Genomic DNA, 57671 nt, shown 5'->3' on the forward strand with positions numbered 1-57671 from the left:
GTACCGCATCAGCTCCTCCTGATCGGTGGCATGGGCGTTCAGGCATGCCGTAATGATTCCTTGACTCATCGTGTAGATTCGGTCACAGATGCCCAAGAGCTCAGGCAACTCGGAGGATATGATCAGAATGGCCGAACCGGCATCGGCCAGCCGATCGATGATCTCGTATATCTCGTATTTGGCACCCACATCGATGCCACGGGTCGGCTCGTCCAGTATGAGCACTTTGGGCTCAGTGGATACCCACTTGGAAAGCACCACCTTCTGCTGGTTGCCTCCGGACAGGCTGCTCGCCGGCATCTCTATGCTTGGGGTCTTCGTCCTGAAATCCCGCCGATACTGCTCAGCAATCTGTTTTTCACGGTCGAGATCCAAGACACCGTGATGAGACAGGTGTCCGAGGTTAGCCATTGAGGTGTTCTCTCGTATGGAAGCGATCAGGTTGAGGCCGTACTCTTTCCTATCTTCGGTGGCGTAAGCCAGACCCGCGTCAATGGCCGAGCGCACGTCGGGCAGGGTAATTTTCCTGCCTTCCATATATATGTCGCCGCTAGCCCCGACGCCGTACTGGTGACCGAAGATGCTCATAGCGGTTTCGGTTCTTCCGGCACCGATCAGCCCAGCCATACCCACTATTTCGCCAGCGCGCAGGTTGAAGCTGACATCCTTGGCCACCAAACGGTTGGAATCCTGTGGATGGTGGACGCTCCAATGCTCTACACGGAACATCTCCTTACCGATGTGCGATTCGTGCTCCGGATAACGATTGGTCATCGGCCTGCCGACCATATCGCGGATCAAGGCATCCATGTCCAGGGGGTGCTCCTTATCGACCCGACAATCACTGATGGTCTTTCCGTCCCTGATCACCTGGACGGCATCCGCTGACGCCGCTATTTCGTTGAGTTTGTGCGAGATGATGATGGCCGTTATGCCACGTTCCCTACGAAGCCGGTCGATCAAATCCAGCAGGTGGAAGGAATCCTCATCGTTGAGCGCTGCTGTGGGTTCGTCCAAAATAAGCAATTGAACGTTCTTACTGAGCGCTTTGGCGATTTCCACCAGTTGTTGTTTGCCCACACCGAGGTTGGAGACCAGGGTGTCTGGATCCTCGTCCAAACCGACCAGGGTCATGACATCCTTAGCCTTTCGGCGTTGCTGATCATCCTGGATGAAGATCCCCTTGGTGATGGGATTGCCCAGAAAGATATTCTGAGCAATCGTCATGTAGGGCTCGAGTGCCAGCTCCTGGTGGATGATAACGATTCCCTCGCGCTCCGAATCTCGTATGCTAGAGAACCTGCAGGGTTTTCCCTGGTAGATGATGCTGCCCGAGTATGATCCATACGGGTAGACTCCCGACAGAACGTTCATGAGAGTGGATTTACCAGCCCCATTCTCGCCGCAGATGGAGAAGATCTGACCCTGTTGAACCTTGATATTGACATGGTCCAATGCCGTGACTGGACCGAAGGACTTTACAATGTCCCGCATTTCCAAAATCGTGTTTTGAGATGATGTCATTGGTGCCTTCTGAATTTAAGGGCATCCGCACTCAATGAACCTCGGCGAATGCCCGATGACGTTTCGTCACAGTCCAGCGTTTGCCGCGGAGATATACCCGCTGTCAACCAGTTCCTTCTTGACGTTGTCCTTGTCAACGGAGACCGGCTTCAGCAGGATCGAAGGCACATCCTTGTTGTTGTTGTTGAATGTGTCGTTGGTCTTGGGCTTCTGTCCCTTGACCAGTTTCTCAATCAGGGAAGCAGTGGAATCAGCCAGTTTACGAGTATCCTTGTAGACCGTCATTGTCTGCTTGCCCGCGACGATGTTGGCCACATTGGCCTTTTCGGCATCCTGACCGGTGATTATCGGATAGTAATTCCAGCCCGCCGCGTCTACAGCGTTTACAGTCCCCATAGCAATTGCATCATTGGGGGCAAGAACGGCGTCAAGATGTCTTCCGCTGTTGTAATAGGAATTGATACGGTTTTCCATCTCGCTCTGCGCGTTTTGACGATCCCAATTCTGTATGCCGATGCTCTGCCAATCCTCGAGATTCTTGGGAACTCGACCAGACGGGGACACCAGTGACCCGTTTTTAAAATATGGTTCGAGGACCGACCAAGATCCTTGGAAGTAGTATTTGGCGTTGTTGTCTGTTGGCGAGCCGGTCATCAGCTCAATGTTGAACGGCCCTTTTTTGCCACTATCCAGACCGAGCTTTTTAACTATGTATTGCCCTTGGAGTTTGCCCACCTCGGTGATGTTGAACGTCGAGTAGTAGTCACAAGCATCGGTGTTCATGATCAGTCGATCGTAGGCGATCACCGTAGCGCCGTTTGATTTGGCTGCCTCCGCGGCTGGCCCTACAGCCGTGCCGTCAATGGAAGCAATCACAACGAAATTAGCTCCCTGATTAGCCATATTCTGAATCTGGGAAGCCTGCAGATCCGTCTTATTGTCAGCAAATTGCAGGAGGACTTTGTAGCCCTTGCCTTCAAGCTGTTTTTTGAGGTTATCGCCGTCGAGACGCCAGCGTTCCAGCTGTTGTTCCGGCATCGAAATTCCGACGGTCACATCTGAGGGGTTTTTAGCATTTACCGCCCCCCCCCCCCGCCAGTCGCGCCTCTTGAGCCTCCGCAGGCACCCACTGACGCGAGCATGACAATCCCGGCCAGTGCACAAACCGCTCGTTTCCAATTGTTCATGATGGTTCCTTTCTTCGTTGAAGGGTTGCCTCCGACTTGTCCCCCTCGGCAAGCTGGATCTCTTCCGGCACACATACTAGCACAAAGTTTATTGATTTGACTATTTCAACTAATTACGTAGGTTTTTGCCGCAGATTATCCTGGATTTAGCAATTCGTGAAGGCACATTAGTATGATGAATTAATGATATTGATCGAGACAAGCACGTTCTCGCTGAAAGGCGATCAAGCAAGGAGGCTGACATGAATGAGATCCTGGTGGCGGGAGTGGACACTTCGACGCAGTCCTGCAAGGTGAGGGTCACCGATGCCCGGACCGGTCGGCTGGTCCGCTTCGGCAAGGCTCCTCATCCGGCAGGCACCAGCGTGGATCCCATGGCTTGGTGGAAGGCTTTTCAGGAAGCTTCCGCCCAGGCGGGTGGATTGGACGATGTTTCGGCAATCAGCGTGGGCGGCCAGCAGCATGGCATGGTATTGCTGGACCACCAAGGGCGGGTGATCAGGGATGCCCTGCTCTGGAACGATACACGTTCGGCTCCTGATGCCGACGATCTCATCATCCGGCTAGCCAGGTCTGAAACCAGCAAGACTAAAACCACCAAGGCAGAAAACGACGAATCAAACAAGAACCCGGATTCAGACCAGGATCTGGCCATGCGGGGCAAGCAAGCCTGGGTACGGGCTGTGGGTTCCTCTCCCGTAGCCTCGCTGACCATCACCAAGGTGGCCTGGGTCAGCCGGGTGGAGCCGGATAATGCCAAGGCCATCGCGGCCATATGCCTCCCCCACGACTGGCTGAGCTGGGTTATCGCCGGCCATGGTCCCGCGGCCGACCAGGAGACTGAACCCGGGCTGGAGGATCTCTTCACTGATCGCTCTGATGCCTCCGGCACCGGCTACTACGACCCCGCCGCCGACAGCTACCGGCGTGACCTGCTGGCCATGGCCCTGCCCGACGGGATGGCCGAACAGGTCATCCTGCCTAAGGTTCTTGGCCCCCACCAGGTCGGAGCCAAGGCCGACCCCCGCATCGCCGGCAGGGATGTGCCCGGCGGCTGCATCATCGCACCGGGTGGTGGCGACAACGCCATGACGGCCCTGGGCCTGGCCATGCAGGTGGGCGACGTCTCCATCTCCCTGGGAACCTCAGGGGTCGCTGCCGCGGTCAGCCCGGTCCCCGCCTATGACATGAGCGCCTCGGTCACCGGATTCGCCGATGCCACCGGCCACTGGCTCCCTCTGGCCTGCACCATCAACGCTTCACGCATCCTGGACGCAGGCCTGGCCGCCCTGGGGACGGATTACGACGGTCTGGCCAAGCTGGCGGAGCAGTCATCGCCGGGGGCCGAGGGCATCACCCTGATCCCTTACTTCGACGGCGAGCGCACCCCCAACCGCCCTGACGCCCATGCCAGACTGGAGGGACTGACCCTGGCCAACACCACGCGCACCAACCTGGCCAGAGCATTCGTGGAGGGCCTGCTCTGCTCCCAGCGTGACTGTCTGGAACTGCTGAAACGACTGGGCACCACGGTCTCCAGGATCCTTCTGGTCGGCGGCGGCGCCAAGTCCCCAGCGGTCAGAGCCCATGCCCCGGGAATCCTGGGCATGGATGTGCAGCTGCCCCGGCCGGACGAGTACGTGGCCATCGGGGCAGCCCGCCAGGCAGCCTGGGCTCTGACTGGAGAAGAGGAACCCCCCGCCTGGCCGGTGGACATCGAGACCACGCTGACGGGAGCCCCCTGCGAGCAGGTCTACCAGCAGTACCTGCGCTGGCGGGGATGAAGGGCCCCGCCAGCCTGGGTCACTTGGAACGGACCCGCAGATGCAGTCCGAAGACCAGATCGGTTTCATCCAGACGATAGGCGGGATCCAGCTCAGGTCCGCAGCTGTTGGAGCCTATGCCGCTTGTGGCATAGTCCAGGCAGAGCACGGTTGAGCCGCATTCCTCCAGCTCATGGTCGTGCCTCTTGGCGGTCAGCTCCTCCTGCGTGTAGGGGGAGCAGTTGAAGCTGATGGGCCCATCCCCCGCCGCCTGCAGCAGGGAGCGGTCATCCTCCACCAGGACGTAGTCGCAGCCATAATGGGAACCGTTCTCCTGAGGACGCAGGTAGTGCTCGACCATGCCTGATGCGGTGTCATGGAAAACGCCATAGTGGCTGGCACGGTGCATGTCCCGGTAGCTCTCGTAGGGCCCATAGCCGCAGTAGGTGACCCGCTGGAGGCTCTTGGGCAGGAAGAGCCGCAGACCAAACCTGGGCAGATAGGGAAACTCGGGATCCCGATGCAGCTCCATCTTCAGGTCCAGCCCACCCTGGTCACTGAGGGTCCAGGTGGCGAGGATGCTACCCATGGGCTGAATAAAGGGTGCCACCAAGGACAGTTCAGCCTTGATTGTGGTCAGCCCCCTGTCCTGATCGGTCTGCAGCTGGCAGGAAAGGGCCCTGGTACCAGCCCGGTCATATTCGGCCTTGCGCCATTCATTCTTGATGATGGCATCGTTGTCGGTGGGCGCCCGCCAGAGGTTGACCTCCATAGGGGCGTCCAGCAGGGAACGGTTGTCGATGCTCATGGATTCCACCATGCCGGTGCGGCGGTTGAAGACGTAGCGCCAATCGGCCCCCTCCACGTCGAAGCGGGCATCCGTCTGCCTGACCACCGGACGATGGGCGCCCCGGGACCCACTGCCGGGGTCGGCACTGATGACCCTGGCCACGCCGTTGGGGCGTTCAGGCATCCCCATGTCTGCGGCTTCAAGCTGATCGAAGCCCAGTGGATACCCTTGTGGGAGCACTGGATCGGCCTTGGCCAGGGCGTACTCCACAAGCAGGGTCAGGCGACCGTGCTCGGGCGGATCCATGACGGGCAGGCCAACGGTGCCCTTAGCATGGGGGGCGATGTGCAGGCCGGTCCCGCGATCCAGTTCAGGCGCCCCGGAGGCCACAGGCTCCCCATCACACAGAAGGGTCCACTTCAGGCTCAGGTATTCATCCAGGTAAGTGAAGTCCAGGTAGTTATGCAGGGTGAGCAGCCGGGTCTGGGGATCGTAGCCGACCAGACGGGCAGGACGGAAGACGTTCTTGAACTCCCTGAGGCCGGTGTGGGGCCGCCGGTCGGGGTAGACCAGGCCGTCCATGCAGAAGTTGGCATCATGGGGGTACTCGCCGTGGTCTCCCCCGTAGGCATAGATTCGACGGCCCTTGCGGTCCATGCCCTGGTCGATGGCGTGGTCGGCCCACTCCCAGATGCAACCGCCCAGGAGCCCCGGATGGGCCTGGATAACACGGAAGTAGTCCTCCAGATCCCCGGGCCCCAACCCCATGGCATGGCAGTATTCGCAGAGGAAGTAAGGCTTTCGGCCCCCGTCTCCGTCATCCCCGTGGCTGCTGATGCCGTGAGGACCCTCCGGCGTGAAGTAGTCCTCGATTTGCTTGATGGAGGGATACATTCGCGAGGTGATGTCCAGATTGCTGTAATCCAGATCCTTCCGGGGCGAGCCGTGGATGGCCGACTCGTAGTGGGTCAGACGGGAGGGGTCCCGAGACTTGGTCCAGGCCAGAGCCGCCTCGATGCCACAGCCGTATCCGCTCTCGTTGCCCATGGACCAGATCAGGATGGAGGGATGGTTCTTATCCCGCTCCAGACTGTGCTGGACCCGGTCGACAATGGCCTTGGTAAAGAGCGGCTCGTCGGCGATGCGACCGTTCCAGTAATCGGGTTCCTTCCAGTCCGGACCGTGGTAGAGGGCCTCGATGCCATGGGCCTCCAGGTCGGCCTCGGCGATCAGGTAGAAGCCCAGCTGGTCGTAGAGGGCGTAATACTGAGGGCTGTTGGGGTAATGGGAGGTGCGGATGGCGTTGACGTTGTGCTCCTTCATCAGGGTCAGGTCACGCATGATCTGCTTCTGGTCGATGGCGAAGCCGGTGCGTGGGTCCCCGTCATGGCGGTTGACCCCGTGGATCTTGATAGGCCTGCCGTTGACCTTGACCACCTGGCCGTCCACGCTGACGGTACGCAGGCCGATGTACTCGGTGATGACCTCATCCGAGTCGCCGGAGCCGGTAGAGGTGGCCCTGGTCGACAAGGTCAGCCGGTAAAGTTCAGGATCCTCGGCATTCCAGAGACGGGGATGGCCAACCTCCATGGCAAATTGCGCAGGCTCCTTGCAACCCGTCAGCTCGGCCCGTGCCACCTCCACACCATCGGGGTCGGTCAGCAGAGCCTGGACGTCCAAAGCGTCATCGTCCTGGCCCGATACCCCGGTCGGATCCAGGTCCAGGGTCACACTGGCATGGCTCATGTCCTTATCAAGGTCGGTGTGGACGAACCAGTCGCGCAGACGTGCCTTGGGCCGACGCAGGATGTAGACATCGCGGAAGATGCCACTCATGCGGAACTTGTCCTGGTCCTCCAGATAGCTGCCATCACACCACTTGAGCACCAGAACGGCCAGCTGGTTACGGCCTCGCTGCAGATGGTCGGTCACGTCGAATTCGCTGGTGGCGTGCGAGACCTGGCTATAGCCGATCAGATCCCCATTGACCCAGAGATAGAAGCAGGAGTCCACCCCCTCGAAATTGAGCAGGGCCCGAGGCGCTGAGGGATCGGGCTCGTAGTCGAAGGCGCGCAGGTAGATGCCGCAGGGATTGTCGGCAGGCACCCTGGGCGGATCAAAGGGGAAAGGATAGCGCACGTTGGTGTATTGGGGGTTGTCATAGCCCTGGGTCTGCCAGACTCCCGGCACATGGATGGGCTTGTACACCCCTCGGCCCGCATCATTGGAAGGGCTGTAGTCGGCTTCAAAGAAGACCGGATCCTCGGCCTCGACCGCGGATTGGACCTCGGCATCCAGCTGGTCGATGCTGGCATAATAGCGAAAATCCCAGTCCCCATCCAGGTCCAGGTAGCGATCGGAACGCCTGCGCAGGTCACCACGCGTGTCCATGGGGGCGCCGGCTGGCACGCAGTATGCACGGTTGGGCTCGGTCCCCACATGCAGCGTGGCTGGATCCTCGTAATAACGTGGTATGAACATGACTATTCCATCCTCCTCGGTGGCCATGGCAGCAGACGTTTCACAGGCGTAATTGTTTACGCTCACATGCGACCATGATAGCGGGGCCATGGCACAGAATTCCCGGAGGTTGTCACAGTCCTCATTGCACCGGACGCGCCGTGCTCTCACGGATGACCAGCTTGGGTGTCAGGATGCGGCGGTTACCCCCCACATGCTCCCCTCGGAAGATCTTCAGAAGCAGGTTGGCCACCTTGGTGCCGTAGAGTCCGGCATCACGATGGACCGACGTGATGGAGGGATAGGTACTCTGGCAGATGAAGCTGTCCTCGAAGCTGACCATGGCTGGCAGACCCATGTAGGCCGACGCAGGAGCAGTGGTCTTCTCATCGGACCCTTGCCCTGCCATGGATGTCGTCCTGCTTTCCAGCATCGCTCGCAGGCTTGCCGCAGCCATGATCTCGTTCTCGTAGATAAAAGCTGTATATGGATTCTTCCCCGATGACAGACGAAGCGTGAAGGCGGCGGCCTTGTCAGGCGTGAAGTCCGTGAACTCCACTTTCGGCTCCCCCAGGTTCTTACTGCGGACGAACTCCTTGAAGGAAGAGACACGGGCACGGCTGTAGTCAAGGTTTTTATCCCCCGACAAGTAGGCGATCCGGGCATGCCCGCGCGAACTAAGATGATCCATGATCGTCGTCATGGTTCGGGAATCGTCGATGGACAGCGAGGGCAGGTAGTTGTCTGAGTCAGGTCCTCCAGCCAAGACTGCGGGCAGACCCAGATTGTGCAGGAGCCGAGGCCTGGGATCATCGGAGAGAAGATCCACCAGCACCACCCCATCGACCCGCTTACGTCTGGCCCAGTCCCGATAGGTGTCCAGCTCCTCGTCCAGGGTGGCGCAGGGGCGAAAGAGCAGGCCATAGCCCGACCTGCTCAGGGAGGCGTGGATGCCGGCCATGAAATGCAGCATGAATCCTTCGGTCTGGAAGGCGTCCATGGACCTGGCCGGGGCGAAACCCACCGTCATAGTCTTGGAACTGCCCAAGGCCTGGGCGGCATATGCAGGTTTCCAACCCATTCTGGCCGCCGCTTCGCGAACCCTGCGCTTGGTCTGGATGGAGACTCCGGGCTTGTCATTGATAGCGAAGGAGACTGCGGTCTGGGATATCCCCAGTTCGTTGGCTATGTCCTTGAGGCTGACCCTGGCATCGTCCATCTCCTTGTGAACAGATGAGTCCGTTCTGGCTTCCGTTTCTCCGCCAGCGGACTCGTCGCCCATGCGCCACCTCATATCAACCATCCTCGTCGACGCCCGTCATCCGGCTCGACCGACTCATCAAACAAAACTGCCTGCCACACGCTTTAGGCGTATATGAACATCGGCCTTTAACCTTAACTTAGACCCTCATCCGCACAAAACAGTGGCTTACAACACATACGGTTACAGACGACCATGTTTGAGATCAAGGACCTTGTTATCGTTCACATATAGTCTCCGGCGGAGGCTAAAGCCGAATATGTTGGGCCAGAGATGCAGCGGTCAGGACTTCTCTCGCAGGAGGGATGGGTCAGATACGGCGCTGTAGGAGCTTCCGCCGACAGGCTTGACGGCGATGCAGTCGCTGATGCCCCTGTCCTGCAGCCAGCTGCTATCCGCCGCGTGCAGGGAGGTGACCAGTGTCGGCCTTGCACCTTGATGGCTGAGTTCCATCCACTTGTTGAAGATGGACCCGCCGGGCGCACAGGCAGATCTGAGCAAGGGATCATCATGCTCATCCACATCCACGATAAGAGCCGTGGACCTGGGTTGAGAACCCTCCTTGCCGGAGTAGTCCTTCACCGCCTGGGCGAAAGCCTGGCCTATGGGCTTCAAGTGCTTCTCTTGGTCGAACAGACCCAACTGATGCTCAAAGGGTGGAAAATCACCGAATTGTTGGTTGACGTCATGCGAACACCACCAGGTGATGCCGAACATATCGCTGCAATCGAGGGCATGTTCCACCGAAGTCCTGCAAAAGTCAGCGGCCTGCCCCGCGTCCATCACATTGAGCGGGGCACCGACCTCCTGCAGCCAAACCCGCCGATGTGGCTGATTGGCAAAGGCCTTCGACAGTTCCACCAGGTACTCGGCATGCCGCGTGCTTTCCTCGGCCAGGGGGCCGGACTCCTGGGCGGCGCCGTTGAAGACCCAGGAATGAATGCAGGTCATGTCTCCGATGTTGGACGCATATCTTGGCAGAAAGGCGTGGCCGTCCTGATACCAGGTCGCATCGTTTTCGGAATGCAGGAGCACACGGCCTTCCTGGGCCGCCCTCTCCTTCAAGGGGGTCAGCAGCTCCAGCAGCCAGTCTTCAGCCTCCTTGGAGGTGGCGGGCATTCGACGCGGATGGACACGATCGGTGAACTGGTTGCATTCGTTGCCAATGGTCAGACCACGGAAATGAGGCAGATCCGCCAAGGCTTCATAAACCGAAGCGACCAGTCGGGCCTGCGCCTGAATAGCGTCCGGGTCCGTAAACATATTGGTTTCGTGCCATGAGACCAGCCATGAGGGCACGAAATCAAAACTGGACATGTGTCCTTGAATCACATCCGAATAGACATCCAACCCTCGCTCATCCGCCAGGGCGGCCATATGCCTCAGGTCGTCCAGGGCGGCGCCGTTGATCCAGGTCCTGTTGGGCTGGAGCAACGTCCACAGCGGGAAGATGCGGATATGATCCAGCCCAATGGAAGCAATGTCGTCAAGGTCTTTGGCGACAGCATCCCAATCCGGATGCAGCCAGAAATAGAACCAGTTGTGGGAGGGGGTGTAATTGACTCCAAATTTCATGATGATGCTATTCCTTGATGCCACCCTGTTCCAGACCACGGAAGAAGTAGCGTTGGAAGCAGGCGAAGAAGACCAGAATCGGTATCAGGGAGACCAGGGCCCCTGCTGCTATCAATCTGGGATCCGAAATGAACATGCCCTTGAGTCGGTTCATGCCCAGTGTGAGCGTGTAGTTTGACTCGTCGGAGATGACGATCAGGGGCCAGAGGAAATCATTCCAGGCGCCCACGAAGGCGAAGATGCCGACGACGGTCATGGTGCCTTTGACCTGAGGCACGCAAATCCGGTAGAACCGCTGCCAAAGATTGGCGCCGTCCACCTCGGCCGCCTCCTCAAGCTCGTCCGGGATGCTCTTGAAGGCGTTGGTCATGAGCAGAATGTTCACGGCGCCCACCATGCCTGGCAGGGCAACAGCCAACAGGGTGTTCTGCAGGCCGACGCTTCTGACGATCAGGAACTGGGAGATGACCACACCCTCGACGGGGATGACCATGGTGCCCATGAAAATCGTGAAAAGCAGGTTGCGCCCGCGCCACTTGAGCCGGCCCAGCGCATATCCGGCCATGGTCGAGAAGATCACGTTACCACCGATCGAAAGGATGGCGACAATCACCGTGTTCAGCATGTACCGGAAGACCGGGACCTGCCTGAAGACGGATAGGTAATTATCCCAGGTGGGTGTCTTCGGAATGATATAGGGCGGAACCGCATAGACGTTGTCGCCCTTGCCCTTGAAGGAGAGCGAAAGCTCCCAGACGAAGGGCCCCACCAGCAGGATGAAGACCAGTATGAGCACAAGATACTGGACGACCTTGCCAACAGTGACTTTGGAGTGACCGCTTTTCATGAGTCCTCCCCCCGCTTCTGGATGATCTGCTGCAGAATCAGCATGGCTCCGACCACAACCAGAACAATCAGCGACAGCGCGCTGGCATAGCCTGTTCTGGCCTGGATGCCCGTGCCCTCCTTCTGGATGAGCATGGACATGGTGATGTCCTCACCGCCGGGACCAGCCGTGCCGTTGGTGAGCACGTAGATCTCGTTGAACACGCGGAAGGCCGCGATGGTGGACAGCATCATGATCAGCACGATGGTGGATCTCACTCCTGGAATGGTGACATAGAGGAATTGCCTTACCGGACCTGCCCCATCCAGGGATGCTGCCTCATACAGGGAGGCGTCAATGTTGGCCAGGGCAGTCAGGTAGATGACCATGTAGTATCCCAGACCCAGCCAGATGGTGACAAACATGGATGTGAACAGTATCAGCCAGCGATCACTGAGGAATGGGATCGGGCTGTGGATGATGTGCAAGGACTCCAGAACCGAGTTGACCAGCCCCTTGGGATCCAGCAGGTTGGTCCAGATCATTCCCACCACCACGGCCGACATGACCACGGGAGTGTAGAAGGAGGTTCTGAAGAACCCCATGATCCTGGAGTTCCCCTTGACCAGGTTGGCCAAAATCAATGGAAGAATCACCATAAAGGGGACCACGCAGACCACGTACAGGGTGGAGTTGAGCAGCGCGGTCCAGAAATAGTCGTCATGCACGATCGCTACGAAGTTCTGGATGCCGATGAACTTGCCCGGTCGCAGCAGCGTGGAATCGGTAAAGGCCAGCCGGCAGGTATTCAGCGCAGCAACGATGACGAAGATGAAGACGATAGCAAAGGCCGGGAAGACGAACAGGTAGGGGGCCAGGGTCGTGGTCCAATGGGTCCCCTTGCCGCCTTGTCCCCCGGCTTGAGACCCGCCGGGCCGGCCGAGGGCAGAAGCCTTCGGCCGGACGGCGGAAGAGTCAACGCGGCTCATAGTTACTGCAGCTTCTCGTTGGCGTACTTGACGGCCTTGTCCAAGGACTCCTTAGCGGTCTGCTTGCCTTGCAGAGCCAGAGCGGCCTGCTGTTGCAGGTAGTCCTTGCCATTGGCATCGGTGAACTCGGCAGGACGGCTTGAGTACCCGGTCTTTACGGAGTTCAGAGTGACCTTCAGCGCCTTGCCTTGAACATCACTGGTGTCGATGTTGGCGTAGTAGGGATCATCAAGACCGCCCTTGCTGGAGGGGAAGGTGTTGGACTTCTTGGCGAATGCCAGCTGGTTCTTGGCATTGGTCACATATTGGACGAAGTCCAGGGCGAGCGTCTTGTTCTTGGTCTGGGCGTTGACAGCCAGCATCTCATAGGCCAGGCTGGCAGACTTGCCCTCATCGCTGATCTTGGTGCCCACAGCCAGATGCTTGTAGAGGTCAGGAGAGTTCTGCTTGAAGTCCGCCGCCGAGTAGGCGCTGCCGCCCATGGCCACGATGGAGCCCTTCTGGAAGAACTCGCCCTGCTGAGACCACTGTGCGCTCAGGGCCTCCGGCGGAATTCCCTTCTTGTTGAACAGGTCGACGAAGCGCTGCAGGTGCTTGACGGCCTTGGGGGAATTGAAGATGTACTTGGTGTGGTCCTTGTTCATAATGGGGATGCCAGCCGACGCATAGTCATCGACAGCACCACCCAGCATGGTGGACATGTAGGCACCGCAACCGCTCTTGACCATGGTGTCCGCCTGAGAGAAGTAGTCGTCCCAGGTCACCGGCAGCTTATTGGGATCCAGCCCGCACTTCTGCATGAGCTCGGTGTTGTAATAGGTGGGTCCATCGTTGACGTACCAGGGGAAGCCGTAGGCACCCTCTTCGATGTCCTTGCCCTTGAAGGTCACCGCATCCCAGGCGTTCTTGTAATAGTTGTTTTGGGCCTTGGGAGCTTCCTTGCTGATGTTCATCAGGGCCCCGGCCTTGGCCAGACCGTACATCAGGGAAGGACCGGCATCGATGATGTCAGGCAGGGAGTTGGCTGCGGCGTCGGCGGACAGCTTCTGTTCATAGTTGTCCGAGGGCTGGTCGATCCACTTGATGGTGGTGCCGGGATGCGACTTCTCGTAGGCCGAAATCAGGTTTTTGAAGTACGGCGTGTACTTGTCGTTCTTCAGATTCCAGGTCTGGAAGGAGATCTCGCCTGACGGCTTGCCGTCCTTCGACCCGCCTGAACTGCTGTTGCTTCCGCCGCACGCCGCCAGCGAACCCGCCATGGCAGTCGCGCAGATCAGTACTGCTACCTTCTTCAATGCTCTCATCGGAGCTTCCTTTCTGTTTTTACTACTCACTTCTTTGTGGAGCTTCCGGCCGATCCAAATTGACGAACGAACCGGCCGGACAGACACCCATGGTCAGGCGATTCAGCGCCTGGAGAGTCTCAAGGTGGTGAATTGGAAGGGAACCAGATCCAACAAGGCCCCATCGGCTTGCGCCCCCTGCTCGGAGCACAGGCCTGGTCGCACACCCTCGGGCACAGGACCGTCCTCCAAGGAGTTGGTCTCCTTCACGGTCGCCCCCTGCAGGACGGACCCTGTGTGCAGCCTGGCCTTGGAGGGCGAAGAATCCGGGTTATAGACCCTGACAATCACATCGCCGCTGTCGTCATCAGCCGTCTTGATCCAGTCGATGACGGTGGTGCCCTGAATATCCTCGACACCAGCCAGCGGCTCAACGGCAGGCAGCCCATGATGGAAGACCGGAGCGTTGAGGGCATAGGCTGCTTGCAGAATGTCAGCCTGGGTGTCCCCAGGGACGATGGACCAAGCGAAGCTGTGCTTGCCCCTGTCGGTATGCGGATCGGGAAAGACCGGGGCGGATAGCAGGGTCAGTCTGACCAAGGTTCCTGCCTCTTTGCCAGCCTTCTCGTCGTAGTGGATCGGTGTGGTGTCGCCGCCGTATGTAGAAGCGTTGACCACGCCAACAGCAAGGTCGTCGTCGCTGATTCTGACGAATCGGTGCGTGCAGCTCTCGAACTGGGCCTCTTCAGCGGCGTTGTTCTTCTGGATGGGCCTATCGATGAAGCCATACTGGCACTCGAATTGCGCGTACCTGGCCTGAACGGCGACGGGGATGTCCACCTTGAGCAGCTGCTCGTCCTGATGCCAGTCCACATCAGCAGTGAAGTCCAACTGCCTGCCGCCGGGAGTCAGCCCGATCGTGGTGACGATTGTGGTTTCGCCATGCCGACGTGATACACGAACACCGGAATCCAAGGCCTCAATGGTGACTGGGTCATCGACCGGAGAAGCGGTCAGCAGGGCATCGCGCTCCAGATCCCAGGCATCCCACATGTAGGGCTCGTCCTTGAAGAGCTCGTAACCGCCCACCGAGGAGCCTTGCGGGACCAGATCCCTGCCGGAGGTCCTGTCGAGAATGGAATGAACCTCGCCGTCCGAGCCGACGACGGCCCGGATAAGTCCGTTGTCCATGACGAATCCGTCGCCCTCTTGGCTGACTTGGACAGGCTTGATACCCTCGGGGCCTTCCTGGGCCTGTACTGGTCCGACGGGCTCCCAAGCCGTCTGTCCCCTGCCGTCCATGGGCACCAGCCTGGCATCAGACACCATGGGTGCCTGCGGCCGGGCGGAGGCTATGACGCGGGCAGCCTCATCGCCGATCTGCTCCAGACGGGCGATATCCCTGCGGTAGTCCTCCCTGGCCAGCCTATGGACCCAGGAGATGGCGGAACCTGGAAGAATGTCGTGGAACTGGTTGAGCAGCAGCGTGCGCCAGATTTGGTCCAGCTCCTGACGGGGATAGGTGTATGAGTCATCGACCAAACCGGCGTAGGCGCAGAGGTATTCGACCGTGCGCAGCATGGCTTCCTCCTGCCGGCAGCCCCGCTTCATATCCTGCTGGGAGGTCAGGGTCTTGCGGTGCAGCTCCAGATAGAGCTCGCCCTTCCAGACGGGCATTTCGGAACCAGCCTCCGCGCGGATCTCTTCCTCGGACTGACGGAAGAAGTCTGCAGGAGCCTGATACCGTACCTTGGCCGATCCCTCCACGTCATGCAGGCGCTCATAGCGTCCCAGCATCTCCCTGGTGGTGCCGCCACCGCCATCGCCATAGCCGAACAGCACCAAGGCCCTGGTCGAGATGTCCTTGTCCTGGTAGTTTTCTTCGGAGTGGTTGAGCTCGCGGGCCGTCATGCTTGAGGCATAGGTATCCATGGGAGGGAAATGCGTGAAGATGGCCGTGCCGTCAATGCCCTGCCAGTCGAAGGTATGATGCGGGAATTTGGTCGTATCATTCCAGGAGATTTTCTGCGAAAGGAAGGATGTCATTCCTGCACGGCGGGCAATCTGCGGGAACTGGCCCGTGTAGCCGAAGCTGTCCGGTTCCCAGACCACGGTTGTATCCACCCCCAGATGCTCCCGGTAGTACCGCTTTCCATAGGTGAACTGACGGGTCAGCGACTCCCCTGAGGGCAGCATGCCGTCAGACTCAACCCACATCCCCCCGACGGGGATGAACCTGCCTTCTTGGATGCGCTGCTTGACGCGTGCGAAGAGATCGGGATGATCCTCCTCCAGCCATGCATACTGCTGGGGCGAGCTCATGGCATAGATGAATTGAGGATCGCGCTCCATCAGGGCGAGCATGTTCGAAACAGTCCGCGCTACCTTGCGTCTGGTCTCCCGCTTGGGCCAGAGCCAGGCGGAGTCAATATGGGAATGACCCACTGCCGCATGGTCCAGGGCACTGGGGGTCGCCGGCACCGCCAGCACACCTGCCAGAGCCTGTCGAGCCGGCCCGAGTGTGGTCAGGTCACGCTCATCGTAAATATTGAGCGAGCGCTGCAGGGCCTTGCCCAGACGCCAGTACCGTGGCTGACTCTGGTCGCATTCGCGGATCAGCTGGGCAGTGACCTCAAGATCCATGTAGTAGTTCCATGCCTCATGGTCAAAATGGCAGACGTCCATTTGCTTGAGGACATTGGGCTCATCGGCGCGACCGGTTGTTCCCTCCCCCAGCTGCGTCTCCACGAATGCGGGGGTGCCAAGCAGGAGCGGATTGCAGGCCGCTTCCAGATAGATGGTAAAGGTTCCATCAGGGTTGATGACCGAAGCCTCGTCACGGGTCGGATTCCCATCCAGGTCGGTCCCGTCGAGCGGAATCCAACGATTGCGGGGATTGACGGCCTTGATGATCGATCCGTCGCTCCTATAGGCCTGGGCTTCAAAATGGCCACCGGGCGCATCAGGATGCCAGCCCAGATCGACCACCAGCTCAATCGGTGCCTTGGCGGCCCAGTCGGCATCGATGTGGCCGGTCACCTCCATCCAGGTGGTCCCCCAGGTCGTGCCCCAGGTGTCCCCTAGGGAGAGAGGCTGGAAGTCCACGCTCTTGCTCTGTAATTTTCCGAAGAACTCCGATGACGGTATCGGTTCGCCGGAAATGACGAAAGAGCGGACTTGGACCTGGCCCACAGGCCGCTCAATCTTCGGTAGCACGCGTTGACGCATGACACGGTCGCACTTGTCAAGCACGCGTTCTATCTTCAGCTGCATCCTCACAACCTCCTCGTAGGTCCGCTTCGCATCTCTACTAAAGCGGTTTAGTTCGATTATACTCCTCTCCGGTCCGGGCGATAGGGCTCAGATAAAATTGGCGTGTCATACCTGGCAAACATGTCTGCCTTGGTCAGCACATAAAAAAGCTCCGCGAGCTTTCACTCGCGGAGCTAAGCAACGATAGCCGGTTACAGCTCAGGCCTGTGCCAGAGCCTCGACGATGTAGTTGTTGATGGTGGCCTTGACGACCTCGAGATGGTCAGACTTGTCGGCGGCAATCAGTTCGGCCTGCGGCTTGTCGAGGCTGTACTCCTCCAAGGAGGCCAGCGTGGCCGTGCCGTCCTTTACCGTCGAACCGATGCCAGATTCGAAGGAGGAGTAACGCTCCTGCTGCAGCTGCTCGATGTAGCCGTCCTCGTGCATCTTGGCCGCGACCAGCAGACCGGCGGCGTAGGTGTCCATGCCCACGATGTGGGTCCTGAACAGATCCTCAGGCAGGAAGGAGGAGCGGCGTGGCTTGGCATCGAAGTTCAGGCCTCCGCGGGGCCCGATGCTTCCATTGGCCAGCACCTCCCACATGACGGCGGTGGCATCGTAGAGATCCGAGGGGAACTCGTCCATGTCCCAGCCGATCAACTTGTCGCCCTGGTTGGCATCCAGGGATCCCAGGAAGCCGGCCTCGCGGGCCACGCGGACCTCATGCTGATAGGTATGCATGGCCAGGTTGGCGTGGTTGCCCTCGATGTTGAGCTTGAAGTTATCCTGCAGGTCGTAGGTACGCAGGAAGTTGATGGTGGTGGCTGCATCGTAGTCGTACTGGTGGAGTGTGGGCTCCTTGGGCTTGGGCTCGATCAGGAACTGCGCGTCGAAGCCGATCTCCTTGGCGTAGTCCACGCACATGTGGAAGAGGGCGGCCATATGGTCCTGCTCCTCCTTCATCCGGGTGTTCCAGAGGGATTCGTAGCCCTCGCGGCCGCCCCAGAAGACGTAGTTCTCGGCACCCAGACGCTTGCCGATCTCCAGGCTGTGCTTGAGCTGGCCTGCCGAATACGCATAGATATCAGCGAAGGGCGAGGTGCCGGCGCCAGCCTCGAAACGGGGGTTGGTGAAGAGCGACGAAGTGTTCCAGAGCAGCTTGACGCCCGTGTCCTTCATGGCGGCTTCGATGCGATCGATCACTCTGTCAAGATTGGCATCGGTCTCGCGCAGGGTGTCGCCCTCGGGAGCCAGGTCACGGTCATGGAAGCAGAAGAACTCGACCCCCAGCTTGGTGAAGAGCTCGAAGGCGTAATCCACCTTGGCCAGCGCCTGATCCATGGGATCGGTGTAGCGGTAGTAGGGCCTCTGCGCGGTGGGATCGCCGAAGGGATCCACCAGTCCCTGGTTGAAAGTGTGCCACCAGGCCACAGCGAAGCGCAGCCAGTCCTTCATGGGCTTGCCGGCCACCACCTTGTTCTTGTCGTAGTAACGGAAGCCCAGGCCCTCCTTGACACCCTGGCGACCTACGTATTCGATCTTGTCAACGTCCCACAGACCCATAATGCTCCTTTGCCTAATGCATTGCCTTTACAGCCTTCACAGGGGAGGAAACCAGTTCCTGCCTCCTGAACAATAAGAGTAGAGGGACGGATCGATTTTGTCAATTCGTTGAATTATATAGATGGCGATCACGTCACCCGCGGATTGGAAGGCGCAAAGCAGCCTTGCGATGACCGTCGGAAACCTTGAGTTCAAGCTGCTTGGGTACGTCCGAGCCGTCTGAACCTGCTGACCGATCCGCCTGCACCACTGCCAAGGCTTGACCGTAATAGGTGCGCGTATGCCCGGTCAAAAACCCTTCGGGATTGTATGGGGCGGCACACCCAAAGGCCAGCAGTCGGCCACCCTCTACCTGAGCAGTCAAATCCCCTGATGTCATGGGTTTGTCAATGCCCTGCTGGTCGGTATACCTTGCCCTCACAAAGCACAACCCTCCCGGGCGAACGGTGCTCCGATCGGCCTCCAGCTTGACCATGGTTTGGGGAGCGGCTGACCGCAACCGACTCCGTCCAATCAACCTGCCCGAGCTGTCGTAGGCCAACGCCTCCAGCAGGCCGTGTTCATAAGGGCAGGAGAAACGGAATCGAGTGCTACCCCGCCAACGCGAGCGGCCAAGGCAACGACCATTCAGCATCAACACAACCTCATGAGCGCGGGCATAGACCTCAACCTGGGCGGTCCTGCCCTCGCAGCCGTCCCAAGACCATGAGTCAAGAGCATCTGTCATCTTCCAGGCGCTGGGAGAATGCCTCTCCCCCGAGTGGTTGACAGGCCGCACAGCTAAATAAGGTCCGGTCTCGCCCCCTAACGCCACCCGTGTGTACAAAGCCTCGCCCAGCGGCCTGCCCGTCAGATCCAGACGGCCGGAACCAGCGGTCAGCCAGCCCAGCCCGCTGAACCGTGGAGCTTCCTGTCGATACTCCCAAGCGCCCACGCCGACTTCGCCCAGATAATCCATACCTGCCCAGACGAAGTCTCCGATCAGGCGCGGGCAACGGGAGGCCAGACGCATGAACTCGTCAGCGTCGCTGCAGAAGGTCTCCGTCCCCAGGATGAGCCGATGGGGGTATCTGCGGAGGTCTTGAAGGTATCGTTTGATTCCATAGTTGTATCCGGCCACGTCCATAAGTGCGAAGGCATCACGGGTCAGGCGGTCGCAGGATGGCAGGGTGGCACCTCTCTTCATGAAGTCCGCCCCCATGATTCCGGCCATCTCATTGAAGAATCGGCTCCCTACAGATCCGTGGCGCTTAATCGAAAGTGACACGCTCCTCTTTGACCCATCGTGCGCCACCTGCTTGGCCGCTTTCTTGCTCGAATACACCCCGAGCCCGATCGAACTCAGGAAGTTGAAGAAGATGTTGACCCCGCAGGTAACCGGTCGGCTCGAATCCTGACCGTGGAGGAAGTTAACCATGCGCCTGGTCAGCTCTACCCCCTTGGACTGGGCGGTTTCGCTGACCTCGTTGCCGATGGAGTACACGATGACCGATGGATGGTTGAAATCCTTGGCAACCATATCAGCCAGGTCCCTGCGCCACCATTTCGGGAGGTATTCCGCATAGTCGTGGATGGTCTTGTGGATGTACCATTGGTCGGCATATTCGTCCAGGACCAGCATACCCAGACGGTCGCAAGCTGCCAGAAGACTTTTCGAACATGGGTTGTGGGCGCTGCGAATGGCGTTGTAGCCATTACGTTTCAGCAACCTCACCTTCCGCTCCTCGGCCTCGGGCCAGGCGCAGGCGCCAAGGACCCCGTTGTCATGGTGGACGCAGGCACCCTTGAGAATCCTGCGAACACCGTTGATGAGCAGCCCCTGATCCCCCCAGGCCACCGTTCGTATGCCGAATGTCGCTTGAGCCTGGTCATGGCAACCCGATGAGGAGACGAAGAGCGCCCGGCATTCATACAGCGTCGGGTTTTCCGGGCTCCATGGCTGGGCGCCAGGTAGGTCGATATCGACCTGGGCTCTGCCATCGGACTCCACAGGGACTGCGACCTCAGCCAAGGGCCGAGTTTCTTCATTAGTATGGCGCATAATGCAAACCTGTACAGTCCCGCCTGACGATGCCCGCAATGAGACCCGGATGGCACAGGGGTTGACCCCAAGCGTAGAGACCCTGATGCCGTCCGGGTACAGATACTGCGGGCCAGCACTCCAGAGCGTGACGGGCCGGTAGATGCCTGCTCCGGAATACCAACGCGAATTGGGCTGCTGGGCGTTGCGGGCGACAACACGAACCACGCCCGGTTTCCCCGGTCGGATTTTCCCACTCAGGTCGACAAAGAACCCCGTGTATCCATAAGGGTGAAAGCTCAGGCGTTGGTCATCCAGCCAGACCTCGCTGTGTTGGTACACGCCCTCGAATTCCAGAATCATCGAATCATGCCGCTTAAGACCGTCAGCACGTACCGGCTTGCAGTATTCGTAATCGCGTCCGACGAACCATCCACTGTTAGCCTCGCTCGGAGCATCGGCCCTTCTGGGTTCTGCCAGCATGGCATCGTGAGGCAGCTCAACGGGCTTCCAGGGTTCTTCTGACTCCTGCAAATGTCGATAGCGCCAACCCTGGTTCCAATCCGTTGCCTGCATACAACTCCTCCGCCATCGTTTATGATCTCCGGTGCATAGCCGACCCAATCAACATCGATGGATAGAAGACCAGACTACTCCCGCCTGGATAGTTCGACCTTGGCTACCAGCCGAAACCCTGCCCCTTGAGCAGACAAGTTCGACGGATGCAGATGGCAATCCCCTTCTCGGCACCTTGAACAGTTTTAGAACAGTCGGAGGGGTTTGCCAGCAGATATTAAACAGTGTTAATATATAAACGCTGTTCATAAAGTGCGCGAGGATCGCGTGACGGAACCACTCAAGGAGGAGGTCGATATGCGCAGCAGCACCTACGCCAGCACGCCAAAGGCCCTCTCCGAGCTCAACCAGTCACGCATCGTCCAGTATCTGCACCAGCAAGGCATCAGTTCGCGAGCCCAGATGGCCCGGGACCTTGATCTGACACCGGCAGCCGTAGGCAAACTGGTGAACCGCCTGATGGATCTGGGCCTGATCAGCGAGACCGGCAGCATGGACTCAGAGGGCGGCCGTCGATCCATCGGCCTGGCCCTGAACGCCGACCGCTACCAGGTCATCGGAGTCAAGTTCGCCCGCAGCCTGGTCAGCATCGGACTGTTCGACATCAGCGGTCGCCTGCTGGACTCGGAGGAGCTGCCACCCGTCAACCCCGATGACATCCCTAACGCCGTAGCCGATGTCCGAACCCGAGTGGCAAGACGACTTGAGGCGAACCCCGCCATCGTGGCGGTGGGCATGGCCGTGCCGGGCCCTTATCTGCGCGAGAGCGGACGCATCGCCCTGGTCACCAGCATGCCCGGCTGGCGCAGCGTGGACTTTATCCACGAATTCGGTCAGGCCTTCCGCGTACCCACCTTCATCGAGCAGGACGCTCGGGCCGGGGCACTGGCCCAGAGCCTGTTCGACCCACGCGTGAGTGCATCCAGCATGGCCTACTTTCTCGTGGGCGAAGGCGTAGGACTGGGTGTCATCGACAGGGGCGCCCTAGTGGACGGCAGCCAGGGAGCGGCCACCGAGATCGGCCACGTCAGCATCGATCTGAACGGTCTGCCCTGCGAGTGCGGCAACCGTGGCTGCCTGGAATGCTACTGCTCGGCGGTAGCCATCCACCACCGCATGTGTCAACCGGATATGCGGGATCACTTCCCTGGAGTCGAGGCCATGACCCACGCCAAGGCCTGCGCGAGCCTGTTCGACCAGGCCCGATCCGGTCAACAGGCCGCCCAGGCTCTGGTGGATCAGATAGCCGACTACGTAGGCTATGGCTGCGTGACCATCGTCAATGCCTACAACCCCGCCCAAATTGTCATCGGAGACATGGTGGCCGCCGCTGGTACCCGCCTGCTAAAACGGGTTCGAGACATAGTCTCCCAGCGCGCCCTGCCCGGCCTGCGCGAGCACACACAGATCCTGCTTTCCCACCTTCCAATCGATGCCACACTGACCGGCGCTGCGGCAGTGGCGGCCAACCAGTTTTTGGAGCACCCGGCCAGCATGGGCCGTACAGCTGTGAAATCAACAAGCACAAGGCGGGCGCCTCACCCGTCATCAGGAAAGGAACACCATGACCAGTAAACCCATGGTCCTCAGCATCGGCGAGATCCTCTGGGATGTCCTGCCTACAGGCAAGCGGGCCGGTGGCGCACCGGTCAACTTCAGCTACCATGCAGCCAAGAACGGAGCGGAAGGCTATGCCATCAGCGCGGTCGGACGCGACGACCTTGGCCGGGAGCTTGAGGAGGCTGTTCACCAGGCCGGCGTCGATGCCGTGCTGCAACACAACGACCACCCCACCAGCACCGTCGAGGTCCAGCTGACCGAGGGCATCCCCCAGTACGTCTTCAAACCGGATGTGGCCTGGGATCATCTGGAGTACACGGATAACCTGGCCGGACTGGCCAGCAAGGCCGATGCCGTCTGCTATGGCACGCTGAGCATGCGCAACAGCCAGTCCCGCGAGACCTGCCTGCAAGTCCTGCGCCACACCAAGAGCCATGCCATGCGCTTCTTCGACATCAACCTGCGAGGCACCTTCTACAGCAAGGATCTGATCCAGGAACTGCTGGACATGGCCACGGTCTTCAAGCTCAACGACGAGGAGCTGGTCACCCTGCGCGACATGTTCCACGTTCCCGGAGCCACCGACGACGAGCTCTGCCGCTGGTTCATGGACCAGTGGCACCTGGACACCATCGTGCTGACCGCCGGCAGCGACTACAGCACAATCTACCTGGCGGACGGCCAGTCCTCACACCTGCCCACGCCTGAGATCACCGTGGCCGACACAGTCGGGGCCGGCGATGCCTTCTCCGGCACCTTCGCCATCAACCGTCTGCTGGGGGCCTCCCTGACCCAGGCCCACCGGGCTGCCGTCAACACCGCCGCCTTCGTCTGCACCCAGCAGGGCGCCTGGCCCGAATATCCCGAGCATATCCCCGACTATCTGGGCCAGCAGGGTCAGTGATCCCTCGCCTTTAAACATGATTTGGTCCCGCCCGGTCGAGCTGTCGGCTGGACAGGACCACAGTTTTTATCTATGGAAGTTAGCATTTACCAGATGCCGACAAGCCCCGTCTACTGGCCTTTGTGGATAGATCAGGATTCAAGTCAATGCCTAGGGAGAAGCGGGAATATCCGCAGCGTCCATCTGTTGTATACTGACGAGGCCGGTCCGTAATGGCATCGGCAGAGCTTGATAATTCAAGATTGGGGCTGATCGGTTTCGACGGTGACCTGTTCGTCGCAGGGAAGCGTGCCGAGAACGCGGGGGTCCGCTCGTTAATGTCCTCCCGCAAACAACAAGTGCTAAATCTAACCGCACTGAGTTCGCTCTCGCTGCCTGAGCTTCGCGCCAGGATTAACCAGTGAGCAGCTGCTCCGTTCACTCCCCTTCGCCTTCGGGGGGATGCTGAGCGTCATTAAGAAGACTTGCCTGGACTGCCGCGCCACAGGGCGGTTCGGGGACTTTTACTGCGGCTATGCCCGCCACCGGTTGTCTGCGACACAGGTGGGGGCAGACAGATAGCCACAATGGCCAGCAGACTACGCACGTAGAAGACTGAGGGTACGGTCACCGGACCGGGGTTCAATTCCCCGCAGCTCCACAAATCTTAAAGCGCCGACCCTAATCAGGAGTGGCACTTTTTGCTAAAAATCTTGTACTGCCCTACCATTGACAGAGTGATAGTCAATTGTATTATTAATATCTGGCACGGCTAGATCTAGAGATAGACCTACTAAAAAATTCATACATTACTTTTGCTTGTGAGCCGACTAGCGGATATCACTCATGCCGACATTTTTAGTCATCGACTTCGTGAACTAAGCATAAGAGCGACAAAATAGCTCAATAAACTTGGAACCCTTGTGCAGCAACGGCTCGACGCTTCGATGCTTGACAGTCCAGCACGGACCTTAAGCTCACTAATATTGAATATCAAAACACATATTTCCCTCACTGATCCAAATTAACGAATGCGGCAAGAGTCCCTTGTCCAGGCAGGGGGGGGGGGATCTTTAAAACTATTCAACTGAATGTTGCTAAGAACTGTCACACGCCAAGTGATACTTCGACATAATTGAGTTATAATATAAAACAAATTGTGGACTCAAATATAAATCCACCACGCAACCAAACAGATTGACTACACTTCTCCGCATTGGAGCTAAAAAGAGTAAAAGCACCAAATGCGACCTTCATCCACGGATTGAGAGATATTCATGTCTTACAACTCTCTACACCTTATCCGAGCCTTTTCTTATCCTTTTATCGGCCCCAGCCTTTGCGCCTATCACAGATGATCCTGCTGGCATCCACTACCAGGTAAATCACAGCTTCACCGGGCGCACTACGTATGATCCCGCTAATTCGAGTTATATATTGATTACATATGAAATATAAAACACTAAATATAGTGTTTTTTTCTTCAATAACCCCATATTTAGTAGATTGATGGTGTAAGATAAAGGGTGAATCAGGAAGATGGTGCGCGTGCCGTCAACCTGCAGATTCAATCCGGAAAGGAGGCGAAATGACCAAGCACATGCATAGGCGGATCCAGCCCCAAGATGCTGGGACTGGAAGATATGTAACCATACCCTATGCCGAAAGGCACCCGAAAACTACCGTTTGGATTACACCCAAACGCACCAGGCACTAATCCGTCGATCTACTGATTATAGGCTCGTACTCCTTGCCCGAGTACGAGCCTATTTCATTAGATAACTTCATCATACATCATTTTCTTAGTCTGAAAACTAAGCCTATACGTCTTCTCCATGTCAGAGCAATATACGCGTCTGGACACACTACCCAATCATCAATGTTGCACATATCAAATATCCACTTCTCATTTGGATTAGTTATAACTCAAGCAGAGCCGCAGCGGTTTGGCGGTCGACCACCAGATGTGTTACAAATCCGGACCTGAGAGCGACATGCAGAGCTTGGACTTTACTGGGGCTAGCTACAAGAAACAACCGCGTTTCCACACTCATCAGCTCGGTGCGGTTCAATCCGGTCGATCTGCTGTTCAGGTCAATGTCACTGGTACTGCCATCGGCCCGGTAAAAAGTTGATGCAAGATTACCGATCACCTTTTGCTCATGCAGGACCTTGATGTCTTTGCTGCTCAACAGTCCTGGCGTAAACAACGGGCTTGGGTCAGATCCGTTCGGCGTGCCGACAGAAGTGACCATCATATTCATGTGTTTTCGTAGTTCAAGAATCTTACGTATGCTCGATTCCTGATACATGAGATTCCTGGTATTCTCAGAGTCGAAAATAGCAGGAAGCGGAAGAAGTCGCACTGATGCATCAAAGTTCTTATGAAACCGCGACAGAATCTGGGTGGCATAGTTCTCTCCAAAGGTCTGCGAGTTACCGAACCCGTGCAGCTGAAGTATTCGCATGCCGGGCAAATGACGCTGTTGCAATTGCAAGGACATAGCCTCTATGGTGCGGCCCCAGGCAACCCCGATTGTGGTGTTGGAATGAACAAGGGTATTGAGCCAGATAGCTGCGCATTTTCCTACAGCCATTCTTTTCAATGTGTTGTCTGCATTGTCGCTGGTATCGGCAACGACTACTCGGACATGGTATTTCTGGATGAGTCGGTTCTCCAACTCAAGTGCTGAATTCTTTGTTCTATGAACAACGAATTCAATGACATGCTCCTTTCTGGCCCTTGCAATGAGTCTGGAAACCGTTGAGCGTGAAATACCCAACTCCCGTGCCACTCGTTCTATCTTTAGCCCTTGGATCCAATACAATTCCGCCACATCGGCAAGTCGGTCATGAGACATTTCGTTATCAACTTTGTTCGTCATTTGTATCATCTTCGCTACAGCATTTTGACTTCTTTTCTCAAAAATACAGGATCAGGTTTCAAATCACAAGAACAATTGATATAAATTTTCATGTTTCAACCGAACTCATATTGCAAGGAAGCATATATGGCATCTACACAGAAAGCGGCACAACCGCACCGTAGCGGTTATCGCTGGGTTGTCCTTTCGACAATCTTCGTAGGCTACGTTATTTGCATGGCAGATCGTTCCAATATCGGCGCCGTTCTGCCAATGATGAGAAGCGAATTCCAGATTTCAAACTTTGAGGCAGGAGCAGTATCCAGCCTTTTCTTCCTGGGATATGCTGTTTCGCAAATTCCCGCCGGCTTGGTCATGGGTAAGTTTGGCACCAGGAAGATCGTTTCCGTGGCGATCCTAGGTTTTTCGATCGTCACATTCCTCATGGGCCATGTGGGTGGAGCGTTGGCGCTGCTGGTCCTGCGTCTGTTCCTTGGACTGATTGAAGGACCCACACCCGTAGGCATGACGTCGACAATCAACTCATGGTTCCCTTTGAAAGAAAAGGGCATCGCGACAGGTGTCTACATCGGCTCTACCATGGTGGCCCCGATTCTTGTCCCAATAGTTTCCGTGTTCCTGGCACAGGCATTTGGCTGGAGATCCGTATTTATTTGGTTCTCCGTCCCCGGATTCATCATGGCCTTGGTATTTTATCTGGTCGTCCGTTCTCACCCCAGGGAGAGCAGGCACGTCAACAAGGCTGAGCTTGAGTATATCGAAGGGGACAAGAACGGAGGCAAGGCCACAGCGGTCGATTTCGGCAATATGGGCTGGATCGATAAGGTCATCAGACTGCGCCAGGGCCGTCGTCTTCGTCGTAACGGCGAAGTGCTCAAGTCCTGGAACATCTGGGGCGTTACGCTTGCCTACTTCTGCATGAACAACGTGCTCTATGGGATGATTACCTGGATTCCTGACTATTTGAAGAGCGCGCGAGGCTATGGAACCATTTCCATGGGCTGGATGTCGTCCACTCCGTACATCGGAGGTCTGATCGGTGCTATTCTTGGCGGCTTTGTCTCAGATCGTATTTTCCGCGGACGCAGGAAGCCTGCGATGCTGATTACGGCACTGATGACAGCAGTAATGATGGCAATTCTGCTGATTACGCCCAACAGCACCGCACTATTAGCAATCGTACTGATTCTTGCCGGTTTCTTCCTCAACATCGGTTGGTCCGGCTTTACATCCTTTGCAATGAATATAACAACCGATTCAACCTATCCATTTGCCATTTCCATCATCAACAGCGGCGGCAATCTCGGTGGGTTCTTCGCTCCGCTGATCGTCGGTGCGCTGCTCGATGCCACGCACAATTACACGTTGGCCTTCAGCTATTTCGTACTGATATTGGTCCTCGCTTTCTTCATTCTTCTCACATTAACCGAGTTCAAACCTGCCGTTGAACCAAGAAAGGACGAGGCCGTCAAAGTGGAAGCAGCTGCCGAATGAGTTTTTTCATCCCATCAGTACAGCTTTGAAGCAGTAAAGGAGTAATGATGACCGAACTTGGCATTGTGGCCGACGACGTCACTGGTGGAACTACCGTAGGAGCACTGCTGGCACGAGAAGGAATAGAGCCGACATTGTGCTACGACGCACGAACCATGGCGGATATCGTAAGCCCGGATGAAGACGTGATTATCACCAGCACTGATTCTCGTGCCATGAAGCCAGAGGAAGCATACAAAGCGGTTCGTGAAGCCACACAGAGTTTACTTTCACTCGGCGCCACACAGTTTTCCAAACGCATCGACACCACCATGCGCGGCAACATAGGTGCTGAAGTAGAAGGAATGCTGTCGGCCCTAGATGACGACTATGTCGCTCTGGTGGTGCCGGCGATGCCTCAATCGAAAAAAGTCATGATCGGCGGATATCTGCTGATTGACTCGATTCCCCTGGCAATGACCGACGTCGCACATGATGTGCGCACACCTGTGGTGCTTTCCGACGTGCGCAATCTGGTGCAGTCTCAGATGAAACAAAAGGTGGCTTATGTCCCGGTCGACGATGTAGTGCTCGGCGCCCATACCATAGCAGCTCAACTTCTGCTGCAACAGGCGAGAGGCTGCAGGGTCTTTGTGATTGATGCCGCTACATTGCAGGAGATTCAGTGGATCGCAGAGGCCGTCGTCGATTTGGGATGGAAAGTGGTTGCCGTGGATCCGGGCCCGTTCACACTGGCATTGGCTATGAAGCACAGCTCCATTCATCCAAGTCCTCGCCCTGATCGATCAGTACGTACCGAGGCTAGCAAATTCGACAAGGGCATCGTGCTTACCTGTGCCGGCAGCGCCACGAAGACCACTCGTATGCAGATGATGCGTTTGGCTGCGGAACCCGGCACAGCGGTTCTTTCAGTCGATCCCATGAAACTGATTTCGAATAAGCCTTCAGTATGCAGCGAGGAAATGCAGCGGGTCAAAGAGCAAGCCAGACAAATACTGTCGTCAAGCTCCCATCAGCCGAGGGTGGTACTTCTGGCTGTTGACAACGCCTTAGAAGACAAGCTCCCTGCCAAACCTGACGAATTGACCAAGATCAGCGGCCTTCCTGCCGAAGAAGCCTCGAATCTGATAACGGAAAAATTCAGTGAAGTCGCCCGCACGGTGGCCAATATAGTTACTCCCGAACGTTGCGCCGGCTTTTATCTGACGGGCGGCGACACCACGGTGCGTTTCTGCAAGGCCATCGAGGCACAGGGGCTGCACATGGTCGACTACCTCATTCCTCAAGTAGATCAATCAGTTATTGTCGGCGGACCCTTCTCGGGCACGCCAGTCATATGCAAAGGAGGATTGACCGGCGTAGAAGAGACCTCCCTTCAGGTCGTCAACCGCCTTTTCGATGAACAGCATGTCCAAATAAACCAATCAGAGAAAGCAACTATTTGATATGAGCGAAGAATTGCAAAAGCCAGTCATGGCCATAACCCTTGGCGATCCAGCTGGAATCGGACCTGAAACTGTAGTCCAGACGATGAGGTCCGCGATGATTTACGACATATGCAAACCATTCGTCATCGGACATCGCGACAGCTTTGAGCAGGCTATGAAAGTATGCAATGTAGATGCTCTGAAGATCCATATGATTAATGATCCCAGCGAAGCATATTACCGCTATGGCACAGTCGATCTGTTACAGACCGATGTAGCAAATGACGCAAAGATCGAATATGGCTACCCTCAGCGTGATGCGGCTCTTCGCGCTTACTCATACATCACCAAGTCCATCGACCTAGGAATGGCCGGCAAGATCGATGCAGTCTCCACTGCAGCAATCAATAAGGCCGCGCTGAAAATGGCGGACGTTCCTTATATTGGGCATACCGAGATCTATCAGGAGCTCACGCATTCGCCTTATGCCTTGACCATGTTCAACGTCCATAAGCTGCGTGTCTTTTTCGTCAGCCGTCATGTTTCCTTACGCAAGGCTTGCGATCTGGCCAACCATGATCGCATCCTCGAGTTTCTCAAGAATATCGACACAGAATTCAAGAAACTCGGATTCAAGCACCCGACTATCGGCGTCGCTGCCTTGAATCCCCATGTGGGCGAAGGCGGTATGTTCGGCACCGAAGAAATCACCGATATCCGCCCAGCTGTCGAAGATGCACAAAAGCTTGGAATCTGCGCAGAAGGTCCTCTTTCGGCTGATGCCATTTTCGCGCTGAACCTAGACGGACACAATGACTGCATTCTCTCGATGTACCACGATCAAGGCCATATCGCCTGCAAAACTTTGGACTTCGAGCATGCAGTGACGATAACGCTGGGGCTGCCCTTTATGCGTAGTTCTGTAGATCATGGCACTGCCTTCGATATTGCCGGGAAAGGGACCGCTCAGGGGCGCAGCATGATTGAGGCGACTCGTGTCGCTGCAGTGTACGCCAAGATGGGCATGGATTACAAGCGCTCGCAGGAACAGAATTCAGGGAAAGAGGAGTAGATATGAAGCTGGCTTTCGGTTGTGATCCCAATGCCACTGAGCTCAAGCAGGCCTTGATAAAAGAGGCTGAGCGGCTCGGTCATGAAGTGGTCGACTTCCCCTCTGGGGATCCTATTTATGCCAACACCGCCATAGCGGTGGCAAAGTCGGTTGCCGCCGGTGAAGAGGACCGCGGCATTCTGCTGTGCGGAACCGGCATAGGTGTGTCCATCGCTGCTAACAAGGTCCCCGGCGCTTATTGCGCATGCGTGACCGATATCTATCAGGCTCAACGAGCTGTGCTCAGCAATAATGCGAATCTCATTTCAATGGGAGCACAAGTAGTAGGAGTGGAGTCGGCCAAGATGTTTATGGACGAGTACCTGAGTCATACGTTTGACCCCAAATCGCGCAGCGCTCCTAAGGTCGACCGAATTAACGAATACGAACGCGGGACGCTAGGAACCTGCTAAGACGGCTGGCCTAAGTGAATAGATGCGTTCAGGCGCGCGGTAGACAGCTCAAAAATGTCTCTGCGCGCCTGTGCGATGAGACGTTGCAGGAATAGTGACGTTGCTTCTGCCAAGGAGCTATGACTGCAAACAAATTGACAGTAGATACTAAATAATTCGATCATGCGGAAGTAGAAGTCATGGCAATCGTTGCCTTAAGTACCAAGATGTATTTCCCCCGAAAGAGGACGCTAGACTATTGTCGGCGTCTGAGTCAACTACTGAAGCCCATCCATGACGCTGATTCTGTCGTTATGGCCGTGCTTCCTGATTTTCTCACGATTGCTTCAGCGGCATCGTTGCTGAAACCGGCAGGGGTGCGACTCGGAGCCCAAGATGTCTGTCCCGACGACAGAGGAGCGTACACAGGAGAAGTATCTGGCTCAGATTTGGCTGCTCTGGGTGCTTCGATCGTAGAAATCGGGCACATTGAACGTCGCAGATATTATCACGAGGACGATGCCCTTATCTCAGGTAAGGTGGCCGCTGCTTGGCGCAACGGTCTCACTCCATTGTTGTGTGTGGGCGAACCAGAACGCATGGATGCGGGGAAAGCATCGCAAGTATGTATCGAAGAGATCAATAACGCTGTGGATGGTCATAAACCAGGCCCGCTATGGGTGGCATATGAACCGATATGGGCGATAGGAGCACAGCATCCCGCATCAACAGAGTATGTGCGCGAAGTATGTACTGCTATTTGCGAACATTTCCGACAGTACGACGATAAAATATCCATCATTTATGGAGGTTCGGCAGGACCCGGGCTTCTGACTGAATTATGGCCAGCTGTCGACGGGTTGTTCTTGGGCCGGTTTGCGCACGAACCCGAAGCTTTCATTTCAGTGGTGCAAGAGGCCCGTATGCTGGAGGCTTCCTGATTCTGTTATCGGAGCATGAATGATCAAAAGGGTCCGCCCACTATATCCAAGCCCATAGAGCTTTCTATTTTGCGCAACGAAGGGGAACAGAACAGCTTGATAGGCAAAGAAGCCCGAAACTTTCCTATTGCATTTGCAACATTTACAGTCAATAACTAAACCTTTAGAGCGATCTTTATAGACCTACTCCAGTTGCTTGGTGTCAATCATTCGCCTATAGCCCCTTGCAAAATGGCTATGGGCGAGCGCCTCAGAGCAGGCCGCGCCGTCAGCATGGTCGCTAACGACCCGACGACGATGATCAGCAACCCACATATAAGGAAGAACTGACAAGGAAAAGCTATTGACAGACTGTGAACAAGGGGCCAATAGACCATAGCAGTGCTCAGTCCAACTAGTCCGGTGCCGCCTGCTGCGATGATAATGCCTGTAGTCATCACGATGGTGCCGTCCAATATGGATATAGCGGTCAGCTGCTGCGGGTTTGCACCGGCAATTGACAGGAGCGCTAGATCGAGGTCACGATCCCGAGCGGCGATAGCGAATCCCGCGATCACACCAACCAGGGCGACAAGCAAAGCTGCCCAGAAACCATAGAGCAGCTCCAAGGTTCCACCTGATGCGGCATTCGCTATTCCCGGTACTTTGTTCATGGCGATGGTACTGGTGCCTCCGGCAGCCAACAGACCGCCGACCAGAAACATACAGGCAGTCAGAGCTATAACTGTTGAGCCGAATGTCGTATCTCGACTCCTGGCCACAGCCTGTGAACGCGCTATCCGCCAGACAGCAGATGACGAGGGGACCAGAGCAGTCCAAAGTTGAGTGACCCTGCTTATAACTGGCCCCCCAGAACGTGCCAAGGCAATCAGCAGCAAGAGAATAGCAAACAGCGGTCCACTTCCAACGGTACTTATGACCGCCTGGACCTGCTTAGGCTCTAAGGACCCAGAGCCGCTGCGCGAAAGATAGGCAAAGACAGGCAATGGCAATAGCAGCAAGACTAGCCCAAGGAAAAGGGACACGAGACCACGTCCATGTCGGGGCCGGTCAATCGATTCGCTCTCCTCAGCACGGCGCGCCACCCGGACTGGTGTCGTCTTCCCCAAATCCCGCAATGTCCGGCTGGTCGCCAAGACGGCCGTGGCCAATCCCACTGCAAGACCAGTCAGGGCAGACCTGGGAAAACCGTGCCAGGTAAAAGCGAAATGTACCGGTATTCGCATCCCGGTGGAATACCAATCGAGGATCCTTCCAGCCAGTGCAGGCGAAAGAGCCACAGCAACAAGGGAGGCCGGTAGAACCAAAATCATCACCTGCAAAAGTGTAAGCAGCAGGATCTGCTTAGGCGTAGCTCCCAGCAGCGAGAGAAGGGCCAGCCCCTGCCGACGTTGGCGAATCGATGCCTGCAAGGTCTGCTTGATCACCAGGCAACCGAGCACAATGACTGTGAGGAAGACCAGACTCAGGGCCGATGCGAGACTCTTGGCAGGATCCCTGGTCTTGACTGACAAACCCTGGTAATAGCTGTTGACGCCCATGCTCACACTCATGGCACAGAGCAGGGTTTGGGTAACCACAAGAACGATAAAGACGCCAGCCCAGATGCCACTATTGGCTTTCAAATCACGTAAGGCCCAAGTCATGTTTCATTCACCTGCCACGTCCTCGTGCGTACACTCAACTACATTCCTGTATTTACATGAATAGCCGATCGGCGCGTAAGACAACATCCGGCAAACCCCTGAAACGACCCTGAATCAACCCTGATTCCTTCTCGCAATGGACCGTCGACCACCCCCCTGCTTAGTCCGCCTTCAAAGTCTCCCACGTGCTATTCTGGTTTCCAGAATCTAATACAGGTTCCCGGACGATGGTCAAGTACCCGGACAGCGACAAGACTTGCCGAAAGGGAACCATGTCCTCGTGGATCGTACTCATATTCGCTGGTATCTGTGAATCGGTCTGGGCCACCGCCCTTGGCAAGTCTCAAGGCTTTACCAAAATCGTCCCTGACATCGTTTTTATTGTGGGATTGATTCTCAGCATGATGGGTCTGGCCTTTGCCATGCGCAACATCCCTACCAGCACGGCCTACGCGGTCTGGGTCGGCATCGGAGCTGCCTTGACTGTCCTATACGCCATGGCTACGGGCTCGGAGCCTGTTTCACTCGCCCGCATTCTGCTCATCATCGGTTTGGTCGCCTGCGTGGTCGGACTCAAGGTCGTCAACTGAAAACAGTGCCTATCAAAGCAGATGTATCCAAGCAGCAGAATCAATGAGGAAAGGAATCGCCATCATGACCGCAACAATACGGCAATGCACATCAGATGACGCCGGACTGATACGTTCCTTGGGCATTACCACTTTCCGCGACACCTTCGCCGCCGACAACAGCCAAGAGAACATGGAAGACTACCTACGGCACTCCTTCTCCCCCGAACTGGTCAAGTCACAACTGTCCGAACCTGAATCCGTTTTTCTGCTGGCCAGCCTGGATGGCACGCCCGCAGCCTACATGCAGCTCAACACCGGGAAGGCCCAAACAGAGCAATACGGCGACACATCCATGGAGATCGAGCGGCTATACGTCCTATCGGATTTCAAACGCCAGGGATTGGGCACCCTGTTGATCAATCGAGCCTTCAAACGTGCCAGAAACCAGAGCCTGAGCAAAATCTGGCTGGGCGTATGGGAGCACAATGAACCCGCCCAACGTTTCTACCAAGCCATGGGCTTCAAACGAACCGGGGAGCACACCTTCACCTTGGGCGAGGATCTACAGACCGATTGGATTATGACCGCAGCAGTCAATTGACGGATACGTCTGTACAACCAAACAACGCCGACGAATCTGAGACGATCCAAGGGAAACCATGACTGGCCAGAATCCGCCCGTCAACGAAGTAAGTAGGTAATTCCTCATGACATCCTCCAAGCACACCGATCAGGATTGCGTCGAAGAGGCAGCACGTCATATTACCTTGGCAACACAGGCACCGCGGACTTAAACCTGAAGCTACGCATCATAAGAGTTGAAGGGATAGCCATCGACTGGATCATTGCCAGGAACCAGCCCTGCCACGACTACATTGAAGTGGACGTCCGTCATGCCAATCTTCAAACGGTTCTCCAGGTCGACCTTCACCAGGTGCCGATCCAGCTCGGCACTACAACAACGTCTGACGTATTTAGACTGGAATCATGAGAATCGTCATACAACGGGTCAGCCGTGCCCGGGTCGATGTGGTCGACGAGCAGGGGCAGCCGGATCCTGATTTTAAACCCCAAAGTATCGGCACAGGCCTCTTGCTTCTGGTGGCCGTCCAGGACAGCGACGGCGATGCCCAAGTGGACTATGCCGTCCGCAAGCTGACCCGGATGCGCATCTTTGCCGACGAGGATGGCCGGATGAACCGGTCGGTCCTGGACTGCGGCGGCTCCATTCTCTCCATCTCCCAGTTCACTCTCTATGCGGATCTGCGTCATGGCAATCGCCCCAGTTTCATGGCTGCGGGAGAGCCTCGACATGCCCAAAAGGTCTGGCAGGATCTGAACCGGGCACTGGCCGCGACCGGAGTGCCAGTTGCCGTCGGACAATTCGGCGCCCACATGCGAGTGGATCTGGTCAACGACGGCCCTGTGACCATCCTGCTGGACACCGACAAACTAATGAAGCCGGCAGCTTCTACAGGCGCTATTTAACGATGGGCCGCAGGGGCGCTGACACATCCAACTGATGCTTGTCGCCGATCTTGGATGGATCGTTGATGATCTTGTCGACCACGGCCTGCTTGAGCTTCAGGTCGGAGCCGTCGCCCCAGATGATGACATGTTTGCCCTGGTCCAGCTCGGTGGTGATGGAGTCCTGGGTTTCAGCAGTCACCTTGGTCACCGAATGACGCATGGCCTCGGGCATGGTTGACAGTATCCGCAGGGTCTGCCTGACCGCCTGATCCTGCTGGGCACGATTGACGGTGGACACCTGGATGACCGGCACTCCCTTCACCGGCTTGGACACAGTATTGAGCACCCTACCTTGTCTGTCGACGGCCGTCAGTTTGTCCTGCGCATCCTTGAAGACCGCAGTGGGCTCCTGGGCATCGAAGGTCACTTCCAGACCGTGCGGAAAACTCTTGCGGACCTTGGCATCGGTCACCCCGGCCATGCCGCTGATCTCCTCCTCGACTCCATTGGTTGAAATCAGCAGCAGCGAACGATCCCCCTGATGGGCCACGATTGAGGCCACTCGATCGTTGGACACCCAGGCATTGCCGCCGCTGACACCGATCTTGTCAGTCTGTAGGCGGAAGACCGGCGAGAGAAAGAGCAACCATGACAGTCCTGCAATAAGAGCCATGACCAGGAGGACGACACCTGTCCGGATCAGAACCAGCCTGCGGCTGACCTTCTTCTTCTCACGCACCCGGGCCTGAAAGTCCAGCACCTTGGGCCGAACGAAGATCCCCAGCCCCTGATCCTCCTGGTCGGTGCCTATCCTGCCAGAGACGGGTCGGTCCGGCGGTATGGTCCGGGCATCGACGAATCCGCCGGCCGAACTCGTCGAAAGAGATTCTGCAGACTTGGATGTCACAGACTTGGAGGCTGAGGCACTGCTGCCTTTGACCAGCGAGCGGGAGGATGAAGAGGCCGACCTTGGGCTACGTGTCCGGGATCCTCCCGCATTCTTGGCACGATTCGGACGACCCTTGAGACGCTTGGATCGCTTAAGACGCCTGCCCCTGCCGCCTGTCCTTTCAGCCTTGGACCGTTGACCTGCCAGTCCCGCAGCATCGGAAACGGTCGACCTGCCTGATCTGGCAGTTCTACCGGTCTGCGGTTCCTCTTTCGCAGGCTTGGTGCGCCCAGACCGGGCTGTCCGTGCAGCCTTGGCAGCCCGGACGGCCCTGGTTCTGGACGAGGCTCCGCCGGAGGCGCTGCGACCCTTGCCGGTCTTCACTGCTCGTCCCGTTCAGCCAGCCTGTCAAGAATGACCGGTCCCATAGCTGTGACATCGCCGGCACCCACAGTCAGGATTACGTCCCCAGGCTCCGCCCGTTCCGCCAGATCCAGAGCTGCCTGATGCATGTCTGGGCAGGCCCGGAAGACAGCTTCGGTTGGCCTCTTCCCGGAATCCCGGGAATCCTGGTTCGATGTCTTGCGGGCGGCGTCGGGAATGGTTCCGGCATCCACGCCCGGAAAATCGCTGGCCAGCTCGCGGGCGGGAAAGATGTCGGTGACGGTCACGTCGTCCGCCAGAGACAAAGCATCTGCGAACCGGTCGGCGAAGATGGCCGTGCGCGAATATAGGTGGGGCTGGAAGAGCACCCTGATGGTCCGCCCCGGATAACGCCGTCTGGCGGCGGTCAGCAGAGCAGCGATTTCCGTAGGATGATGGGCGTAATCATCCACTACGGTGACTCCATGCTGGATTCCGCGGACCTCAAAGCGTCGAGAGGCCCCACGGAAATCTGTGGCAGAAGCGGCGGCCGTATCGGGATCCATTCCAAGCAGGATGGCGGCGATGATTGCCGCGGCGGCATTGCGGGCGTTGTGGATGCCGGGAATCGCCAAGTCCACCCGCAAATCAAGCGGCTTGTCGGCCTCCAACCCTGCAGCCTGGAGCACCTGCGCCGGGAGAGCCAGACGGCAATGCTCACGACCGCTGCCACTGCTTTCGGACTCGGATTCGATGCGGACCAGGCCCAGAACCCCGGGCAGGGAGTCAGTATTCAGCTGAGGATCCGAGGCATAGACGATGATCTTGGCCTGGCAGTCCCCGTGCAGCCGCCGCAGCACCTCCAAGGCGCCCTGATCGTCCCCACAGACCACCAAGAAGCGGCGGGCATGCCGGGCATGTTCCACAAAGGCCTGGTGGAAGGCATCGGCCGTGCCGTAGTGGTCCAGATGGTCGGGCTCCACGTTGGTGATGATGGCGATGTCGGGAGTGTACTTGCCAAAGCTGCCGTCGGACTCGTCCGCCTCGGCCACCAGGACCCGTCCGGATCCCACATGCCCTCCGTCCATTGGTCCTTGGTCACTCTGAAGACTGCCCCCGATGGCGTAGCTGGGATCGGCCAGATCACCTTGGCCGCCCTTGGTCAGCAGGTGGGCCAAGAGCGCACTGGTGGTGGTCTTGCCATGGGCACCAGCCACGGTGACCGAAATCCTGGAGGCCATGAGCAGGGCCAGAATGTCGCTGCGATGAACCAATCGGGCACCAGCGTCACAAGCTGCAAGAATCTCTGGATTGTCGGGCTTGATGGCACTGGACCAGACCACCGTGCGGGCCCCGGCCACGTTGCTGGCGTCCTGACCGATGGTGACCGGGATTCCCAGCTGACGCAGACGGCGGGTTTTATCCCCGTCGGCGCGGTCGGAGCCCGAGACCTGTACCCCCTCCTGGTGGAGCATCTCGGCCAGCACGCTCATCCCCGCCCCGCCGATGCCGATGAAGTGGGTGGGCCCCAGATCCTTGGGGTCACGCACTCCGGCCTGGGCCAAGGCAGGCAGACAGGGGTCCAAAACCGGCAGGGACCGGTCGCCGCCGTCCTGCCGACCGGACACGGTATTCAATTCATGCTTGGGCACAGTAGTTGCATCTCCTCCAACAGTTCAGGACCATCCAGGACGGGGTCGCCCGTCGCCTGCCTCCATTATGCCCGATTAGGCCCTCCCTGAGTCCTTGCGAGCAATGTGTTGGCCGGCCATGGTCAGAATCTGCTCGGCCATAACCTGAGCAGCGTCACGAATCCCGTACCCCCAGGCCCGGCGGCGCATGTCAGCCAGCCTATCCTTATCAGCCATAAGAGCAGGGACGTGCTCGGCCACCCATTTGGCGTCCAGTGCCGCATCATCGACCATGAGGCCTCCCCCGGCCTGAACGACTGGCTGGGCGTTGAATCGCTGCTCGCCGTTGCCAATGGGCAGGGGCACGTAGACGGCGGGCACACCCAGGGCGGCCAGCTCGCTGACAGAGCCGGCACCAGCCCTGCAGACCACCAGATCGGCGCAGGCGAAGGCCAGATCAATCCGCTCCAAGTATTCGGCCATATGGTAGTCTCCCTGGCCCTGGTGAGCCGGGTCCAAATCGTTGATGGCCCCATCGCCCAGATCAGCCGCCACCTGCTCTCTGACCTGGTCGGCCTTGCCACGGCCCGTCAGATGGATGACCTGGGTTTGGTCCAATAGCTGGCGGGCCGCTCCGGCCACCGCCTTATTGAGACTGAGCGCGCCCAGGGAACCCCCGGTGACCAGGAGGATAGGCCTATCAGGATCCAGGCCCAAGGACTGTGCGGACTCCCGGCGAGCGCCAAAGGGATCAGTCTCCATCTGCTTGGCCAGTCGGGCGATGGCCGGCCGCAGGGGAAGACCCACGCGGCGCACAGGCACTCCGGCCCGGGCTCGGATGCCGGTACCCTCGTAGACTGTACCTACAAAATCAGCCCAGCGAGCGCCCAGTTTGTTGGCCATGCCTGCCCGGGCGTTCTGCTCGTGGACGACAATGGGCAGACCCAGGTTCCGTGCAGCTCTGTAGGCAGGTGCCGAGGCATAGCCGCCAAAGCCGACCACCAGGTCGGCCGACCGATCCTGCAGATATCCTCGGACTCGCTGCACCTCATGCCGCCAACGTCGAGGAAAGCCCAGGGCGGCCTTACTGGGACGACGAGGGAAGGGCACCTTCTCAATCAGGTCCAAGGGAAGTCCGGCGGCCGGCACCAGGTCGTGCTCCAGTCCGACAGCAGTGCCGATCACGCTGACGGCAGCCTGGGGACAGCGCTCCCGAATGGCCGCAGCCACACTGAGCAGGGGGTTGACATGGCCTGCCGTCCCCCCTCCGGCCAGCACCAGATGGGGACCAGCACCTTTTCCGGCATGCTCCTGGTCGTCCCCAGGCATCCCGTTCTCAGTCCTCGTCGCTGTCGTCATCCGCGAATCCGCTTCCTTTCCGCCATATCCATTCCCTATCTCAGGATCCGTCCGTGGCCGCCTTCACGTCCGGTTGAGTCCGAATCATCTGCAGGGCCACCCCGGCCGAAGCCAGGCAGGAGATCAGAGCGGTCCCTCCAGCCGAAACAAAGGGCAGGGGCAGACCGATGACCGGCAACAGGCCCAGAACCACGCAGATGTTGACCAGGGCTTGGCCCACCAGCCACACATCCAGGCAGATCAGCACCATGCCCGCATAACGGTTCCTGGTGGTCAGGGCGATCCTCAGCATGCACCAGCCCATGACCACGAAGACCAGAATAAGCATGGCCGCCCCTACAAAGCCCAGCTCCTCGCCGATGACAGCGAAGATGAAATCATTGTGCGCCTCGGGCAGGTAGTTCCACTTCTCCCTGGAGTTGCCCAGCCCGACCCCGGTCAGCCCCCCCGAGGCCATGGCATACAGTCCGTGTATGGACTGGTAGCAGACACCCTGAATGTCATCCGCCGAGCACTTGCCGTAGGCGGCCATGATCCGCTGGGTCCGGTTGCTGTTGCCGTAGACCGAAAAGCCGATGACCGCGGCCATTCCCAGGATTGCCAGGCTGAGTAGCCAACGCAGGGGAAAGCCCGAAACCAGGAAGGCCACGAAGCCGATGATGACGATGATCATGGCCGTTCCCAGATCCTTGCCCAACATGATCAGCAGGAAACTGACGACAAAACCGGCGGCAGGCTTGGCATAGGCCTTGGCCAGGCTCTTCAGGTCGGAATCCTTGCCAGCCTGCCGCTGGGCTTCGATCAGGGCCTGGGGCAGCCACAGACACAGGGCCAGCTTGAGCAACTCGGCCGGCTGCATGGAGATGCCCCCCACCGAGATCCATCCCTCATTGCCGTTGGCGGACCGCCCCAGCGGAGTACGCGTCAGCAGCTGAATACCCTGGCTGACAATCAGAAACCCTGTACTCCAGCTCCGGTAGCGGTCGATACTGATCCGCACAGCCAGAAGGGCCAGCAACAGTCCCACCACGGCGTATATGCTCTGACGAATAACCTGGCTCCAGGGAGAGCTGCCCTGGGCCACCAGATCCACAGCCGAGGAGGAAAACACCATCATCAGGCCGAAAACCGTGGTGGCGACAACCGTGGCCAAAAAGCCGTAGTAGCACCAAAGCGGGTTGAGAATGGCCCGCCAGCCCCGGTAGTCCCCCTTGCCGCCAGACCCCCGGGAGGGATCCTTGTGCGGATCAGTGTCGCGCTTCATGCTCGTGGACCCACTGTTCGGCCTGCTGGGCAAACTGGTCGCCCCGGTCGGCATAGGAGGCGAACTGGTCCATAGAGGCGCAGGCGGGGGCCAGCAGAACCACTTGGCCAGGCTGTGCATAGGAGCCAGCGGCACGGACGGCCCGGGCCATAACCTGATCGCCGGCAGCAGGGTCGATCAGAGTAACCGGCAGATCGGGCGCCTGGTCCTTGATGGCTTGAACCATAGGCTGCTGATCCTGACCGATGACCACGGCTGCAGCCAGCTTGGACCTGCGGGACCGGACCAGATCGTCAAAGCGGGCACCCTTGGCCAGCCCGCCGGCCAACCAGACCACCTGGCCGTCATGGTAGCTGGCCAGAGAAGCCTCGGCGGCATGGGCGTTGGTGGCCTTGGAGTCGTCTACAAAACGGATGGCCTGCGAACCCTGGCCCAGGGTCGCCACGGTGCTGATCCTATGGTCGCCGGGTGTGAAAGTACGCATGGCCTCGATAGCCGCGTCGACCTTGGCCCCGGCTCCCAGTGCCAAGGCCAGGGCACAGAGGGCATCAGCCAACAGATGGGGGTAGACCGTGCCGTCAGGCTCGCATAGATCCGTCAGGTCGGCAACCCTAACCAGCCGGACGCCCTCCTCAGGGTCCCGACCGGTCAATCCGCTGCGGTCTATGACCCAGCCGTCCTCTACGCCCAGTTGCCCAGGCTCGGGCCGACCCAGAGTGAAGCCCACCCTTCGGCAGCCGGGAGCCGGCTGTGCCTGTCTGGCCAGATCGGAGACCCGGGAGTCGTCAGCGTTATAGACCAGAGCCTTGCGCACGCCCCGGTAGATGCGCGCCTTGTCGGCCGCATAAGCCTCAAAGCCCCCGTGCCAGTCCAAGTGGTCGTCGGCCAGATTAGTGATGGCCGCGCACTCCAGGGCCGGCGAGAAGGTGAAGTGCAGCTGGAAGGAGCTCAGCTCCACACAGAGCATGTCATTGTCGGGGTCCAGAACAGCTGTGGAGACGGCCTTGCCGATGTTGCCCACCGCAGGGGCCGTGAACCCACTGGCCTGCATCATGGCGGCGACCATCCTGGTGGTGGAGGTCTTGCCATTGGTGCCGGTGATTCCGATCCAGGGGGCTGGCCGGCCGGTCCGGGCTGCGGGCACCCGCAGCATCCAAGCCATCTCCACCTCGCTGACCACAGGGATGCCCCGACGCTGCGCCTCAAGGATAAATGGGGTGCGCGGATTGAAGACGGGCGAGGCCATGACCAGGTCCACCTGGCTCCAGTCCACCTGGTCGAAGTCATGAAGATCGGCCTGGGGGGCGCGCTGGTCCACAGTAGTCACTCCGGCCGCTCGGCCTCGCAGGGCTGCGGCCACGCTCCGTCCGGAAATACCCAGCCCGGCGACCAGCACCCGCTTCTGGCTCAAGTCCATATCCATGAACACCTCATTCCGCTAGCTCCGGCATCTGCTTGGCATGATACCGGCTGCCGAAGTCCGGTACCGTGAATGGACGCACTCAGATGGGCAACCCGGAGCGGATCACCCAGTCTGCATAGAAGCAGACCAGGGCCAGCAGGACGAAGATCAGGTCCACCATCCAGAAGCGGACAACCACCTTGGACTCCTGCCAACCCATCAGCTCGAAGTGGTGGTGGATGGGTGCCATCTTGAAGACCCGCTTGTGGGTGAGCTTGAAGTAACCCACCTGGATGACATCGGAGGCGGCCTCGCCCACGAAGAGCCCGCCCAGGATGACCGCCAGAAGCTCGGTATGGGTGGCGATGGACAGGGCTGCAAAGAGTCCTCCCAGGGCCAGGGATCCGGTGTCCCCCATGAAGATGGAGGCCGGATTGGTGTTGTACCAGAGGAAGCCGAAGCAGGCCACGGCGGCGCAGCAGGCGATGATGGCCAGGTCCAGGGGGTCGGAGACCGCGTAGGCATGGCCGGGATGGCCGCCACCCTTCAAGTGGTAGCTCTCCCAGATTGCAATGACCGTATAGCCCACGAAGGCGATCATGGAGGAACCCGAAGCCAGACCGTCCAGGCCATCGGTCAGGTTGACCGCATTGCTCCAGGCCGTCATCAACAGATTGACCCAGATGATGAACAGCACCACGGACAGGACGCTGCCCGCCATTCGAAAGTCGATAATAGGGTGCTCAACGAAGGATATGCCTGCCTGAGCGCTGGGATAGCCGTTCTTGGTGGGCAGCTTCAGGGCCAGCACCGCGTATATGGTGGCCAGAATGAACTGGCCGATGAACTTGGCCCTGACCGACAGGCCCAGATTCTGCTTCTTACGCACCTTGGCAAAGTCGTCGATAAAGCCCAGGAAGCCCATGGAGAGCATAGCGAACAGAACCAGCATGGCCGACAGGGACACGGACTCCCCCCGGGACAGGTAGCGATAGAGAGCCGAGGCTGCCCAGCCCAGCAGGATGGCCAGGTTGATGACCAACCCGCCCATGGTCGGGGTGCCACGCTTGACCAGATGGGACTTGGGCCCGTCCTGGCGGATGTACTGGCCATAATGCAATCGGTGAACCAGCCGTATCAGCAGGGGGGTCCCTGCCAGCGTCACCACCAGGGCGACCAGGATTCCGATGATGAGGGCAATCACAGTGTGTACTCCAACTCTTGAATTCTGTCCTTGAACGTTCGAACCCGCTGCGGGTATACCAGTGCACTCATGGCTCAGCCCTGCCAGCGGTCGGCCAGACCGGACAGGCCGGACATGTGCGAACCCTTGAGCAGGACAAGATTTTGCCGATCCGGATGCTTGTCGCATAGGCGGCGGACCATCTGATCGGCTTGGTCGGCATCCTGAGCGAAGAGGACACACATGGCCCCAGACCCTTCCTCGCTGGGATCAGATAGGCCGCCAGCACCACGGACAAGGGCATGAACCAACCTGTCCATCTGCTGATCCCTGCAGCCCACCGCGACCAATGCATCGACGCCCAACCGACGGCAGTAGGCGCCGATCTCCTGGTGCAGCTGCTCCCCTCGATCGCCCAGCTCAAGCATGACCCCCAGGACGGCTATCCGATAGACCGGGCCATCGGATCCCCTCCAGGTGGCCAAGGCGTCCAGACCAGCCCGCACGGAATCGGGATTGGCGTTGAAGGAATCGTCGATCAGGGTGAAGGAGGCATCCGGCAACCGGACCGAAGACAAAGCCATCCGATGCGGGCTTATTTGCCGCTGCCGACCCAACTCATCGGCGATGCGTTCTGCGTCCAGACCCAGGGCGTGGGCTACCGTGGCGGCAGCCAGAGCGTTCATGACATTGTGCCGTCCCGGAATGCCCAGCCGCAGCCGCACTGGTTGCTGGTCACGCAGACACAGCTCAAAAGCCGGCCTGTCCAGACTGTCGCTGTCCAGGTAGCGAGCCGAGCCATCCAGGTCGCGGTCCTGCCCGTCATCATCAGCGGCCATGCCAAACCGCAGAACAGGCCCAGAGGCGAGATCAGCCATGGCAGCCACCCGGGAATCGTCGGCATTGAGCACGGCGGTCCCGCCTGGAACCAGGCCTTGCACGATCTCACTCTTGGCCTGGGCGATGCGCTCCACGGAGCCGAATTCACCCAGGTGGGCCACTCCCACTTTGAGGACCAGAGCCATGTCCGGGGGGACCATTTTGGTCAGCCGGGCGATCTCACCCACGTGGTTAGCGCCCATCTCGGCCACCAGATACCGGGTGTCGGGCCCCACTTCCAAGGCGGTCAGAGGAAGGCCGATCTCGTTGTTGAAAGACCCGACAGGAGCCACTACCGAACCAAGGAGTGCCAGCAGAGAGGACAGCAGATCCTTGGTGGTGGTCTTGCCGACGGATCCGGTGATGCCGATCACAGTAAAGGGTTCTGCCGCTGCACGCCGACGATCCATATTGGCCCGGGCCAGCAGCCCCAGGGAAGCAACCGTATCGTCCACAAGAATCTGGGGCAGGTCAGCGCCCGGAACGAGATGATCGACCAGGGCAGCACGGCAGCCCTTGGCCCCCAGGCCGGGAACATAGTCATGGCCATCCACATGCTCGCCCTTGATGGCTACGAAGAGGCCATCGGCCCCCGCCTGCCGGGAGTCGGTCACCACCCGCATGCGCACGGACCGCCGGTCAGGTTCACGACCAGAACCGACTTCAACCAGCCGACCGTGCACATATTCGACGACCTCATCCAGGGTCATGGGCATGGACCCGGCCCTTACAGACTGACTCATCCTCACCTCTCAGGACATCTCGCGGGAGACGCGCAGGGCGCTCCTGATGTTGTTGCGTTTGACGCCGGCGGCCATGGTCATGGCGATGCACAGGGACAGATCGTCACTATTGGCATCGGCGGGCAGGGATTGGCGGGCCAGCCCATCTGATTCCTCGTTACGCTTGGCCACGATGGTATGCCCGCCCAGGTTGAACCCGTATCGACGGGCCCTGGAAATCAACCGTACGTGCCGCATATCGCGGGTTGAGCCCTCCTGGGCGCCCAGGGCCACCACATCCAGGTCCACCGCCTGCAGAGCGTCCCTGACCAGGGTCTGGTCGTCCACGGATATGACCACAGCGGCCGCTCCATCCTCCAGGGCGATGGACAGACTGCGCTGCACATCGAACATGCTCAAGGGATATTCCAGGTCCAGTCGCCGGTCCAGCGAGTATGAGCCCTTGGCGCTGAGAATGCCGACAGGATTGCCCAGCACATGCAGGAAGTCAGCCAAAAGATCCACCTGGTCCTGCACCTGGGAACCGACCAAAGCGAAGACCGCCAAGGCCCCGGAAGGGTCACCGGCGGCGTTGGCCAGCAACTGGCCCATCTGCCAGGCATGCATGGTGCCAAAGAGTAGAGGTATACGAGCCCGGCCCACCTCTTGACGGGCCGAGGTCGGCAACAGGGCCGCATAGGCGCCGCGAAGCTCAGCCTCCTCAATCATGCCCTGGTCCACCTGCCGGTCTGCAGGCACGTAAAGGCTGCCGGGCCGCACTGAGGGCAGGTCGTCCACCAGTGAAGTCACCGTAACTGGTTCAGCGAAATCAGGGACCAAAGTCAGCCCGTAGCGCCCCTTGAGCTGACCCAGGGTCAGTCGTCGGGAGATTGATTCACTCAGCGCACTCATGCTGCAATCTCTCCTTCGTCCGGGAACGCCATGATGCCTGCCGGTATCACCATGTTACCGGGATAGCATCGGTTCTGGGCGGGGACGTGGGGACCTGGTATTTCTGCATAAGGAATTCACCGATCTGGGCGAAGATGGGACCGGCGGTGATGCTGCCGAAAACGCCATCGCTGCTGTGGGGATTCTTCAGCACCACGGTGACCACAAAATGAGGGTCGTCAGCAGGCAGGATGCCCACCCAGTCGCTGATGATGCCACCCAGGCCGCCCGAGCTGTCGGCCACCTCGGCAGTGCCCGTCTTGGAGGCCACCCGATAGCCCTCCACCTTGGCCGTATTCTGGTACTTTTCAGCCACCGACTCCATGCCGTTCATAACGGTAGCCGCCACCTTCTCGTCCACTACCCTGACCCGGTTGGCATTGACGGCACCCTGGCCGTGGATGATGGTCTGATCAGCGCGGACCCCCTTGTTGGCCAGGGTGGCGATGACGTTGGTCAGCTGGATGGCGTTGGTGGCATAGCCCTGGCCGAACAATACCGTATTGCGGGTGCGCCGATCCCAGGTCTGAGGCGAAGTCAGCAGGCCCTTGGACTCCCCCGGCAGACCTAGTGCCGAAGCCTGGCCTATGCCGAAGCGAGTCAGATAGTCGTAGCGCTTCTGGTCCGGGTAATGTTCGCCGGCCATGACCATGCCCACGTTGGAGGAGTTCTGCAGAATGCCGGCAAGGGTCCAGTGCTCGGCTGGATGGTCGAAGGCGTCCTTGTACTGTTGGTTGTCCACGGTGATGTGGTCGGGCACGGTGAAGCGGTCGCTCATGGAGTGCACCTGCTCCTGAAGCATGCCGGAGATCGAGATGGTCTTGCCGATGGAGCCGGGCTCGAAGGTCTCCGCCACGGCCCGCGAGGAGTTGACCTTGGCCTGGTCGCTGCCCGCCTGGTAGTCATCGGTGTCGGCCAGGGCCAGGATCTCGTTGGTGCGGGTGTCCTGGACGACAGCCAGGGCCCAGTCGGCATGAAAGCGCTGGCAGCCTGACTTGAGGGCTTGACGGACGTACCACTGAACGTCTTGGTCCACGGTCAGGGTCACATCCTTGCCGTTGACCGGATTGCGCTGACGGGTCACGGTTCCGGGGATCTCCTGGCCAAGCATTCCCTGCTGGTAGACCGTGTAGCCGTCAGTGCCGGTCAACTGCCGATTCTCCATCTGCTCGATCCCGGCCACGCCCTTGCCGCTGTCGTCGATGCCCCCGATCAGGGCTCCCATCAGATCCGCGTGCGGATAGGTGCGTTCGCTGCTCAGTTCTGCCGTGATGATCCCCTGCAGCCCCAGCTTGTCGATGGAGCGCTTGACCTCGGGAGTCACCCGCTTGGCCAGAACCACGTACCGTCCAGGGACGCTGAGCTTGCCGCCCAGCTCCATGGCGTTCATCCCCAGGGCCGGCGCCAGGAGGCGGGCCACGCCGGCAGCACCGTCAGCGCCCACCGGATGGCCCTTGATGCTGTGACAGTCACTGCCTGTGCGCTTGGTGCAGTTGACTGGTATGAAGGATGCAGCTGCCTCGGGGTCGCCGATGATGTTGTACCGCTCCAGGCTCTGGGCAAGCACCCGACCATTGACATCCAGGATGCGGCCACGCTGGGCCTTGATGGTGTGCGGCACAGTGCGGCCCGCCGCAGCCGCTTGCGCCATGGACCTTCCGTCGAAGAGCTGGATATAGGCCAGCTTACCCAGGGCCAAGGCGGCCACCAGGACCAGAATCAGACCCACAGACAAGGAACGTTTGCAGAAAGACAGGTGCCAAGAGCGTTTGGTTCCCTTGCCGCTCATGGATGCCCCGCCTTGCCCTGGGCATCATGAGGGGGCTTGTAGCCCTGCAGATCGATGGAGTTCAGGCCCTGCTGGGGCTGCATGCCCAACTGCTGGGCCTTGTCCGGCAGGGAGGCTTGGAGTTGGTCGAGCTTGTTCTGGTCATCCTGGACGTCCTGGGTCAGATTGCTGATTTCATGCTGGACCCTGGTGGCCTCGAAGGAGTCCTGGACCATCTGAGTACGCAACATCAGGGATCCGAACATGCAGGCGGCCAAAAAGATCACAGAAGTCATGATGCGCAAGAGAGGATTGCCGCGGGTCCGCGTCCAGCCGATCAGACGCCGAGCCCCCTCAGCCAATGGACCTCGTTCGGGACGGCGGGCCTTGCCTGTGCCCTTAATCAGACTGAGCTCAGGCCTGGTGGGCATCTCCTGGATGCGAGGATGACCCTTGTCCGCAGATGTCTTGGAACGGACCGAACGTGCTGGCATGGTCATGACCGGCGCCTCGATTCCGAACCGTGGCCGACATGACGATGGTGACCGGCTGAGCCCTGCCCACGGGCCTCGGCCTGAAGCCGACGACGACGTTCCTCGGGGATGGCTCCGATCATCTCAACAGCCCGCAGGCGCGCTGAAGCAGACCTGGGGTTGCGTTCCCGCTCGGCCGCATCGGCCTTGACAGCACCATGAGTCAGGTCCGACAGGTAGGGCCTGGCCTGATCGGGCACCACCGGCATGCCTGCAGGAAGATCCACATGCAGCCCTGGCGCCATGAAACGCTTGACCATGCGGTCCTCCAGGGAGTGGTAGGACTCCACGACCAGACGACCTCCCTTGGCCAGTCGCAGAATGGCCTGGGGCAGGGTGCGCCTCAAACGATCCAACTCTCCATTGACCTCGATGCGCAGAGCCTGGAAGACCCTCTTGGCCGGATTACCCGGAGGACGGTGGCCACGCGGCACCGCCTTATCGACCAGACGGTCCAGCTGGGCCGAAGTGGTCAGCGGCTGCTCCTGCCTAGTCTCGACGATGGCTCGTGCGATGCGTCCTGCATAGCGCTCCTCCCCATACCGGGAGAAAATGTCAGCCAGCTGGGCCTGGTCGTACTCGGCCAGGATCTGCGCAGCCGTCAGCTCCTGGCTGGTGTCCATGCGCATGTCCAGCGGGGCGTCCTGACGGTAGGTGAATCCCCTGTCGCGCTGGTCGATCTGCAGAGAAGACAATCCCAAATCCATGAAGACCAGGTCCACCTGGCCTACATCCAGGGCATCCAGCTGCTGGTCCAGCTGATCAAAGGGGGCGTGAACCGGCGTGAAACGGTCGGCCAGGCCCTCGTCGCGCATCCGGCCAGTGGCCAGATCCAGGGCCTGGCTATCCCTGTCTATGCCAATAAGACGGGCCTCAGGGCAGGACTTGAGGAAGGCGGTGGCGTGACCAGCCAGGCCCAGCGTGCAATCTACAGCCACGGCCCCAGGGTGCTCCAAGGCGGGCCGAGCCAGCGCAAGGCAGCGTTCCAGTAGGACGGGACGGTGGACCTTGCCGCTGTCCACGGCCTCCTGGTCGAGAGGATTGCGTTCTGACATCAGGGCCTCCATCAGCAATCCACCGCCGGAAGAACATCATCGGCAATGTCGGCATAGCCCTGCTCCTTGCTCTCCAGGTAGGCAGTCCAGGAATCCTGATCCCAGATTTCAGCACGGGTGCCCACGCCGATGACCACGACGGGGCCGGTCAGCCGTGCATAGGAGCGCAGCATGGGCGGGACCAGAATGCGGCCCTGCTTGTCCGGGACCTGGTCGACGGCGCCTGACAGAAATACGCGCAGGTAGTCCCTGGCCGATTTGTCACCCATTGAAGTGTGTTGGATGCGCACGGCCATCCGCCGAAATTCCTCGGTGGGCAGCAGGCTGACGCAGCGTTCCTGGCCACGGGCCATGACCAGACCCTGACCCAGCTGGGCGCGGAACTTGGCGGGCAAAGCCAGGCGGCCCTTGGCATCCATCTTGGGGGTGTAGGTGCCCAGAAGCATGGGCGGCAGGGAAGGCGAGGCGGCATCTGCGTCGTATGTATCGGCCATGCCCCACCTCCAATGCCAGTTTGGTAACCATGGGACGGCCCCACCGGGTAGCGTCCCCTACGCAGTGCTCCCCACTTTACCCCACTTATCCCCATCGCTCACCACCTTGACACCACTTCAGGCCCAAACCCAACCATTCGCCCCGCCGAAGGGTTCACCTCGGCGTTTCGCCACCCGGCAAAGAGGGCACGGCCAAGGGTCAGTTGAACAGAAAAAGTAGAGGACGGGCGGTATATTGGATCATCCGATTTTGAACATTCCACAGAACGGACGCACATGTCGAGCTATTCCTCACAGCTGCATGAAGAGCAGACGGCGGTGGACAGGGCCTACGGCCGTCTGGACGAGCTGCGGGCGCAGGCCAGGACCAGACTGGACGCGGTTCGGGCCGCCGGCTCCCACGGTTCCCCCACCCAGCGCACCGAGCGGGATTCCTTCGCCAACATGTACGAGGACCGGCTCACCCAGCTGCGGGCCGTGGAGGACCGTCTGGTCTTCGGCCGACTGGATACAGCCCAGGGCGGTCGGCGATATATCGGACGACTGGGCCTGCTCGACAGCAACCATGAGCCCATCCTGACCGACTGGCGTGCCGAGGCCGCACGCCCTTTCTACGAGGCCACTCCGGCGGACCACGGCGACATCGTCATGCGTAGGCACATCACCCTCAACTTCCGCCAGGTCACCGGCATCGAGGATGAGGTTCTGGACCTGTCGGCCCCAGAAGTGGACAAGGCGGCCCAGGGCGGCACCCTGGCCGGCGAGGGCGCGCTCATGGCATCCCTGTCCAGCCGCCGCACCGGGCAGATGACCGACATCGTGGCCACCATCCAAGCTGAACAGGACCGGATCATCCGCTCCCCCATGACCCGTCCACTGGTGGTCCAGGGCGGACCAGGCACCGGCAAGACGGCCGTGGCCCTGCACCGGGCCGCTTATCTGCTCTACACGCATAGGCGCAGACTGGAGAGTTCAGGCGTGCTGATCGTCGGGCCCAGCAACGCCTTCCTGCACTATATCGACCAGGTCCTGCCCTCCCTGGGCGAGACCGGAGTGCTCAGCCGCACCATGGGCGACCTCATCCCCGGCATCAGCACTGAACGCCAGGAGGACCCGCACGTGGCCCGGCTCAAGGGAGACATCCGCATGGCCGAGGCCGTAGCCAATGCCGTCGCCTCCCGGGAGCGGGTGCCTGCCTCCCTGCCCACGGTCAAGGTGGATGGGGTGGCCGTCCCTATGCTGGCGGTCGACCTGGAACAGGCCCTGGTCGATGCCCGACGCAGCCACCAGCCCCACAACAAAGCCAGGAATACCTTCGTGCGCTCGGCCCTGAACGCCATGACCGCCCGCTATGCCGAAGGCGTGGACTATCAGCCTGGAGCCGAGGAACTCGCCCGGGTCACCTCCCTGCTGAGACTGAACGACCAGGTGCGGCGGACCCTCAATCTAGCCTGGCTGCCCATGAACCCCCGCTGGCTGGTCAATGACCTCTGGTCCAGGCCGGACCGTCTGCGCCGGTTCGCCCCCTGGCTGACTCCTGAACAGATTGATCTGCTGACCCGCCAGGACGGCGCCGAACTGACCGTATCCGACATTCCCATCCTGGATGAGGCCATGGAGCTGTTGGGCCCCGACCCCCGTCAGGCGGACCGCGACCAGGCTGAAAAGGCCCGCCGCGATGAGGAACGACGGTTTGCCAGCGACACCCTGGCCCAGAATGGCATCGGAACGGGCATTGTGACCTCGCAGATGCTGCTTGATTCCATCAACGGCCAGGACGAGAACCAGGCAGCCACTCAGGCGGCCGCCGACCGCGAATGGGTCTATGGGCACATCGTGGTCGACGAGGCCCAGGAACTGACAGCCATGGACTGGAGGATGCTGGTCCGGCGCTGCCCCTCCCGATCCTTCACCATCGTCGGGGACGTGGCGCAGACGGCCGCATTGGGTGGCACCCGGTCCTGGGCCTCCACCATGGATGCGCTTTTCGGACCGGATGGATGGGATCTGCGGCAGCTGACCATCGACTATCGCAACCCTCGTCAGGTATCCAACCTGGCCTCCTCCTTCGCAGCCTCCGAGGGTCTTGAGGTTTCGACCCTCAAGGCTGTGCGCGAGGTGGAAGGATCGGTAAGCCGCCTACGGGCAGAGGATCGGGTCAGTCTGTTGGATCAACTGCCTGACCTGGTGCGCGAACTGGCGGAACGTCATCTGGGCAAGGACGGCACCGGACGCCTGGCCATCATCGTTCCCAGCGCCCTGGAAGCCGAAGTCAGCTCGCGCCTGCATATTGATAAGGCTCAAGAGCATCAGATCACGGTCACGACCACCGGCCACACCAAGGGCCTGGAGTTCGATGCCGTGGTTCTCGTGGAGCCTGGTGCCATTCAGGATGAGGCCCCTTCCAGGCTGAGCGCAGCGTCTGACCTCTATGTGGCCATGACGCGCCCCACCCAAGAGCTGGTCATTGCCCAAACTTCCGGGGATCAGAAACTATTGAACCTGGGATGAAGTGTCTAGTGCCGGGCCAGTATCAGGCCTGGCACCGCGTTCACTTGCAGTCACAGGCCAGCCCAGTCACACAATGACGTAAGCTGCTCGCCTGTTGCGTTGTGGACCTGCTGCAGTCAGAATGGCCGGTGCCCGAATAGCCGAATTCAGGACTGTGCAGTAGCAGACTGCTCTTCAGCTGACTGGTCTTCGGCGCGCAAGGTGTCGATGGCCTGCTGGAAGTCCTCCAGGTTGCTGAAGTTACGGTAGACCGAGGCGAAGCGCAGATAGGCCACCTCGTCCAGCTCCCGGAGAGGCTTCAGGATAGCCCTGCCGACCTCTTCCGAATCGACCTGTGCCAGGCCACGCGAACGCAGATCCTCTTCGACCTGCTGGCCCAAGAGTTTCAGGTCATTTTCATCAATGGGCCTACCTTGGCAGGCCTTCCTCACGCCAGCAATGACCTTGTCCCGATTGAAGGGCTCGGCATTGCCTGAGCGCTTCATAACCAGGAGGATTGAGGTCTCCACCGTGGTGAACCGACGCGAGCATTGCGGGCATTCACGGCGGCGTCTGATGGCATGGCCGTCGTCGCTGATTCGCGTATCCACAACCTTGGTATCGGGATTTTGGCAGAAAGGACAGTGCATAGGCAATATCATAGCGCCAAAGAACCTCAAGACCCACGTATACCGGGCCTATCAGCGTATAACGCTGGACAAACTCCTCAAATTCAGCTAGTCACCCTTTTCCAGTCGACAAGCTATTGAAACCCCATTGGTAATTCACTGAACCGAAGATCGCTGCCTCACTCGTCGCTGGGAATCAGAATTCGGTCCCCAACGCGCAGATTGGGTGAGGACATATTGTTGATCTCCATGATGCGGTCTACGTTTTTAGTGACGTCCTCGCCTCGCGGCGTAATTGAGGCCGCATAGGACCAGACATTATCGCCCGGACGAACTGTACGGGTGACGACCTCCTGTGGTCCTGGAGCGGAGCTGGCCGGACGAGCCATCAATCCGACCCCAGTCAGGGCCAGGGCGCTCACTGCTAGGAAAACCGCGAATCTGCGCATGGTGACGCTCGCAAAACCCTGCTCGGACAAACATGCTGTTATAGCTCTACGCAGACGAGCCATGATGGATGAGAACACAGTACTGATACGTACCCGGCAGTCCGAAAACAGGTTCGAAGGCGCTGACATGCGGGGACTGGCGCAGGAACGAACAACCATGGCACACCTCTTTCGAACATTTGTTCTATCGAACAGATGTTCTCATTGTGGCACCGCAGTCGTCATTTGGCAAGACCGATTCGAACATTTGTTTGATTTTTCACTTCAGGCAGGTTAAGCTGGGTTCAGTTTCCAAGGAAAGGAGCCATCTGTGAGCACCATCCCCTTTGCCGGGTCTGCGACCATGAGCTCCGCCAGCCAGTCCACTACCACTGACAACGCAACCTCTCAGGAAAAGGCCGAGACCTCAGCCAAAAACGAAGCGAAAGAAAACGCGGCCAGCTTCGAGAGCCAAAATCAAGGATCCAGGCCTGAGCTCACCGATCGCCAGGCCAGGGTGTTGGAAGCCATCAAGCGTCACCTGTCAGAGCGCGGATTCGTGCCCTCCTACAGGGAGATCGGCAGAGACGCGGGACTGCGCAGTACTTCTTCTGTCAAACACCAACTTCAGGTCTTGCAGGATCTGGGTTACATTCGTCTGACTGCTAACAAGGGCCGTGCCATAGAACTGGTCCAGAACCATCCTGAGCCGACCGCAGGAACCGCCAGAATCGTTCCTTTCCCTGACACAAAGGCCGACGAGGCCATCATGCAGTCGCGCGATGTACCCCTGGTCGGCAGAATTGCCGCCGGCCAGCCCATTCTGGCCGAACAGCATGTGGACGATGTCATGCGTCTGCCGGAACGTTTGACCGGATCCGGCGAGCTCTTCATGCTTGAGGTCCATGGGGATTCCATGGTCGATGCCGCCATCTGCGACGGAGACTTTGTCGTCGTCCGCCGCCAGCAGGAGGCTGAGAACGGAGATATCGTTGCAGCCCTGCTGGACGATGGTGCTACGGTTAAGACCTTCCGCCGTGAGGAGGGCCACGTTTGGCTGATTCCCCACAACCCGGCCTACTCCCCCATTGACGGCACCCACGCCGTCATCATGGGCAAGGTGGTCACCGTTCTGCGCAAGGTCTGAGGGTTACATATCCAAGTGCTCGCCGCTGCTGTTCCGATGGCCCTGCGGTTCTATCTGAAAGGTCGTGTGTTCGACCGAGACCGGGAAATGATCGCGCAGACAGCGTTGCATGCTGGTCAGAATACGTTCGTTTTCGACAGCCGTCGTGCCCTGGCGCACTACCACATGTGCCGTCAGCTGCGGCAGACCAGTGGAAACGCTGTTGGCATGCAGATCATGAACCTCAAGTACGCCAGGCACACCCTCCAGGTGCTTCCTGACTTTGGCCATGTCGAGCTCCGGCGGGGTTTCCTCAAGAAGCACAGAGACGCTGCTGGCCAGGAGCTTGATTGCGCGGGGAATCATCAGCAGAGCGATCAGGGCTCCCGCCACGGCATCGAACCCGGCCCAACCGGTGATCATCATAACCACAGCCGATATCAGAACCGCCACCGAACCCAATGCGTCGTTGACCACTTCGAGAAAAGCGGCACGCATGTTCAGGTTGTCCTTATGCCCGGAGGCCAGGACCAGGATGGATCCTACATTGGCAGCCAGGCCCAAGATGCCGAAGAAGAGCAGCAGCCCCTGCTGATGGACCTGATCCCGCCCAGGTGACCAGAGTCGCAAGACGGCCTCCACAATGGCGTAGATGCCCACAGCCAGCAGAACCAGAGCACCGCCAGCCGCCGTGATGACCTCCAGACGGGACCAGCCCCAGGTACGTCGGTTCGTGGGGCGACGCTCCATCAACACGGCAGTGACCGTGGAGGCGATCAGCACAGCCATGTCCGTCATCATGTGCCCGGCATCGACCAGCAGAGCCAGGCTACGGGTGACCACGGCGCCGACAACTTCAGCCACGAAGACCGATCCCGTCAGCGCCAGGGTCATCAGCAACTGTCGACGATGGGCGGATCCGCCACCCCGGACATCACCTTCATGAGCGCTCATGCATACCCCGATTCATCAGTCACCAAAGTATGTCACCAGGGGTCATAAGGCAAGAGTCTTCTGAGAAATACTCAGAAACCGAACTTGCTTGCCGTCTCCTTGAGGGTCTCGGCGGAACGCTTCAGAGCGGCCAGCTCGCCGTCGCTCAGAGGGGTGTTGATGTGGGTGTTGACCCCGTCACGGTTGAGCACGCTGGGCACCGACATGCACACGTCAGAGATCCCGTGGAAGTCCTCCAGCAGAGAGCTGACCGGCAGGATTCGGTCAGTGCCGTTCAGGATGGACTCGATGATGTCCACGCCGGACATGGCGATGGCGAAGTTGGTCGCCCCCTTGCCCTCGATGATCTGGTAGGCGGCGTTCTTCACCTCCTGGTGGATCTCCTCGCGCTTGGCCGCGTCCAGGGGCTCATGGCCGGGCAGCTCCATCCAGTCGCACATGGGCACGCCGCCGATGGTGGCCGAACTCCAGAGCGGGACCTCGGAGTCGCCGTGCTCACCGGCAATGTAGGCATGGACGTTCTTGACGTTGACCCCGGTCTGCTGGCCGATCAGGTAGCGCAGGCGGGCGGAGTCCAGGTTGGTGCCCGAACCGAACATCTGGTTGACCGGCAGCCCGGACAGCTCCAGGGAAACCCTGGTCACGATGTCGACGGGGTTGGTAATCAGCAGGAAGATAGCATTGGGGGCCACCTCGACCATCTGAGGGATGATGGACTTCATCATGTTGATGGTGGCGCCGGCCAGGTCAAGCCGAGTCTGCCCCGGCTTCTGCCTGGCTCCGGCAGTGATGACCACCATGTCGGCATCGGCGCAGATCTGCGGATCGTCCGAGCCGTCGATGGTGACCGTAGGGTAGAAGCTGGATCCGTGCTGCATGTCGCGGACCTCGGCCTCAACACGCTGGGCGTTGATATCCTCAAGGACGATCTCCCGAGCCACACCGCGCTGGGCCGCCGAGAAGGCCAGGGTCGACCCCACGGCTCCGGCTCCTACGATCGCTAGCTTGGTTGGCTTGATTGATGATTCCGCCATAGTTTTATGGACCTCTCTTATCGGAACCCGGGAAACGGGTTTGCCGCTGACAACATACGTAGTTTACCCAGCATAGGTGACCTGGCGTGCACCCGCCCCTTAGGAGCCCAACCCGGCTGCTGGCGTGTCACCCGTTGAAGCCTGCAAGGGCTTCTCGTCGATGGCCTGGTCAAGCACGGCAGCCGCCAGCCGGTCGTCCACATCAGCGCTCAGCGCAACCCCATCGGCCCGGTATTCCAACGAATTCACCCGTCCCAACTGCCGCACCTGTTCCAGCAGGGAGCCACTGGTGTAGGGCAGGATGGCCTGGACATGCACGGCGGGTGCGGGCAGCAGCTCCTCAACCCGCCTGCGCAGGGACTCAAGGCCCTGACCCTGCCTGGCCGAGACCAAAAAGGCATCGGGCTCAAGGTTGGCGAGCCGCTGCCGGGCATCCTGATCGATCAGATCAACCTTGTTGAAAACCAGCAGACGGGGGATGGACTCAGCGCCGGGGATGTCTGCCAGCACGGCATCCACAGCCCTGATCTGCCCAAAGGGATCGGGGTGGGAGCCGTCCACGACGTGCAGAATCAGGTCGGACTGGCCCACCTCCTCCAGGGTGGATTTGAAGGCTTCGACCAGCTGAGTGGGCAGGCGGCGGACGAACCCGACCGTGTCCACATAGACGTAGAGCCGGCCGTCTGCCGCCTTGGTGCGCCTGACGGCCGTGTCCAGTGTGGCGAAGAGGGCGTTCTCCACCAGTTCCTCGGACCCGGTCAACCGGTTGGTCAGCGAGGACTTGCCGGCATTGGTGTACCCCACCACGGCCACTGCCGGCAGCTGGTAGCGCCGCCGGGATCCACGCTTGACCTGACGCGAGGGGGCCATCTGGGCGATCTGACGCTTCAACCGGGAAATCCGTCGTCTGATGACCCGCCGATCGGTCTCGATCTTGGTCTCACCTGGGCCTCGGGAGCCTATGCCGCCGGCCTGCCCGGCAGCCTGTCCCCCGGCCTGCCGGGAGAGGGATCCGCCCCAGCCGCGCAGCCTGGGCAGCATGTACTCCAACTGGGCCAGCTCCACCT

The 57671-nt window shown here is 59.2% G+C and carries 42 protein-coding genes, 1 other RNA gene, 1 pseudogene and 1 riboswitch (2 of these 45 cut by a window edge); of the genes and pseudogenes, 14 read left to right on the forward strand and 30 right to left on the reverse strand.

Annotated features, from left to right (window positions below):
- Together P273_RS0103955 and P273_RS0103960 are read right to left on the reverse strand one after the other, a co-directional pair.
- On the reverse strand, positions 1 to 1524 hold the 5' portion of the coding sequence (locus P273_RS0103955) for a sugar ABC transporter ATP-binding protein (protein ID WP_024627189.1). It extends 45 nt beyond the left edge of the window; 1524 of the gene's 1569 nt are visible here — the first part of the coding sequence; it begins with the start codon at positions 1522 to 1524; the stop codon falls past the left edge of the window.
- A 66-nt stretch (positions 1525 to 1590) separates the two neighbouring features.
- A pseudogene (locus P273_RS0103960) lies at positions 1591 to 2711 on the reverse strand (substrate-binding domain-containing protein).
- 242 nt (positions 2712 to 2953) lie between these two features.
- Between P273_RS0103960 and P273_RS0103965 the strand changes: the two are divergent.
- Positions 2954 to 4495 carry a xylulokinase gene (locus P273_RS0103965; protein WP_024627191.1) on the forward strand — a complete coding sequence of 514 codons (1542 nt, stop codon included), beginning with the start codon at positions 2954 to 2956 and terminating at the stop codon, positions 4493 to 4495.
- A gap of 19 nt (positions 4496 to 4514) precedes the next feature.
- Here the strand turns inward: P273_RS0103965 and P273_RS0103970 are convergent, their stop codons facing one another.
- The 9 genes from P273_RS0103970 to P273_RS0104010 form a co-directional block, all read right to left on the reverse strand.
- A complete protein-coding gene (locus P273_RS0103970) occupies positions 4515 to 7745 on the reverse strand; it encodes a glycoside hydrolase family 2 TIM barrel-domain containing protein (RefSeq protein ID WP_024627192.1) in 3231 nt (1076 codons plus the stop codon).
- Positions 7746 to 7866: 121 nt separating this feature from the next.
- Complete coding sequence (locus P273_RS0103975; RefSeq protein WP_029676121.1) at positions 7867 to 8943, reverse strand: LacI family DNA-binding transcriptional regulator; 1077 nt, start codon at positions 8941 to 8943, stop codon at positions 7867 to 7869.
- A gap of 324 nt (positions 8944 to 9267) precedes the next feature.
- Positions 9268 to 10560: a glycosyl hydrolase gene (locus tag P273_RS0103980; RefSeq protein ID WP_024627194.1), complete on the reverse strand. Its 1293-nt coding sequence runs from the start codon at positions 10558 to 10560 to the stop codon at positions 9268 to 9270.
- 7 nt (positions 10561 to 10567) lie between these two features.
- A complete protein-coding gene (locus P273_RS0103985; protein ID WP_024627195.1) occupies positions 10568 to 11407 on the reverse strand; it encodes a carbohydrate ABC transporter permease in 840 nt (279 codons plus the stop codon).
- Positions 11404 to 12375, reverse strand: a complete 972-nt coding sequence (locus tag P273_RS0103990; protein WP_024627196.1) for a carbohydrate ABC transporter permease — start codon at positions 12373 to 12375, stop codon at positions 11404 to 11406. The genes P273_RS0103985 and P273_RS0103990 overlap by 4 nt, the downstream gene beginning before the upstream one ends.
- 2 nt (positions 12376 to 12377) lie before the next feature.
- Positions 12378 to 13679, reverse strand: coding sequence for an ABC transporter substrate-binding protein (locus P273_RS0103995; RefSeq protein WP_024627197.1), 1302 nt, complete (start codon positions 13677 to 13679; stop codon positions 12378 to 12380).
- A gap of 102 nt (positions 13680 to 13781) precedes the next feature.
- Complete coding sequence (locus tag P273_RS0104000) at positions 13782 to 16931, reverse strand: glycoside hydrolase family 38 C-terminal domain-containing protein (protein ID WP_024627198.1); 3150 nt, start codon at positions 16929 to 16931, stop codon at positions 13782 to 13784.
- A 198-nt stretch (positions 16932 to 17129) separates the two neighbouring features.
- Positions 17130 to 18473 (reverse strand): xylose isomerase, encoded by a 1344-nt coding sequence (gene xylA / locus P273_RS0104005; protein ID WP_024627199.1) that lies wholly within the window; start codon positions 18471 to 18473, stop codon positions 17130 to 17132.
- Positions 18474 to 18606: 133 nt separating this feature from the next.
- Positions 18607 to 21069, reverse strand: a complete 2463-nt coding sequence (locus P273_RS0104010; RefSeq protein ID WP_024627200.1) for a glycoside hydrolase family 2 TIM barrel-domain containing protein — start codon at positions 21067 to 21069, stop codon at positions 18607 to 18609.
- Positions 21070 to 21366: 297 nt separating this feature from the next.
- On the opposite strand from P273_RS0104010, the gene P273_RS0104015 reads away from it, so the two are divergent.
- The 3 genes from P273_RS0104015 to ssrA all read left to right on the forward strand — a co-directional run bounded on the left by P273_RS0104015 (position 21367) and on the right by ssrA (position 24176).
- Entirely contained in the window at positions 21367 to 22644 is a 1278-nt protein-coding gene (locus P273_RS0104015) for an ROK family transcriptional regulator (RefSeq protein ID WP_024627201.1), read from the forward strand.
- Positions 22634 to 23533, forward strand: a complete 900-nt coding sequence (locus tag P273_RS0104020; RefSeq protein ID WP_024627202.1) for a carbohydrate kinase — start codon at positions 22634 to 22636, stop codon at positions 23531 to 23533. The genes P273_RS0104015 and P273_RS0104020 overlap by 11 nt, the downstream gene beginning before the upstream one ends.
- Before the next feature lie 244 nt (positions 23534 to 23777).
- Positions 23778 to 24176: a transfer-messenger RNA gene (ssrA, locus tag P273_RS09785) on the forward strand.
- A 1255-nt stretch (positions 24177 to 25431) separates the two neighbouring features.
- Here ssrA and P273_RS0104025 read toward each other — a convergent pair.
- Complete coding sequence (locus tag P273_RS0104025; protein ID WP_172637241.1) at positions 25432 to 26397, reverse strand: sugar-binding transcriptional regulator; 966 nt, start codon at positions 26395 to 26397, stop codon at positions 25432 to 25434.
- A 126-nt stretch (positions 26398 to 26523) separates the two neighbouring features.
- Here P273_RS0104025 and P273_RS0104030 point away from each other — a divergent pair, with 126 nt between their 5' ends.
- From P273_RS0104030 to P273_RS0104050, 5 genes are all read left to right on the forward strand, one after another.
- Positions 26524 to 27891, forward strand: coding sequence for an MFS transporter (locus P273_RS0104030; RefSeq protein WP_024627204.1), 1368 nt, complete (start codon positions 26524 to 26526; stop codon positions 27889 to 27891).
- Between the two features lie 44 nt (positions 27892 to 27935).
- Complete coding sequence (locus P273_RS0104035; protein WP_024627205.1) at positions 27936 to 29336, forward strand: four-carbon acid sugar kinase family protein; 1401 nt, start codon at positions 27936 to 27938, stop codon at positions 29334 to 29336.
- 1 nt (position 29337) lies between these two features.
- A complete protein-coding gene (gene pdxA / locus P273_RS0104040; protein WP_024627206.1) occupies positions 29338 to 30390 on the forward strand; it encodes a 4-hydroxythreonine-4-phosphate dehydrogenase PdxA in 1053 nt (350 codons plus the stop codon).
- A 2-nt stretch (positions 30391 to 30392) separates the two neighbouring features.
- Entirely contained in the window at positions 30393 to 30842 is a 450-nt protein-coding gene (locus P273_RS0104045) for an RpiB/LacA/LacB family sugar-phosphate isomerase (protein ID WP_024627207.1), read from the forward strand.
- Positions 30843 to 31021: 179 nt separating this feature from the next.
- Positions 31022 to 31762 (forward strand): triose-phosphate isomerase family protein, encoded by a 741-nt coding sequence (locus P273_RS0104050; RefSeq protein ID WP_024627208.1) that lies wholly within the window; start codon positions 31022 to 31024, stop codon positions 31760 to 31762.
- Positions 31763 to 31968: 206 nt separating this feature from the next.
- Here P273_RS0104050 and P273_RS0104055 read toward each other — a convergent pair whose 3' ends face one another.
- Entirely contained in the window at positions 31969 to 33408 is a 1440-nt protein-coding gene (locus P273_RS0104055) for an FtsX-like permease family protein (RefSeq protein WP_024627209.1), read from the reverse strand.
- 200 nt (positions 33409 to 33608) lie between these two features.
- Positions 33609 to 33672, forward strand: a riboswitch (guanidine-III (ykkC-III) riboswitch).
- A gap of 8 nt (positions 33673 to 33680) precedes the next feature.
- Here P273_RS0104055 and P273_RS0104060 point away from each other — a divergent pair.
- From P273_RS0104060 to dtd, 3 genes are all read left to right on the forward strand, one after another.
- Positions 33681 to 33998, forward strand: coding sequence for a multidrug efflux SMR transporter (locus tag P273_RS0104060; protein WP_024627210.1), 318 nt, complete (start codon positions 33681 to 33683; stop codon positions 33996 to 33998).
- A 64-nt stretch (positions 33999 to 34062) separates the two neighbouring features.
- Positions 34063 to 34581 (forward strand): GNAT family N-acetyltransferase, encoded by a 519-nt coding sequence (locus tag P273_RS0104065; RefSeq protein ID WP_024627211.1) that lies wholly within the window; start codon positions 34063 to 34065, stop codon positions 34579 to 34581.
- A 386-nt stretch (positions 34582 to 34967) separates the two neighbouring features.
- Positions 34968 to 35468, forward strand: coding sequence for a D-aminoacyl-tRNA deacylase (dtd, locus tag P273_RS0104075; protein ID WP_024627212.1), 501 nt, complete (start codon positions 34968 to 34970; stop codon positions 35466 to 35468).
- Here dtd and P273_RS0104080 read toward each other — a convergent pair.
- The 12 genes from P273_RS0104080 to mraZ form a co-directional block, all read right to left on the reverse strand.
- Positions 35461 to 36723, reverse strand: coding sequence for a cell division protein FtsQ/DivIB (locus P273_RS0104080; RefSeq protein WP_024627213.1), 1263 nt, complete (start codon positions 36721 to 36723; stop codon positions 35461 to 35463). The genes dtd and P273_RS0104080 overlap by 8 nt on opposite strands.
- Entirely contained in the window at positions 36720 to 38288 is a 1569-nt protein-coding gene (murC, locus tag P273_RS0104085) for a UDP-N-acetylmuramate--L-alanine ligase (protein ID WP_301280164.1), read from the reverse strand. The genes P273_RS0104080 and murC overlap by 4 nt, the downstream gene beginning before the upstream one ends.
- Before the next feature lie 141 nt (positions 38289 to 38429).
- On the reverse strand, positions 38430 to 39662 hold the full coding sequence (locus P273_RS0104090; protein WP_024627215.1) for a glycosyltransferase: 1233 nt from the start codon (positions 39660 to 39662) through the stop codon (positions 38430 to 38432).
- A 70-nt stretch (positions 39663 to 39732) separates the two neighbouring features.
- Positions 39733 to 40956 carry a putative peptidoglycan glycosyltransferase FtsW gene (locus P273_RS0104095; RefSeq protein WP_024627216.1) on the reverse strand — a complete coding sequence of 408 codons (1224 nt, stop codon included), beginning with the start codon at positions 40954 to 40956 and terminating at the stop codon, positions 39733 to 39735.
- Positions 40940 to 42379: a UDP-N-acetylmuramoyl-L-alanine--D-glutamate ligase gene (gene murD / locus P273_RS0104100; RefSeq protein ID WP_155804690.1), complete on the reverse strand. Its 1440-nt coding sequence runs from the start codon at positions 42377 to 42379 to the stop codon at positions 40940 to 40942. Before murD ends, P273_RS0104095 begins: the two co-directional genes overlap by 17 nt.
- A gap of 79 nt (positions 42380 to 42458) precedes the next feature.
- Positions 42459 to 43562: a phospho-N-acetylmuramoyl-pentapeptide-transferase gene (gene mraY, locus P273_RS0104105; RefSeq protein ID WP_024627218.1), complete on the reverse strand. Its 1104-nt coding sequence runs from the start codon at positions 43560 to 43562 to the stop codon at positions 42459 to 42461.
- A 74-nt stretch (positions 43563 to 43636) separates the two neighbouring features.
- A complete protein-coding gene (gene murF, locus P273_RS0104110; protein WP_081709250.1) occupies positions 43637 to 45163 on the reverse strand; it encodes a UDP-N-acetylmuramoyl-tripeptide--D-alanyl-D-alanine ligase in 1527 nt (508 codons plus the stop codon).
- A gap of 9 nt (positions 45164 to 45172) precedes the next feature.
- On the reverse strand, positions 45173 to 46054 hold the full coding sequence (locus P273_RS0104115; protein ID WP_024627220.1) for a hypothetical protein: 882 nt from the start codon (positions 46052 to 46054) through the stop codon (positions 45173 to 45175).
- 46 nt (positions 46055 to 46100) lie between these two features.
- Positions 46101 to 47882, reverse strand: a complete 1782-nt coding sequence (locus P273_RS0104120; RefSeq protein ID WP_024627221.1) for a penicillin-binding protein 2 — start codon at positions 47880 to 47882, stop codon at positions 46101 to 46103.
- Positions 47879 to 48361 carry a hypothetical protein gene (locus P273_RS0104125; RefSeq protein WP_024627222.1) on the reverse strand — a complete coding sequence of 161 codons (483 nt, stop codon included), beginning with the start codon at positions 48359 to 48361 and terminating at the stop codon, positions 47879 to 47881. Before P273_RS0104125 ends, P273_RS0104120 begins: the two co-directional genes overlap by 4 nt.
- Entirely contained in the window at positions 48358 to 49449 is a 1092-nt protein-coding gene (rsmH, locus tag P273_RS0104130) for a 16S rRNA (cytosine(1402)-N(4))-methyltransferase RsmH (RefSeq protein ID WP_051354128.1), read from the reverse strand. The genes P273_RS0104125 and rsmH overlap by 4 nt, the downstream gene beginning before the upstream one ends.
- 11 nt (positions 49450 to 49460) lie before the next feature.
- Positions 49461 to 49943, reverse strand: coding sequence for a division/cell wall cluster transcriptional repressor MraZ (mraZ, locus tag P273_RS0104135; protein ID WP_024627224.1), 483 nt, complete (start codon positions 49941 to 49943; stop codon positions 49461 to 49463).
- 276 nt (positions 49944 to 50219) lie between these two features.
- Here mraZ and P273_RS0104140 point away from each other — a divergent pair, with 276 nt between their 5' ends.
- Positions 50220 to 52454, forward strand: a complete 2235-nt coding sequence (locus P273_RS0104140) for a UvrD-helicase domain-containing protein (protein WP_024627225.1) — start codon at positions 50220 to 50222, stop codon at positions 52452 to 52454.
- Positions 52455 to 52600: 146 nt separating this feature from the next.
- Here the strand turns inward: P273_RS0104140 and nrdR are convergent, their stop codons facing one another.
- Both nrdR and P273_RS10040 read right to left on the reverse strand, forming a co-directional pair.
- Positions 52601 to 53083: a transcriptional regulator NrdR gene (gene nrdR / locus P273_RS0104145; protein ID WP_024627226.1), complete on the reverse strand. Its 483-nt coding sequence runs from the start codon at positions 53081 to 53083 to the stop codon at positions 52601 to 52603.
- A 158-nt stretch (positions 53084 to 53241) separates the two neighbouring features.
- On the reverse strand, positions 53242 to 53511 hold the full coding sequence (locus P273_RS10040; RefSeq protein ID WP_024627227.1) for a LysM peptidoglycan-binding domain-containing protein: 270 nt from the start codon (positions 53509 to 53511) through the stop codon (positions 53242 to 53244).
- 310 nt (positions 53512 to 53821) lie between these two features.
- Here P273_RS10040 and lexA point away from each other — a divergent pair, with 310 nt between their 5' ends.
- Positions 53822 to 54637: a transcriptional repressor LexA gene (gene lexA / locus P273_RS0104155; protein ID WP_029676130.1), complete on the forward strand. Its 816-nt coding sequence runs from the start codon at positions 53822 to 53824 to the stop codon at positions 54635 to 54637.
- Positions 54638 to 54640: 3 nt separating this feature from the next.
- Here lexA and P273_RS0104160 read toward each other — a convergent pair whose 3' ends face one another.
- The 3 genes from P273_RS0104160 to hflX all read right to left on the reverse strand — a co-directional run.
- Positions 54641 to 55570, reverse strand: coding sequence for a cation diffusion facilitator family transporter (locus tag P273_RS0104160; protein ID WP_024627228.1), 930 nt, complete (start codon positions 55568 to 55570; stop codon positions 54641 to 54643).
- A 71-nt stretch (positions 55571 to 55641) separates the two neighbouring features.
- Positions 55642 to 56604, reverse strand: a complete 963-nt coding sequence (locus P273_RS0104165) for an L-lactate dehydrogenase (protein WP_024627229.1) — start codon at positions 56602 to 56604, stop codon at positions 55642 to 55644.
- Between the two features lie 99 nt (positions 56605 to 56703).
- Positions 56704 to 57671, reverse strand: the 3' portion of a protein-coding gene (gene hflX, locus P273_RS0104170) for a GTPase HflX (protein WP_051354119.1). It continues 499 nt past the right edge of the window; the window shows 968 of its 1467 coding nt (coding positions 500-1467); the start codon falls outside the window, past its right edge; it ends in the stop codon at positions 56704 to 56706.

Origin of the sequence: Bifidobacterium sp. A11, assembly GCF_000499185.1 — a bacterium.
GTDB lineage: Bacteria > Actinomycetota > Actinomycetes > Actinomycetales > Bifidobacteriaceae > Bombiscardovia > Bombiscardovia mizhiensis.

What these genes read in the sequence shown, in the direction of transcription:
- P273_RS0103965 (WP_024627191.1), top strand. Translation starts at nt 2,954, where the DNA reads ATGAATGAGATCCTGGTGGCGGGAGTGGACACTTCGACGCAGTCCTGC.
- P273_RS0103970 (WP_024627192.1), bottom strand. Translation starts at nt 7,745, where the DNA reads ATGTTCATACCACGTTATTACGAGGATCCAGCCACGCTGCATGTGGGG.
- P273_RS0103975 (WP_029676121.1), bottom strand. Translation starts at nt 8,943, where the DNA reads ATGGACGATGCCAGGGTCAGCCTCAAGGACATAGCCAACGAACTGGGG.
- P273_RS0103980 (WP_024627194.1), bottom strand. Translation starts at nt 10,560, where the DNA reads ATGAAATTTGGAGTCAATTACACCCCCTCCCACAACTGGTTCTATTTC.
- P273_RS0103985 (WP_024627195.1), bottom strand. Translation starts at nt 11,407, where the DNA reads ATGAAAAGCGGTCACTCCAAAGTCACTGTTGGCAAGGTCGTCCAGTAT.
- P273_RS0103990 (WP_024627196.1), bottom strand. Translation starts at nt 12,375, where the DNA reads ATGAGCCGCGTTGACTCTTCCGCCGTCCGGCCGAAGGCTTCTGCCCTC.
- P273_RS0103995 (WP_024627197.1), bottom strand. Translation starts at nt 13,679, where the DNA reads ATGAGAGCATTGAAGAAGGTAGCAGTACTGATCTGCGCGACTGCCATG.
- P273_RS0104000 (WP_024627198.1), bottom strand. Translation starts at nt 16,931, where the DNA reads ATGCAGCTGAAGATAGAACGCGTGCTTGACAAGTGCGACCGTGTCATG.
- xylA (WP_024627199.1), bottom strand. Translation starts at nt 18,473, where the DNA reads ATGGGTCTGTGGGACGTTGACAAGATCGAATACGTAGGTCGCCAGGGT.
- P273_RS0104010 (WP_024627200.1), bottom strand. Translation starts at nt 21,069, where the DNA reads ATGCAGGCAACGGATTGGAACCAGGGTTGGCGCTATCGACATTTGCAG.
- P273_RS0104015 (WP_024627201.1), top strand. Translation starts at nt 21,367, where the DNA reads ATGCGCAGCAGCACCTACGCCAGCACGCCAAAGGCCCTCTCCGAGCTC.
- P273_RS0104020 (WP_024627202.1), top strand. Translation starts at nt 22,634, where the DNA reads ATGACCAGTAAACCCATGGTCCTCAGCATCGGCGAGATCCTCTGGGAT.
- P273_RS0104025 (WP_172637241.1), bottom strand. Translation starts at nt 26,397, where the DNA reads ATGACGAACAAAGTTGATAACGAAATGTCTCATGACCGACTTGCCGAT.
- P273_RS0104030 (WP_024627204.1), top strand. Translation starts at nt 26,524, where the DNA reads ATGGCATCTACACAGAAAGCGGCACAACCGCACCGTAGCGGTTATCGC.
- P273_RS0104035 (WP_024627205.1), top strand. Translation starts at nt 27,936, where the DNA reads ATGATGACCGAACTTGGCATTGTGGCCGACGACGTCACTGGTGGAACT.
- pdxA (WP_024627206.1), top strand. Translation starts at nt 29,338, where the DNA reads ATGAGCGAAGAATTGCAAAAGCCAGTCATGGCCATAACCCTTGGCGAT.
- P273_RS0104045 (WP_024627207.1), top strand. Translation starts at nt 30,393, where the DNA reads ATGAAGCTGGCTTTCGGTTGTGATCCCAATGCCACTGAGCTCAAGCAG.
- P273_RS0104050 (WP_024627208.1), top strand. Translation starts at nt 31,022, where the DNA reads ATGGCAATCGTTGCCTTAAGTACCAAGATGTATTTCCCCCGAAAGAGG.
- P273_RS0104055 (WP_024627209.1), bottom strand. Translation starts at nt 33,408, where the DNA reads ATGACTTGGGCCTTACGTGATTTGAAAGCCAATAGTGGCATCTGGGCT.
- P273_RS0104060 (WP_024627210.1), top strand. Translation starts at nt 33,681, where the DNA reads ATGTCCTCGTGGATCGTACTCATATTCGCTGGTATCTGTGAATCGGTC.
- P273_RS0104065 (WP_024627211.1), top strand. Translation starts at nt 34,063, where the DNA reads ATGACCGCAACAATACGGCAATGCACATCAGATGACGCCGGACTGATA.
- dtd (WP_024627212.1), top strand. Translation starts at nt 34,968, where the DNA reads ATGAGAATCGTCATACAACGGGTCAGCCGTGCCCGGGTCGATGTGGTC.
- P273_RS0104090 (WP_024627215.1), bottom strand. Translation starts at nt 39,662, where the DNA reads ATGCCTGGGGACGACCAGGAGCATGCCGGAAAAGGTGCTGGTCCCCAT.
- P273_RS0104095 (WP_024627216.1), bottom strand. Translation starts at nt 40,956, where the DNA reads ATGAAGCGCGACACTGATCCGCACAAGGATCCCTCCCGGGGGTCTGGC.
- murD (WP_155804690.1), bottom strand. Translation starts at nt 42,379, where the DNA reads ATGGATATGGACTTGAGCCAGAAGCGGGTGCTGGTCGCCGGGCTGGGT.
- murF (WP_081709250.1), bottom strand. Translation starts at nt 45,163, where the DNA reads ATGAGTCAGTCTGTAAGGGCCGGGTCCATGCCCATGACCCTGGATGAG.
- P273_RS0104115 (WP_024627220.1), bottom strand. Translation starts at nt 46,054, where the DNA reads ATGAGTGCGCTGAGTGAATCAATCTCCCGACGACTGACCCTGGGTCAG.
- P273_RS0104120 (WP_024627221.1), bottom strand. Translation starts at nt 47,882, where the DNA reads ATGAGCGGCAAGGGAACCAAACGCTCTTGGCACCTGTCTTTCTGCAAA.
- P273_RS0104125 (WP_024627222.1), bottom strand. Translation starts at nt 48,361, where the DNA reads ATGACCATGCCAGCACGTTCGGTCCGTTCCAAGACATCTGCGGACAAG.
- rsmH (WP_051354128.1), bottom strand. Translation starts at nt 49,449, where the DNA reads ATGTCAGAACGCAATCCTCTCGACCAGGAGGCCGTGGACAGCGGCAAG.
- mraZ (WP_024627224.1), bottom strand. Translation starts at nt 49,943, where the DNA reads ATGGCCGATACATACGACGCAGATGCCGCCTCGCCTTCCCTGCCGCCC.
- P273_RS0104140 (WP_024627225.1), top strand. Translation starts at nt 50,220, where the DNA reads ATGTCGAGCTATTCCTCACAGCTGCATGAAGAGCAGACGGCGGTGGAC.
- nrdR (WP_024627226.1), bottom strand. Translation starts at nt 53,083, where the DNA reads ATGCACTGTCCTTTCTGCCAAAATCCCGATACCAAGGTTGTGGATACG.
- P273_RS10040 (WP_024627227.1), bottom strand. Translation starts at nt 53,511, where the DNA reads ATGCGCAGATTCGCGGTTTTCCTAGCAGTGAGCGCCCTGGCCCTGACT.
- P273_RS0104160 (WP_024627228.1), bottom strand. Translation starts at nt 55,570, where the DNA reads ATGAGCGCTCATGAAGGTGATGTCCGGGGTGGCGGATCCGCCCATCGT.
- P273_RS0104165 (WP_024627229.1), bottom strand. Translation starts at nt 56,604, where the DNA reads ATGGCGGAATCATCAATCAAGCCAACCAAGCTAGCGATCGTAGGAGCC.